General features: G+C 66.9%; 51 protein-coding genes and 1 tRNA gene (1 of these 52 cut by a window edge). 32 read left to right on the top strand and 20 right to left on the bottom strand.

All coding sequences use genetic code 11. The annotated features are described in order from the left end of the window. Positions 1-591 precede the first annotated feature (591 nt). Positions 592-2,721 (top strand): sodium-translocating pyrophosphatase, encoded by a 2,130-nt coding sequence (locus tag VGV41_RS16915; protein WP_326865118.1) that lies wholly within the window; start codon positions 592-594, stop codon positions 2,719-2,721. Between the two features lie 75 nt (positions 2,722-2,796). Here VGV41_RS16915 and VGV41_RS16920 read toward each other — a convergent pair whose 3' ends face one another. Next, complete coding sequence (locus tag VGV41_RS16920) at positions 2,797-3,285, bottom strand: outer membrane protein assembly factor BamE (protein ID WP_414705139.1); 489 nt, start codon at positions 3,283-3,285, stop codon at positions 2,797-2,799. 76 nt (positions 3,286-3,361) lie between these two features. Between VGV41_RS16920 and VGV41_RS16925 the strand changes: the two genes are divergently transcribed. The 9 genes from VGV41_RS16925 (at position 3,362) to VGV41_RS16965 (ending at position 11,814) form a co-directional block, all read left to right on the top strand. Further along, positions 3,362-3,916: a ubiquinol-cytochrome C chaperone family protein gene (locus VGV41_RS16925; RefSeq protein WP_326865119.1), complete on the top strand. Its 555-nt coding sequence runs from the start codon at positions 3,362-3,364 to the stop codon at positions 3,914-3,916. Positions 3,917-3,933: 17 nt separating this feature from the next. After that, on the top strand, positions 3,934-4,488 hold the full coding sequence (locus VGV41_RS16930) for a DUF177 domain-containing protein (RefSeq protein ID WP_326865120.1): 555 nt from the start codon (positions 3,934-3,936) through the stop codon (positions 4,486-4,488). Between the two features lie 128 nt (positions 4,489-4,616). Then, complete coding sequence (gene plsX, locus VGV41_RS16935) at positions 4,617-5,675, top strand: phosphate acyltransferase PlsX (RefSeq protein ID WP_326865121.1); 1,059 nt, start codon at positions 4,617-4,619, stop codon at positions 5,673-5,675. Next, a complete protein-coding gene (locus VGV41_RS16940) occupies positions 5,672-6,649 on the top strand; it encodes a beta-ketoacyl-ACP synthase III (RefSeq protein WP_326865122.1) in 978 nt (325 codons plus the stop codon). The genes plsX and VGV41_RS16940 overlap by 4 nt, the downstream gene beginning before the upstream one ends. A gap of 150 nt (positions 6,650-6,799) precedes the next feature. Then, the gene (locus tag VGV41_RS16945) at positions 6,800-7,114 is read left to right on the top strand and encodes an integration host factor subunit alpha (protein WP_326865124.1); all 315 of its coding nucleotides are present in this window, start codon (positions 6,800-6,802) and stop codon (positions 7,112-7,114) included. Positions 7,115-7,163: 49 nt separating this feature from the next. Then, complete coding sequence (locus VGV41_RS16950; RefSeq protein ID WP_414705140.1) at positions 7,164-7,841, top strand: MerR family transcriptional regulator; 678 nt, start codon at positions 7,164-7,166, stop codon at positions 7,839-7,841. Positions 7,842-7,920: 79 nt separating this feature from the next. Next, positions 7,921-9,450 carry a S8 family serine peptidase gene (locus tag VGV41_RS16955; RefSeq protein WP_326865126.1) on the top strand — a complete coding sequence of 510 codons (1,530 nt, stop codon included), beginning with the start codon at positions 7,921-7,923 and terminating at the stop codon, positions 9,448-9,450. A gap of 49 nt (positions 9,451-9,499) precedes the next feature. Then, positions 9,500-10,297 (top strand): enoyl-CoA hydratase-related protein, encoded by a 798-nt coding sequence (locus VGV41_RS16960; RefSeq protein WP_326865127.1) that lies wholly within the window; start codon positions 9,500-9,502, stop codon positions 10,295-10,297. Next, positions 10,297-11,814, top strand: a complete 1,518-nt coding sequence (locus VGV41_RS16965) for a 3-hydroxyacyl-CoA dehydrogenase (RefSeq protein WP_326865128.1) — start codon at positions 10,297-10,299, stop codon at positions 11,812-11,814. The genes VGV41_RS16960 and VGV41_RS16965 overlap by 1 nt, the downstream gene beginning before the upstream one ends. A gap of 60 nt (positions 11,815-11,874) precedes the next feature. Here the strand turns inward: VGV41_RS16965 and VGV41_RS16970 are convergent, their stop codons facing one another. Further along, the gene (locus tag VGV41_RS16970; RefSeq protein ID WP_326865129.1) at positions 11,875-12,429 is read right to left on the bottom strand and encodes a DUF1236 domain-containing protein; all 555 of its coding nucleotides are present in this window, start codon (positions 12,427-12,429) and stop codon (positions 11,875-11,877) included. 225 nt (positions 12,430-12,654) lie between these two features. On the opposite strand from VGV41_RS16970, the gene VGV41_RS16975 reads away from it, so the two are divergent. Continuing rightward, positions 12,655-12,732, top strand: a tRNA-Pro gene (locus VGV41_RS16975). A 27-nt stretch (positions 12,733-12,759) separates the two neighbouring features. Here the strand turns inward: VGV41_RS16975 and VGV41_RS16980 are convergent. The 3 genes from VGV41_RS16980 to VGV41_RS16990 all read right to left on the bottom strand — a co-directional run bounded on the left by VGV41_RS16980 (position 12,760) and on the right by VGV41_RS16990 (position 16,796). Continuing rightward, positions 12,760-13,728: a Bug family tripartite tricarboxylate transporter substrate binding protein gene (locus VGV41_RS16980; RefSeq protein WP_326865130.1), complete on the bottom strand. Its 969-nt coding sequence runs from the start codon at positions 13,726-13,728 to the stop codon at positions 12,760-12,762. A gap of 22 nt (positions 13,729-13,750) precedes the next feature. Further along, positions 13,751-15,391: a choline dehydrogenase gene (locus VGV41_RS16985; RefSeq protein ID WP_326865131.1), complete on the bottom strand. Its 1,641-nt coding sequence runs from the start codon at positions 15,389-15,391 to the stop codon at positions 13,751-13,753. Positions 15,392-15,509: 118 nt separating this feature from the next. Next, positions 15,510-16,796, bottom strand: a complete 1,287-nt coding sequence (locus VGV41_RS16990) for an MFS transporter (RefSeq protein ID WP_326865132.1) — start codon at positions 16,794-16,796, stop codon at positions 15,510-15,512. A gap of 333 nt (positions 16,797-17,129) precedes the next feature. Here VGV41_RS16990 and VGV41_RS16995 point away from each other — a divergent pair, with 333 nt between their 5' ends. The 15 genes from VGV41_RS16995 (at position 17,130) to VGV41_RS17065 (ending at position 33,459) form a co-directional block, all read left to right on the top strand. Beyond that, positions 17,130-17,567, top strand: a complete 438-nt coding sequence (locus VGV41_RS16995) for a Zn-ribbon domain-containing OB-fold protein (RefSeq protein WP_326865133.1) — start codon at positions 17,130-17,132, stop codon at positions 17,565-17,567. Positions 17,568-17,576: 9 nt separating this feature from the next. Continuing rightward, positions 17,577-18,716 carry a thiolase family protein gene (locus tag VGV41_RS17000; protein WP_326865134.1) on the top strand — a complete coding sequence of 380 codons (1,140 nt, stop codon included), beginning with the start codon at positions 17,577-17,579 and terminating at the stop codon, positions 18,714-18,716. After that, positions 18,713-19,582 carry a xanthine dehydrogenase family protein subunit M gene (locus VGV41_RS17005; protein ID WP_326865135.1) on the top strand — a complete coding sequence of 290 codons (870 nt, stop codon included), beginning with the start codon at positions 18,713-18,715 and terminating at the stop codon, positions 19,580-19,582. The genes VGV41_RS17000 and VGV41_RS17005 overlap by 4 nt, the downstream gene beginning before the upstream one ends. 8 nt (positions 19,583-19,590) lie before the next feature. After that, on the top strand, positions 19,591-20,079 hold the full coding sequence (locus tag VGV41_RS17010) for a (2Fe-2S)-binding protein (RefSeq protein ID WP_326865136.1): 489 nt from the start codon (positions 19,591-19,593) through the stop codon (positions 20,077-20,079). After that, entirely contained in the window at positions 20,079-22,433 is a 2,355-nt protein-coding gene (locus VGV41_RS17015) for a xanthine dehydrogenase family protein molybdopterin-binding subunit (RefSeq protein ID WP_326865137.1), read from the top strand. Before VGV41_RS17010 ends, VGV41_RS17015 begins: the two co-directional genes overlap by 1 nt. Further along, a complete protein-coding gene (locus VGV41_RS17020) occupies positions 22,430-23,233 on the top strand; it encodes an IclR family transcriptional regulator (protein WP_326865138.1) in 804 nt (267 codons plus the stop codon). Before VGV41_RS17015 ends, VGV41_RS17020 begins: the two co-directional genes overlap by 4 nt. 21 nt (positions 23,234-23,254) lie before the next feature. Then, the gene (locus tag VGV41_RS17025; protein ID WP_326865139.1) at positions 23,255-24,514 is read left to right on the top strand and encodes a CoA transferase; all 1,260 of its coding nucleotides are present in this window, start codon (positions 23,255-23,257) and stop codon (positions 24,512-24,514) included. Between the two features lie 34 nt (positions 24,515-24,548). Further along, entirely contained in the window at positions 24,549-25,274 is a 726-nt protein-coding gene (locus VGV41_RS17030; protein WP_326865140.1) for an enoyl-CoA hydratase/isomerase family protein, read from the top strand. Positions 25,275-25,356: 82 nt separating this feature from the next. After that, positions 25,357-26,394 carry an ABC transporter substrate-binding protein gene (locus VGV41_RS17035; RefSeq protein ID WP_326865141.1) on the top strand — a complete coding sequence of 346 codons (1,038 nt, stop codon included), beginning with the start codon at positions 25,357-25,359 and terminating at the stop codon, positions 26,392-26,394. A gap of 41 nt (positions 26,395-26,435) precedes the next feature. Beyond that, entirely contained in the window at positions 26,436-27,293 is an 858-nt protein-coding gene (locus VGV41_RS17040) for an ABC transporter ATP-binding protein (RefSeq protein ID WP_326865142.1), read from the top strand. Continuing rightward, positions 27,293-28,129, top strand: coding sequence for an ABC transporter permease (locus VGV41_RS17045; RefSeq protein ID WP_326865143.1), 837 nt, complete (start codon positions 27,293-27,295; stop codon positions 28,127-28,129). The genes VGV41_RS17040 and VGV41_RS17045 overlap by 1 nt, the downstream gene beginning before the upstream one ends. A gap of 26 nt (positions 28,130-28,155) precedes the next feature. Next, the gene (locus VGV41_RS17050) at positions 28,156-29,316 is read left to right on the top strand and encodes an FAD-dependent monooxygenase (RefSeq protein WP_326865144.1); all 1,161 of its coding nucleotides are present in this window, start codon (positions 28,156-28,158) and stop codon (positions 29,314-29,316) included. 111 nt (positions 29,317-29,427) lie between these two features. Beyond that, complete coding sequence (locus VGV41_RS17055; protein WP_326865145.1) at positions 29,428-31,095, top strand: UbiD family decarboxylase; 1,668 nt, start codon at positions 29,428-29,430, stop codon at positions 31,093-31,095. Further along, entirely contained in the window at positions 31,092-31,703 is a 612-nt protein-coding gene (locus tag VGV41_RS17060) for an SRPBCC family protein (RefSeq protein WP_326865147.1), read from the top strand. Before VGV41_RS17055 ends, VGV41_RS17060 begins: the two co-directional genes overlap by 4 nt. Before the next feature lie 406 nt (positions 31,704-32,109). Then, positions 32,110-33,459, top strand: a complete 1,350-nt coding sequence (locus VGV41_RS17065; protein ID WP_326865149.1) for a uracil-xanthine permease family protein — start codon at positions 32,110-32,112, stop codon at positions 33,457-33,459. 119 nt (positions 33,460-33,578) lie between these two features. Here the strand turns inward: VGV41_RS17065 and pcaD are convergent, their stop codons facing one another. Next, the gene (pcaD, locus tag VGV41_RS17070; RefSeq protein WP_326865150.1) at positions 33,579-34,373 is read right to left on the bottom strand and encodes a 3-oxoadipate enol-lactonase; all 795 of its coding nucleotides are present in this window, start codon (positions 34,371-34,373) and stop codon (positions 33,579-33,581) included. 187 nt (positions 34,374-34,560) lie between these two features. Between pcaD and VGV41_RS17075 the strand changes: the two genes are divergently transcribed. After that, on the top strand, positions 34,561-34,962 hold the full coding sequence (locus VGV41_RS17075; RefSeq protein WP_326865151.1) for a cytochrome c: 402 nt from the start codon (positions 34,561-34,563) through the stop codon (positions 34,960-34,962). On the opposite strand, the gene VGV41_RS17080 is transcribed toward VGV41_RS17075, so the two are convergent. Genes VGV41_RS17080 through VGV41_RS17115 form a run of 8 tightly spaced genes read right to left on the bottom strand, consistent with a single transcriptional unit; the run spans position 34,955 to position 43,659 of the window. Then, on the bottom strand, positions 34,955-36,346 hold the full coding sequence (locus VGV41_RS17080; protein ID WP_326865152.1) for an FAD-dependent oxidoreductase: 1,392 nt from the start codon (positions 36,344-36,346) through the stop codon (positions 34,955-34,957). The genes VGV41_RS17075 and VGV41_RS17080 overlap by 8 nt on opposite strands. Continuing rightward, positions 36,339-37,112: an ABC transporter ATP-binding protein gene (locus VGV41_RS17085; RefSeq protein ID WP_326865153.1), complete on the bottom strand. Its 774-nt coding sequence runs from the start codon at positions 37,110-37,112 to the stop codon at positions 36,339-36,341. The genes VGV41_RS17080 and VGV41_RS17085 overlap by 8 nt, the downstream gene beginning before the upstream one ends. Further along, positions 37,112-37,882, bottom strand: a complete 771-nt coding sequence (locus VGV41_RS17090; RefSeq protein WP_326865154.1) for an ABC transporter permease — start codon at positions 37,880-37,882, stop codon at positions 37,112-37,114. Before VGV41_RS17090 ends, VGV41_RS17085 begins: the two co-directional genes overlap by 1 nt. After that, positions 37,879-38,865: an ABC transporter substrate-binding protein gene (locus VGV41_RS17095; RefSeq protein WP_326865155.1), complete on the bottom strand. Its 987-nt coding sequence runs from the start codon at positions 38,863-38,865 to the stop codon at positions 37,879-37,881. Before VGV41_RS17095 ends, VGV41_RS17090 begins: the two co-directional genes overlap by 4 nt. A gap of 52 nt (positions 38,866-38,917) precedes the next feature. Then, the gene (locus VGV41_RS17100; RefSeq protein ID WP_326865157.1) at positions 38,918-39,895 is read right to left on the bottom strand and encodes an amidohydrolase family protein; all 978 of its coding nucleotides are present in this window, start codon (positions 39,893-39,895) and stop codon (positions 38,918-38,920) included. Further along, positions 39,892-42,300, bottom strand: coding sequence for a xanthine dehydrogenase family protein molybdopterin-binding subunit (locus tag VGV41_RS17105; protein ID WP_326865158.1), 2,409 nt, complete (start codon positions 42,298-42,300; stop codon positions 39,892-39,894). Before VGV41_RS17105 ends, VGV41_RS17100 begins: the two co-directional genes overlap by 4 nt. Further along, complete coding sequence (locus tag VGV41_RS17110) at positions 42,297-42,788, bottom strand: (2Fe-2S)-binding protein (protein WP_326865159.1); 492 nt, start codon at positions 42,786-42,788, stop codon at positions 42,297-42,299. Before VGV41_RS17110 ends, VGV41_RS17105 begins: the two co-directional genes overlap by 4 nt. Further along, entirely contained in the window at positions 42,778-43,659 is an 882-nt protein-coding gene (locus VGV41_RS17115) for an FAD binding domain-containing protein (RefSeq protein WP_326865160.1), read from the bottom strand. The genes VGV41_RS17110 and VGV41_RS17115 overlap by 11 nt, the downstream gene beginning before the upstream one ends. 440 nt (positions 43,660-44,099) lie before the next feature. On the opposite strand from VGV41_RS17115, the gene VGV41_RS17120 reads away from it, so the two are divergent. Both VGV41_RS17120 and VGV41_RS17125 read left to right on the top strand, forming a co-directional pair. Further along, on the top strand, positions 44,100-44,534 hold the full coding sequence (locus VGV41_RS17120) for a response regulator (protein WP_326865161.1): 435 nt from the start codon (positions 44,100-44,102) through the stop codon (positions 44,532-44,534). Between the two features lie 68 nt (positions 44,535-44,602). Continuing rightward, positions 44,603-44,968 carry a hypothetical protein gene (locus VGV41_RS17125; protein WP_326865163.1) on the top strand — a complete coding sequence of 122 codons (366 nt, stop codon included), beginning with the start codon at positions 44,603-44,605 and terminating at the stop codon, positions 44,966-44,968. Between the two features lie 9 nt (positions 44,969-44,977). Here the strand turns inward: VGV41_RS17125 and VGV41_RS17130 are convergent, their stop codons facing one another. Further along, the gene (locus VGV41_RS17130; protein ID WP_326865164.1) at positions 44,978-46,240 is read right to left on the bottom strand and encodes a hypothetical protein; all 1,263 of its coding nucleotides are present in this window, start codon (positions 46,238-46,240) and stop codon (positions 44,978-44,980) included. Positions 46,241-46,468: 228 nt separating this feature from the next. Here VGV41_RS17130 and VGV41_RS17135 point away from each other — a divergent pair, with 228 nt between their 5' ends. After that, a complete protein-coding gene (locus VGV41_RS17135) occupies positions 46,469-47,437 on the top strand; it encodes a glycosyltransferase family A protein (protein ID WP_326865165.1) in 969 nt (322 codons plus the stop codon). 28 nt (positions 47,438-47,465) lie between these two features. Here the strand turns inward: VGV41_RS17135 and VGV41_RS17140 are convergent, their stop codons facing one another. The 3 genes from VGV41_RS17140 to VGV41_RS17150 all read right to left on the bottom strand — a co-directional run bounded on the left by VGV41_RS17140 (position 47,466) and on the right by VGV41_RS17150 (position 51,623). Continuing rightward, positions 47,466-48,749 carry a hypothetical protein gene (locus VGV41_RS17140; RefSeq protein WP_326865166.1) on the bottom strand — a complete coding sequence of 428 codons (1,284 nt, stop codon included), beginning with the start codon at positions 48,747-48,749 and terminating at the stop codon, positions 47,466-47,468. A 71-nt stretch (positions 48,750-48,820) separates the two neighbouring features. Next, positions 48,821-50,362 (bottom strand): undecaprenyl-phosphate glucose phosphotransferase, encoded by a 1,542-nt coding sequence (locus VGV41_RS17145; protein ID WP_326865167.1) that lies wholly within the window; start codon positions 50,360-50,362, stop codon positions 48,821-48,823. Between the two features lie 115 nt (positions 50,363-50,477). Continuing rightward, on the bottom strand, positions 50,478-51,623 hold the full coding sequence (locus tag VGV41_RS17150) for a glycosyltransferase (protein WP_326865168.1): 1,146 nt from the start codon (positions 51,621-51,623) through the stop codon (positions 50,478-50,480). 164 nt (positions 51,624-51,787) lie between these two features. Between VGV41_RS17150 and VGV41_RS17155 the strand changes: the two genes are divergently transcribed. Continuing rightward, positions 51,788-54,019 carry an exopolysaccharide transport family protein gene (locus tag VGV41_RS17155; protein ID WP_326865169.1) on the top strand — a complete coding sequence of 744 codons (2,232 nt, stop codon included), beginning with the start codon at positions 51,788-51,790 and terminating at the stop codon, positions 54,017-54,019. 5 nt (positions 54,020-54,024) lie between these two features. Here the strand turns inward: VGV41_RS17155 and VGV41_RS17160 are convergent, their stop codons facing one another. Further along, positions 54,025-55,230 carry a GNAT family N-acetyltransferase gene (locus VGV41_RS17160; RefSeq protein WP_326865170.1) on the bottom strand — a complete coding sequence of 402 codons (1,206 nt, stop codon included), beginning with the start codon at positions 55,228-55,230 and terminating at the stop codon, positions 54,025-54,027. Positions 55,231-55,335: 105 nt separating this feature from the next. Between VGV41_RS17160 and VGV41_RS17165 the strand changes: the two genes are divergently transcribed. Then, a complete protein-coding gene (locus VGV41_RS17165; protein ID WP_326865171.1) occupies positions 55,336-56,388 on the top strand; it encodes a polysaccharide deacetylase family protein in 1,053 nt (350 codons plus the stop codon). A 567-nt stretch (positions 56,389-56,955) separates the two neighbouring features. Here VGV41_RS17165 and VGV41_RS17170 read toward each other — a convergent pair. Next, a protein-coding gene (locus VGV41_RS17170; RefSeq protein ID WP_326865172.1) for a DUF2842 domain-containing protein crosses the window boundary here: on the bottom strand, positions 56,956-57,127 show its 3' portion. 41 nt of this gene lie beyond the right edge of the window; 172 of the gene's 213 nt are visible here — the last part of the coding sequence; the start codon falls outside the window, past its right edge; it ends in the stop codon at positions 56,956-56,958.

Raw genomic sequence — 57,127 nt, forward strand, 5'->3', positions numbered from 1 at the left:
GCTGGGCCACAGTGATGGTATTGCCGGCGCCGGTCACAGGACAACCGGCAATGATCGGGGCCCGTAGTGGTGGAAAGGCCTTGGCTGCGAAAGCAGGAGGGCCTGAAAGGAGAGTCCACCAGGGGCGGGGCGGAGCAGACCGATTAAACACCGCGCGCGGGACGCCTTGGGACTTGGCGGACTTGCGGTTATTCGGACTTCAGCATGCCTCGATGCTGCGAGGCGTCGAGGTCCGTGGGTCCTCAGGGCCCAAATGCGTCCCGCGCGCCCTCGGTATTCTTCCGGGCGTCGCGGAAACGGACTGCGCACTGCGGCTCACCCGGGGCCGACCAAAGAATACGGGCGATGACGCGCGTCAGGGCGACGGGCGCCGCCGCCATTGACAAAAGCTGTGGTCAGCCGCCGCCGGACGCCCCGAAACCCTTCAGGGACCAAGGATTCCGCGTTGCATCCAAGCCGCGTTTTTGGCTATATCCGCCCCGCTTCCGGTCGGGGTGAAGCGCCCTCGCAAAGCGGCCATCCTCGACGTCCCTGGCGCACGGGCGGGGACGTTTTTCCCGCCAGCCCAAAAAATTCGAGGTTTGACCCCCCATGACGACTTTGTGGTTGATCGTAGGCTGTGGCGTGCTGGCCATCGTTTACGGCATCTGGGCCACCCTTTCGGTGCTGCGCGCCGATCAGGGTTCCGCCCGCATGCAGGAGATTTCCGCCGCCGTGCGCGAAGGCGCGCAGGCTTACCTGAAGCGCCAGTACACGACCATCGGCATGGTCGGCGTGGTGATCTTCCTGATCATCGGCTTCACGCTCGGCTGGCTGGTCGCGATCGGCTTCGCCGTCGGCGCGTTCCTGTCCGGGCTCGCCGGCTTCATCGGCATGAACGTGTCGGTGCGCGCCAACGTCCGCACCGCGCAGGCCGCGACCAAGTCGCTCGCCGGCGGTCTCGACATCGCCTTCAAGGCGGGCGCGATCACGGGCATGCTCGTCGCCGGTCTCGCGCTCCTGGGCGTGACGCTCTATTTCGGCTTCCTCACCGGCACGCGTGGCATGGCGCCCGACAGCCGCACCGTCATCGACGCCATCGTCGCGCTCGGCTTCGGCGCTTCGCTGATTTCGATCTTCGCCCGTCTCGGCGGCGGCATCTTTACCAAGGGTGCGGACGTCGGCGGCGACCTCGTCGGCAAGGTCGAGGCCGGTATTCCGGAAGACGATCCGCGCAACCCGGCGACCATCGCCGACAACGTCGGCGACAACGTCGGCGACTGCGCCGGCATGGCGGCGGACCTGTTCGAGACCTATGCCGTGACCACCGTCGCGACCATGGTGCTGGCCGCTATCTTCTTCAAAGGCACGGCGCTCCTGCTGCCCATGATGATCCTGCCGCTCGCCATCGGCGGCGTCTGCATCATCACCTCGATCGTCGGCACCTTCTTCGTGAAGCTGCCGGCCTCGCAGTCGATCATGGGCGCCCTCTACCGCGGCCTGATCGTCACCGGCATCCTGTCGCTGATCGGCATTGCCGGCGTGATCGCCTATGCGCTGCCGCAGGGCTTCGCCACGGCGCTGGTGAGCGAAGGCAAGCACTACACCGGCATGACGCTGTTCGAGTGCGGCGTCGTCGGCCTCGTGGTCACCGGCCTGATCATCTGGATCACCGAATACTACACCGGCACGGACTATCGCCCGGTCAAGTCGATCGCGGCGGCCTCCGTCACCGGCCATGGCACCAACGTGATCCAGGGTCTCGCCATCTCGATGGAGTCGACCGCGGCCCCCGCGATCGTCATCATCGCCGGCATCCTGATCACCTATAACCTCGCAGGCCTGTTCGGCATCGCGATCGCGGTGACGACCATGCTGGCGCTGGCGGGGATGATCGTCGCGCTCGACGCCTTCGGCCCGGTCACCGACAATGCCGGCGGCATTGCCGAAATGGCCGGCCTGCCGAAGGACGTGCGCAAGGCGACCGACGCGCTCGACGCCGTCGGCAACACCACCAAGGCGATCACCAAGGGCTATGCCATCGGTTCGGCCGGCCTCGGCGCGCTGGTGCTGTTCGCGGCCTATAACCAGGACCTCCAGTACTTCATCAAGACCGGTTCCGGTTACTTCCAGGGCATTCAGCTCGATTTCTCGCTGAACAATCCCTACGTCGTCGTCGGCCTGTTGTTCGGCGGTCTGTTGCCCTACCTGTTCGCAGCCATGGGCATGACCGCCGTCGGTCGCGCCGCCGGTTCGATCGTCGAGGAAGTGCGCAAGCAGTTCCGCGAAGACCCGGGCATCATGAAGGGAACGTCGAAGCCCAACTACGCCCGGGCGGTCGACATCCTGACCAAAGCCGCGATCAAGGAAATGATCATCCCGTCGCTGCTGCCGGTGCTGTCGCCGATCGTCTGGTACTTCGTGATCTATGCGATCGCGGGTGGCGGCGCGGCGGGCAAGTCGGCGGGCTTCTCGGCCCTCGGCGCGATGCTGCTCGGCGTCATCGTCAACGGCCTGTTCGTCGCCATCTCGATGACCTCGGGCGGCGGCGCCTGGGACAACGCCAAGAAGTACATCGAGGACGGCCACTACGGCGGCAAGGGCTCTGACGCCCACAAGGCCGCGGTGACCGGCGACACCGTCGGCGATCCCTACAAGGACACGGCGGGCCCCGCCGTGAACCCGATGATCAAGATCACCAACATCGTTGCGCTCCTGCTGCTCGCCGTGCTCGCGCACTAGGCGACAGACTGCGACACAAAACGAAAGGGCCCGCAGCGATGCGGGCCCTTTTTCTTTGCAGCACGAATTGGTCGATCAGCCGCCGAACGGATTGAAGCCGACATTCTTGAAGATGCCGCGCAGGTAGTTGAGCTCGTTGCCGCCGGTCTCGGTCTTGCCGGAGACGAAGTCGAAGATCTTGCCGTCCTTGAGGCCGTAATTGGCCAACCGCACGACCTTCTTGTCCTTGTTGAAATAAACGCCGACGACGCGCTGGTCGACGACCTCGTAGGGCATGAAGGCGGCCGAGCGCTCCGACTTCTGCGAGATGTAATAGAACACGTCGCCGTTGATGGTGGCGACGGTGGAGGGCGTGCCGAGCACGATCAGCACCTGCTCCTGGCTGGCGCCGATCGGGATCTGCTCCAGCGCGCCCGCCGGCAGCACGTAGCCGCGCGCCAGCGTCTCGCGGGTGTTGAGCCCGCCGCAGCCGCCGAGCGCAACGGCGCCGGTCAGCACGAGCGCGACGGTGAGCACGGCGCGGCGATGTCGATTGATGCTTGAACCCAAACCCGGCACCCTCATTTTACGGCTTGCATCGGCATGCCTCATGACGTAACCGCGCGGCAACGCGCGATCAGCCCTGGAACCCGCAACGCCGATGATTCTCCCCCTGTTTCGCCGCAACCGGCCGCCGGACACCATTTCTAGCCTGTATGGCACCATCGTGGCGCAGGCGCGAAGGCCGGTCTTCTACCGCGATTATGCCGTGGCCGATACCATAAATGGCCGGTTCGACCTGCTTCTGCTGCACGTGGCGCTGGTCGTGTCCCGGCTGATGCAGGAGGAGGCGACCAGGCCGGCCGGGCAGTTGCTGTTCGACCGTTTCTGCCTCGACATGGACGATAACCTGCGTGAGATCGGCATCAGCGACATCGCGGTACCCAAGCACATGAAGCGGGTCGGGGAGGCGTTCTACGGCCGCGCCCAGGCCTACGAGGCGGCGCTGGCCGCGGGCGACGATCGCCTGCTCGGCGAAGCGCTCGCGCGCAACATCTACGGCGGCCAGCCGCCCGAACCGGCTGTGGTGGCGCGCCTGGCCGCCTATATGCGGACCATGGCGGCGGCCCTGGCGGCCGAGCCGGCCGAGGCGGTGGCGGGTGGGACGGTGGACCTGCCGGATCCGACGGCCGCGGCGCTGGTTGAGCCGGCCTGAACAAGAGACTGAACCGAATGGATAAAGCCATCAATGCCTGGTCCGTCCCGGTGGCCCTGGGGGACGTTCCCGAGGCGGGACTTCATGTGAAACTTGAGGCGTCGCCGGCGGTCCGCGCCGCTTTGGCGCCGGCCGCGGCCTTGCGCGACCTGCCGGAACTCACCGCGGTCTTCGACGTCACCCGGCGCGGCGCCGGCCTGCGGGTCCTCGGCCACGTCAAGGCGCGGGTCGGCCAGACCTGCGTCGTCACGCTCGAGCCGATCGACAACGTCATCGACGAGAAGGTCGAGCTCCTGTTTTCCCCCGACGCACCGGTCGTGCCGGAGGGCGGCGACCCGACACATCATCAGACGGTCGCTCACACCGCCGACGAAGACGAGCCGCCGGAGCCGCTGGTTGGCGGCGCCATCGATCTCGGCGCCATTGCCGCCGAATTCCTGATGCTCGCCATCGACCCCTATCCGCGCAAACCGGGTGCGGAATTCGCCGCGCCGCCGCGCGATAGCGAAACGGAACATCCCTTTGCGGCGCTCGCCGCGCTGAAGAAACCGTCGGGTGGCGGCGCCCGGTAGCGGCTGCCGGCAGCGCCATGACACCGCAGGACAACCGGCTTGTCTGCGGCGGCGCAGCCGCTATGGTCGCGCCGTGAGCAGATTCCCCCGATCCGGGTTGCCGGAAGTCGCGCCGACAAGGCCTGTGCATGCCCGATAAGGTCCGTATCGCGCTCGATGTCATGGGCGGCGATCATGGCGCACCGGTCGTGCTGCCGGGCGCCGATATCTCGCTCACCCGTCATCCGGACATCGAGTTCCTGCTGTTCGGGGACAGCACCGTTGTCCAGCCCGTGCTCGATAGGCTGCCGCGGCTGAAGGCGGCCTCGCGCCTCGTCCACACCGACGTCGCCATCCGCATGGACGACAAGCCGAGCCAGGCGCTGCGCTACGGCCGCTGGAAGTCGTCGATGTGGCTCGCGCTCGACGCGGTGAAGAAAGGCGAGGCCGACGTCGCCGTCTCCGCCGGCAACACCGGCGCGCTGATGGCCATGTCGCGCTTCAACCTGAAGATGCTCCCCGGCATCGATCGCCCGGCCATCGCCGCCATCTGGCCGACGCTCAAGGGCGAGTCCGTCGTTCTCGACGTCGGCGCCTCGATCGGCGCCGACGAGGCCCACCTCATCAACCTCGCCGCCATGGGCAGCGCCATGGCGCGGGTGCTGTTCGACATCGAGCGGCCGACCGTCGGACTCCTCAACATCGGCGTCGAGGAGGTCAAGGGCCTCGAGCAGGTGCGCGAGGCCGGCCGCATCCTGCGCGAGACGCGCTTCCCCGATTTCGCGTATCACGGCTTCGTCGAGGGCGACGACATCGGCAAGGGCGTGGTCGACGTGGTCGTTACCGAGGGATTTGCCGGCAACATCGCCCTCAAGACGGCGGAGGGCACTGCGCATCAATTTGCCAGCTACCTCCGCGCCGCCATGAATCGGACCTGGGCGTCGCGGCTCGGTTATCTGCTGGCGGTGCAGGCCTTCAATGCCTTGCGCGAGAAGCTGGACCCGCGCAAATCAAACGGCGGCGTCTTCCTCGGCTTGAACGGCATCGTCATCAAGAGTCACGGCGGATCGGATGCCGAAGGCACCGCGTCCGCGATCGATATGGGTTACGATATGGTTCGGTACGAATTGCTCGCCAAGATAGGCCACGCCATGGCGGGCGACATCCACACGGCGACGGAGAAACTGGCGAGCGGAGCGGGCTCGTGAGCGTGTTGCGTTCGGTTGTTCTCGGTTGCGGCAGCTATCTCCCGAACCGGATCGTCAGCAATGACGAATTGGCGCGTTCGGTCGACACGACCGACGAGTGGATCGTGCAGCGGACCGGCATCCGCGAGCGGCATGTCGCCGCCGCGGGCGAGGTGACCTCCGATCTCGCCATCCACGCCGCCAGGGCCGCGCTGGCGCACGCGCATGTCGATGCCGACAGCATCGATCTCATCGTGCTCGGCACCTCGACGCCGGACCAGACCTTCCCGGCGACCGCGGTAACGGTGCAGGCCGCGCTCGGCATCACCGGCGGCGTCGCCTTCGACCTGCAGGCGGTGTGCTCGGGCTTCGTCTTCGCGCTGTCGGTCGCGGATGCGATGCTGCGCTCCGGCACGCACAAGCGCGCGCTGGTGATCGGCGCCGAGACCTTTTCGCGCATCCTCGACTGGAACGACCGCACCACCTGCGTGCTGTTCGGCGACGGCGCCGGCGCGGTGGTGCTGGAGGCGCAGGAGCAGGCGGGCACGTCCGCCGATCGCGGCATCCTGACCACGCATCTGCGCTCCGACGGTCGCCACCGGGCCAAGCTCTACGTCGATGGCGGCGTGTCCTCGACCCAGACGACGGGGCATCTGCGCATGGAAGGCCGCGAGGTGTTCAAGCACGCGGTGGCCATGATCACCGACGTGATCGAGGACGCCTTCAAGGCGACCGGCACGAGCGCCGCCGACATCGACTGGTTCGTTCCGCACCAGGCGAACAAGCGCATTATCGATGGCTCCGCCCACAAACTCGGTATTGCGCCGGACAAAGTGGTGATCACCGTCGACCGTCATGGCAACACCTCGGCCGCCTCGATCCCGCTGGCGCTCGCCGATGCGGTCGCGGACCGGCGCATCAAGCGTGGCAACCTGATCCTGCTTGAGGCGATGGGCGGCGGCTTCACCTGGGGGTCGGTGCTGCTCCGCTGGTAGGTCGAAGATTGGTCATCCGGGGGCACGGTCGTGCCGTACCGGGACACCAAAACGGCGCCCTCGAATCGAGAATGGCCGGTTGACCGGTCGGGATCATGCCAATATCCTGATAATTCAACGGCATATCTCGCCGGGGGGCTGAGACCTGCGATGACTGGTAAGACAGTAACGCGCGCCGATCTTTGTGAAGCGGTCTACCAGAAGGTGGGACTCTCGCGCACCGAATCTGCTTCGCTTGTTGAGCTCGTGCTCAAGGAGATCACCGACTGCCTCGAGCGCGGCGAGACCGTAAAGCTATCGTCCTTCGGCTCCTTCGTGGTTCGCAAGAAAGGTCAAAGGATTGGCCGCAACCCGAAGACCGGAAAGGAAGTTCCGATCTCGCCGCGGCGCGTGATGGTGTTCAAGCCGTCGGCGATCCTCAAGCAGCGCATCAACGGCCACGACGTCGCCGACGAGCCCGCGTAACGTAGCGTCCAGTATCCGCGTCAGACCCGTTTTTGAGGGAGTGACCGCCTTGGACGAAAAGGCTCCCGACGCCTTCCGCACGATCAGCGAAGCCGCCGAAGAACTCGACCTGCCGCAGCACGTCCTGCGGTTCTGGGAAAGCCGCTTCCGCGAGATCAAGCCGATGAAACGCGGCGGCGGCCGCCGTTTCTACCGGCCCGACGACCTCGATCTCCTGCGCGGTATCCGTCATCTTCTGTACGGCGAGGGCTACACCATCCGCGGCGTGCAGCGGATCCTGCGCGAGCAGGGCATCAGGTTTGTGCAGGTGGTCTGGCAGGAAGGCGCCGTCCAGCCGCCACATGGCGCAGCGGAGGAGGAGGACCTCGTCGACGAGGCGGCCGAGGCCGAGGTCGAGGAGGCCGACGAGGACAACCGCGGGTTCGGCAGCCGCCTCGGCGCGCTGATCGGCCGCGACCTTTCCGAGCGCGACGAGATCGAGCCGCGCCGCGAGCCGCCGATGACCGCCGCACCGATGCCGCGGCTGACGAACAGCGACCGCGCGGTCCACGCGGCCATCGAGCCTGAACTTGAAGAGGACGATGAGGGGCCGGTGCCCGTTAAAGCGGCAGCGCCAGCCGCGCGGCCCAGCCTCGGCGCCGACGATCTGGCGAAGCTGCGCGATGTCCTCTCCGCGCTCACCGAATGCCGGCAGTTGATCGACGCCGCGGTGGCAAGGCCGGACTGAGGATAGGTATTCCCTGACGTGTAGCGTCATTCGCCGGCTGCGGTAGACTGGTCCTGCCCGATCAGGCGGCCGGGGGTCCATGCGGCGCATTCTTGCGATAGCCATTGTCGCGACCGCGATCGGCCTCTGCGCCGTCGCGCCGGCGGCGGCGCAATTTGCAGGCGGCGGTGGCGGTGGCGGTGGTGGCGGGGGCGGGGGCGGGGGCAACGGCCCGACGCCGGTCCAAACGGTCACCCGCGCAACCGCAATCACCCCGCTCGGCTGGTACGTCATGGGCGGCATCGCCTGCGCCGCCGTGTCGCCGATGATCGGCACCGTTGTGCTCGGGCGCGAGATGACGGCCGCCGAAGTCGGCCGCTCGACGCTCAACTGTTTCCTCGGTCCCGTCGGCTGGATCGTCGGGCCGGCGCTGTTTCCCGACGTGCCCGTCGTGAGCAACACACCGCCGCCGCGCCCGCCGCGCCGTGGCACGACGCCGCCATCGGGTCGGGGCGGCAGCGTCAACATTCCGCCGCCGGGCGAGACGCGCTTCGTCCCGAACGAAGTGCTGGTCGAGATCGATGCAAGCGTCTCGCCGCGCAGGTTGGCCACGATCACGCAGCGGCTGCAGCTGACGCAGCTCGAGGTGCAGCGCTTCACGCTGACCGCGCGCACGCTGACGCGCTTCCGCATCGGCGGCAATCTTACGGTGCGCCAGACCTTGCAGCGGTTGGCGCTTTATCGCGGCATCGGCGCCGCGCAGCCGAACTGGCTCTATCGCTTCGGCCAGGCGCAGGCCGCGCCCCCCGACACCGGCGCGCAATACGTGGTCGGCAAGCTGCATCTCATCGAGGCGCACCGCATCAGCAATGGTGACGACGTCACCATCGCGCTGATCGACTCGCGCGTCGACGTCGCGCATCCCGATCTCGCCGGCGTCGTCGCCGCGCAGTACGACGCGGTCGCCGGCACGAGCGCGCCGCATCCGCACGGCACCGCGATGGCCGGCGCCATTGCCGCGCATGCCAAACTGATGGGCGTCGCGCCGAAGGTGCGGCTGCTCGCCATCCGCGCCTTCGCCGGCGAGGGCGACAGCGCCCAGGGCACGACCTTCAGCATCCTCAAGGCGCTCGACTGGGCGGCGAGTCGCGACGCGCGCATCGTCAATATGAGCTTCGCCGGTCCGGCCGATGCGATGCTGCACGACATGATCCGCAAGGCGCATGCGCGCGGCATGGTGCTGATCGCCGCGGTCGGCAATGCCGGGCCGAAGTCGCCGCCGCTCTATCCGGCGGCCGACCGCGAGGTGATCGGCATCACCGCGACCGACGCCGACGACCACCTTCTGCCGCAGGCCAATCGCGGACCGCAGGTCGCGGTGGCGGCGCCGGGGGTCGACATTCTGGCCGTCGCGCCGGGCGGGCAATACGAGATGACCTCGGGCACCTCGGTCGCGACCGCGCACGTGACCGGCGTCGCCGCGCTGCTGCTGGCGCGCAATGCCCGGCTCACGCCGGACGCGCTGCGCCGTGCGCTCGTCCATGCGGCGCGCAAGGTGCCCGGCGGCGCGCGCGAGGTAGGCGCGGGTGTGGTCGACGCACTGCGTGCGGTGGAAGAGACGGGCCGCTAGCGCGAGCCCGCGCATTGGCCCGGTCGGCCTCGCGTGATAGCAATCGACGATGTCAATCGAGGGCATCATGGCCGATCCCGATCCGCTCATCGTCGAAACGCCGTCCGAGGCCGTCCGGCTGTTACGGCTGAACCGGCCGGAGCGGCGCAACGCGCTGAATGTACCTCTGCGCAAGCGCATCGCCGAGGAGGTCACGCTGGCGATCGCCGACCCCAAGATTCGCGCCATCGTGCTCACCGGCAACGAGCAGGCCTTCGCCGCCGGCGCCGACATCGGCGAGATGGCCGACGCCGGGCCGATCGAGCTGATGATCCGCAACGTGCAGCAGTATTACCGCGTCGTGGCCGAGTGCCCGAAGCCGGTGATCGTCGCGATCGAGGGCTTCGCGCTCGGCGGCGGCCTCGAGCTCGCGCTCTGTGCCGACGTGATCGTCGCCGCCGACGGCGCCAGGCTCGGCCTGCCGGAAGTGAAGATCGGCATCCTGCCTGGCGGCGGCGGCACACAACGCCTGGCGCGGCTCGTCGGCCGCGCCCGCGCGATGCCGCTGTTGATGACCGGCCGCATGGTCGGCGCGCAGGAGGCCTTCGCCATGGGCCTCGTCAGCGAGATGACGCCGAAGGGCGAAGCGCTGACGCGCGCGCTCGCCGTCGCCGAGGAGATCGCATCGATGCCGCCGATCTCGGTCATGCAGATCAAGGAGATCGTCAACGAAGGCCTTAATGCGCCGCTCGACACCGCGCTGATGCTCGAGCGCAAGGCCTATCTGCTGCAATATGCGACAGCCGATCAGAAGGAGGGCATGCGCGCCTTCCTCGATAAGCGCAAACCGAAATACGAAGGCCGGTAATGACGGAAAAGCTGCTGGCGCCCGACCTCGTCGTGGCGGTGTTCGGGGCCGGCACGATGGGGCGCGGCATCGCGCAGGTCTGCGCGCAGGCCGGGATCAGGACATTGTTGTCCGACACGCGCGAGGGCGCGGTGAAGGAAGCGCTCGGCGCGATCGACAGGGCGCTGGAAGGCCAGGTGGCCAAGGGCCGCATGACGGCGGAGGCAAGGCGCAACACGCTCGCCAACCTCGTCGAGATCAAGTCCTACGATGAGGCGGCTGAAGCTGGCCTCGTCATCGAGGCCATCGTCGAACTGGCCGAGCCGAAGCGGGCGCTCTTCCGCGAAATGGAGAAGCGCATCGCGCCCGACGCGGTGCTCGCTACCAACACCTCGTCGTTGTCGGTCACCGAGATCGCCGCCGGCTGCGAGCGGCCAGCGCGCGTCGCCGGGCTGCACTTCTTCAATCCGCCGCCGTTGATGCGCCTCGTCGAGGTGATCGGCGGCCTGCGCACCGAGCCGAAGCTGGTCGAGACGCTGACGCAGTTCGTCCGCCGCATCGGCAAGCACCCGGTGGTGGCGACCGACACGCCGGGCTTCGTCGTCAATCATGCCGGCCGCGCCTACGGGCCGGAGGCGCTGCGCATCGTCTCGCAAGGCATCGCCTCGCCGCGCGAGGTCGACGTGCTGATGAAGGAGGCGGCCGGCTTCCGCATGGGGCCGTTCGAATTGCTCGACCTTGTCGGCGGCGACGTCACGCATGCGGTGATGGTCAGCATTTTCAACCAGTATTTCGGCGAGCCGATGTACCAGCCGTCGGCGCAGATGACGGTGCGCGTCGCCGGCGGCCTGCTCGGGCGCAAGAGCAAGCAGGGCTTCTACAGTTACGATGGTGCCGACGCGACAACGCCGCCGACCGTCGCGGTGCCGGAGCAACCGAAGCCGGCCGCCGCCTGGGTCGCTGACGAGGAGGGCGGCGCCGAGCTGGCGCTATGGCTCGACACGGCCGGCGTGAAGGTGACGCTCGGCGGCGCGCCCGCAAGCGATGCGCTCTGCTTCGTCACGCCGCTCGGCGAAGACGCCACCGGCGCGGCGGTGCGGCTCGGTCTCGATCCGACGCGCACCGTCGCCGTCGACATGCTCGGCCGCTTTGCCGGCCGCCGCACGCTGATGAAGAACCCGCTCACTGCGCCGGACGTGCTCGGCGCAGCGGTGGCGGCGCTGTCCGACGGCCCGCCCGTCACGGTCATCAACGACAGCGCCGGCTTCGTCGTGCAGCGGCTGCTGGCGATGATCGTCAATATCGGCACGCGCATCGCCGAGTTGCGCATCGCTGCGCCGGCCGACATCGACGTCGCGGTCGAGCTCGGGCTGAATTATCCGAAGGGGCCGCTGGCGCTCGGCGATAGGCTCGGGCCCGCGCGGGTGCTCGCCGTGCTCGACGGCATGCAGGCGGTGACGCACGATCCGAAATACCGCGCCACCACCTGGCTGCGCCGCCGTGCCCGTCTCGGCGTTTCCTTGCTGACACCCGACTGAGCGCAAACGAACGAGCCCGCCGCGGAGGCGGCGAGCCCGTCGCGTTGCTTCTCGCTTCGCTCAGTAGAGTTCGTCGACCACGGTGTTCGAGCCGGGCTCGACCACCAGCATGCGGTCGCCGACCATCGTGTAGTCGTAGCCGCGCAGGCCGGGGGCCTCGTACACCACCTGCTGCGGCATCGCGTAGACCGGCACCGAGGCCGGCAGCGCCGCGCCGACGCGATAGTCGATACGTTCGGTCACGGTGCGCCGCGCCGGTCGCTCGTAGCGGATCGTGCGCAGCACGTCATGGCGCTGCCGCGTCGTCAGGCGCACCTGCGTCGTGACGTGGCGACGGATGATGCGGCGCTCGGGCGCCGGCTGGACGATCGTCTCGCGGCGGACCTCCGGCGTCACGATCTGCTCTTCCTCAACCGGCACCTGTTCGACCACGACGCCGGGGCCGGGCGCCGGCACGACATAGGCCGGTGCCGGCGCGATGTAAGCCGGGGCGGGGGCCACGGCGACCGGCGGCGCGACGTAATCGGGGTCGGTCGTGATCACGGTCTGCGCGCTGGCCGCCGTACCGGCAAGCAGGGCGGTACCAAGCGCCGCGAGGCGAAGCGTGTTGGTCATGTTGGTCCTCCTTCCATGAACCGGCCCTGTGAGGGCCAATCTCCGGAAAGCGAACGTCCGTTTGCGCGGGTCCGTTCCTGCGCGGCGGTTCCCGCGGCGGGGTCATATTGCGGCGACAGGACGACCGGAATGCGAAGATCGAACGCGCGGAAATACCGTCCGCGCGCGATGAAACACGCTGTTGCACGTGCCGGGACCCGTCCCTATAGTCCGCGCCGTTCCGGTCGGGGCGTGGCGCAGCCCGGTTAGCGCGCTTGTCTGGGGGACAAGAGGTCGTGGGTTCGAATCCCGCCGCCCCGACCAGAAAATTGGCCCGCCGGTCTGACCTGCCTACTTCGGCTCGATCCCGGCCGCCTTCGCGACCGCCTTGTTGCGCTTCAGTTCCTCGCCGACATAGGCCTGAAACTGCGCCGGCGTCATGCTGGCCATCGGGTCGCCGCCGATCGCGGCCATGGCCTTCTTGAAGTCCTCGGAGGCCTTGATCGCATCCACTTCTTTCGCAAGCGACGCGACGATCGGCTCCGGTGTGTGCGCCGGTGCGAAGATGCCGACCCAGAAATCGAAGTCCGATCCAGAATAGCCCGCTTCAACCGTCGTCGGCACATCAGGCAGCACGGACGATCGCCTGGTGCTGGTCACGGCGAGCGCGTCGACCTTTCCCGCCTTGATGAGCGCCTGCGCGGCGGTCAGCGGCGAAAAATAGAAGCCGAGACGTCCGGCCATGACTTCCGCCAATGCTTCGGGCGTGCCGCGATAGGGGACGGCTTGTCCCTTGAAGCCGGCGGACAGCAGCAACTTCTCCGTCGTGAAGTGCGCCGCCGAACCATAGCCGTTGGTGCCGTAGGTGATCGGGGCGGCGTCGGCCTTGGCTCTCGTCACGAGGTCGGCCAGCGATTTGTATTTGACGTGCTGCGTGACGAGCACGAGCGGCGTTTCCACCACGGGCGCGACGGCGGCAAAGTTCTTGTCGACGTTGTAGCTCAGATTGGCCACGGTCGTCGGCGTCGTCGTCAGCGCCGCGGAATCGAACAGGATCGTGTAGCCGTCCGCCGGCGCCCGCGCGACCACGGCGGCGCCCAATGTCGTACCCGCGCCCGGCCGGTTCTCCACCACAAACGGCTGGCCGAATTTCTTTTCCAGGCGCTGCGACACCGCGCGCGCGACGATGTCGATCGCGCTTCCGCCGGTGATGGGCACGATCACATGCACGGGTCTGGTCGGCCAATTCTCGGCACGAGCGGCATTGTTGAGGCTCGTGATGGCCATTGCGGCCACGAGCAGCGCGGCACAGTTCTTCATCATATTCTCCCCAGTTATCGTTCTAGACAGCAGCGGCGGGCAGAGGCGGGCGACCGAGGATCATGTCCGCCGCCTTCTCGGCGATCATGATGATCGGCGCATTGGTGGCGCCGCCGATGAGGTCGGGCATGACGGAGCCATCGACGACGCGCAGACCTCTGGTGCCGATCACCTTGAGTTCGCTGTCGACGACGCTGCCCGGGTCATCCGGCAGTCCCATGCGGCACGTTCCGACCGGGTGATGCACGGTGCCCATCGTCGCTCGCACATGAGCGTCCAAATCCGCGTCGCTCTGCCGTTGAGCGCCAGGCGCCATTTCGCCGGCGACGAAATCCTTCAGCGCCGGTTGAGCGGCCAGTTCGCGCACCATGCGCAGGCCGTCGCGCATGACTTTCCATTCGTGTTGCGTACCGAAGAAGTTCTGGTGAATACGCACGGCATCACGCGGATCGGCCGAAGCAAGCTCGACCTTGCCGCGGCTCGTGGGGCGCATTGGCATGATCCGGCAGGAGAAGCTGTCGGCCGGGGCAGGGACGACCGGCGAGAAGTAAGGTTTCGCCGTCGTCGTCGGTCCCATCCAGAACAGGAGCTGGATATCGGGTACAGGCTCGGAGGGGTTCGTCTTGAGGAACGCCGTGATACCGAAGGGCAGCTCGGAGGCGAAACCGCTGCCGAAGAAATAGGACTGCGCCAGTGCGAAGCCGACCCGGTCCACACGCAAATTCCTGACGAAGGGGCCGGGCGTCTTGCGGCGGAAGGTGATTGCCGCCGACGTGTGATCGAGAAGACCATCGCCGACCGCCGAAAGCGCGACCTGCGGCTTTATGCCGAGGCGCCGGAGCGCCTCGGGTTCGCCGATTCCGGACAGCATCAGGAGCTGCGGTGAATTGATCGAGCCGCCGGCGAGGATGACCTCACGCGCCGCGCGCGCCGATCGTTTGGTGCCGTGCTGGAGATATTCGACCCCCACGGCCTGCCCATTATCGAGTAGAACGCGCGTGGCAAGAGCCTGTGTCTGCACCGTCAGGTTTGGACGCCTGAGCGCCGGGTGCAGGTAAGCCGCCGCGGCGCTCCAGCGCTTGCCCTTCTTGAGGGTCATCTGGATACGGGCGAAGCCCTCCTGGACCGCGCCGTTGTAGTCGTCGGTGTAGCCGTAGCCGGCGTCGGCGCCCGCCTTGAGAAACGCCTCGCAAAGCGGATCCTGAAACCGCGTGAACTGGGTGTTCAACGGACCGGCGTTGCCGCGGTACGTGTTGGCCCCGCCTTCCCAGGTTTCCTGACGCTTAAAGTAGGGCAGGACATGCCGATACGACCAATCGGGCAAACCGTTCGCGGCCCAGCGGTCGTAATCGGCGCGATGACCGTGATAGTAGGCCATCGCGTTGATCGACGAGGAGCCGCCGATGACCTTGCCGCGCGCGCATTCGATTCTGCGGTTGGCCATCGTGGCCGACGGCTCGGCAAAATACATCCAGTCGTGCAGGCGGCGTTGAAGGATTCGTCCCCACCCGAGCGGAATATGGATCCACGGGTCACGATCCCAACCTCCCGCTTCGAGCACCAGAACCTTGAGGCTGCGATCTTCAGCCAACCGGGCGGCAAGTGTGCATCCTGCCGATCCGGCGCCGACGATGATGTAATCGTACGATCCGTCGGCACTCATTCCATTTTCGAGCACGTCAGTTCGACTCCCGGCGAACGCCGCCGCCGCTTTCTCGTGATGGGTTGTCTTTAGCCCCGGCGCCGTTCAAGCGGCGCTGGGATTTTCGCGGGGGATCGACTCAGTCCGCCAGCGGCACGCCGCGCGTTTCCGGTCCGAACCAGATCGCCACCAGCCCGATGACGAAGAACACCGCCGTCGACATCGCGGCCGCCGGGAACGAGCCGAACGTGCCGACCAGGAAGCCGCCGATCAGCGGGCCGATCGCGGTGAGCGAACGCGCCGCATTCCAGCAGAATCCCTGGCCGCTGGCGCGCACGCGCGTCGGGAACAGCTCGGGCAGATAGGCCGCGAAGGTGCCGAAGCCGCCGATGGTGAAGTAGCCGTACACGACCATGAACGGCACCAGGGTGTGCAGGTCGCGGATCATCGTGAACATGTACCAGGCCGACAGCAACGACCCGAGGCAGAACAGAAAATATGACGCGCGCCGGCCGATCGCGTCGGTGAGATAGATCAGCGACAGATAGCCAAGTGTGCCGCCGACCATCATCAGCATGAAGGCGTAGCTGATCGTGTGCACGCCATCGAGCGGGGTGCCGCCGGACGCATGCACCATCTGCTGGATCCAGCTCGGCATCAGCGTCAACCCGCCCCAACTGCCGATCATCATCGAGGTCGAGATGAGCACGCCGACGATGGTGTTGCGGCGCAGGTCGGGCGCGAAGATGCGCGCGAACGTCTGGCCCATGGTCATGCGCGCGACTTCTGCGTCCTGGCGCACCTGAATCCAGCGCTCCGGCTCGGGAACGAACCAGCGGACGCCGAGCGCGATCACCGCGGGGAGGGCACCGGCGGCCAGCACCCAGCGCCAGCTGATCGGCCCCAGGATGAGATTGTCGAGCGCGGCGGCGAAAAAGCCGAAGGCAAAGGCCATCTGCATGACCTGCATCGCGCGCGCGCGATGCTTCTCCGGCCAGCTTTCGGCGAGCAGCGCCGCACCCGCCGACCATTCGCCGCCGATGCCGAAGCCGGCGATCGCCTGCAGGATCGCGAGTTGCTGCCAGCTCTGCGCCAGGCCGCTCAGGCCGGTAAACACCGCGTAGATGACGATCGTGATCACCATGCAGCGCGTGCGACCAATGCGGTCGGCGAACACGCCGAAGAGAATACCGCCCAATCCCCAGCAGAAGAGCTTGATGCCGACGATGTAGCCGCCGACCTGCGCAATCGCCGCGGGATTGGCCGATTTGATCAGGCTGCCGACGCTGGGGAAGAGCACCAGCGTGAACAGGTTCAAGTCCATGCTGTCGAACATCCAGCCGAGGAAGGCCGAAAACAGCGCGAGCCATTGGTAGCTCGCGATCGTTGGACTCTGGACCTTCGCGGTCGTTCCGATTGCGCTCATGTTTGCTCCCTGACGCCGCGTGCGCGGCGTTCGTTCTTTTAATTCTTCTCGCTGCTGCCAATCGTGCTCTGCAGGAGACGCGTGGCGCACATGCATCGGCGTCCGCGCTCTTGACAGTCCCACGGACATGCTTTCCAATCAACAGAAAGAAATTCCGATGAACGGAATTAGCAAAGGGACGAGCGCCGCCGCCGTGATTGTGATTTCAGCCTGCCCCAGCGCGCCGATGCGCCCAGCGGTGCGCTTGCGCGCCATGGACGCAATCGTCTCTTGCGCCACGGCGGGCTTACGCGGCGCGCCGCGGTGTCCGAGTTCAATTGGAGAACGGTTTCGATGAGCCAGGCTGTCGATCTTGCAGTGCACCACGACCTTGCGAATGCCGAGCCGCGCTTCGTCGCGCCGGCGCTCGTCGAATCCGGCGCGGCCGGCGCGCCGCGGCTGATCGGCGGGCGGTGCGCGAAATGCGGCGCGCTCAGCTTTCCGCGGGCGGCCGTGTGCACCGAATGCATGTCGGAGGAGATCGAGAAAACCGAGCTCGCCGGCACCGGGCGCGTCTATTCCTACTCGATGGTGCACCAGGCGCCGAAAGGCTGGAGCGTTCCTTACGCGCTCGGATACGTCGATCTCACCGACAAGGTGCGCGTGCTCGCCCACATCGACGTGCCGGAGAGCGCGCTCGCGATCGACATGCCGGTTCGCCTGTCGGTCGGTCGCGTCGGCACCGGTCCGGCCGGCGAGCCGCTGATGAGCTACACCTTCGTTCAGGCCTGAGGAACATCCATGCGCGACGTATTCGTCATCGGAACGGGCCTGATCCCGTTCGGCAAATATCCGGACAAGACCCTGGCTGAGATCGGCTGGCCGGCCGTCAAGGAAGCCATTGTCGAGTCGGGGGTGCCGCCGAAGTCGATTGAGGCGGTCTATTGCGGCACCGCGCTCGGCGGCATGTTGGCGGGCCAGCGCGTCATGAAGTCGCTCGGCATCACCGGCATGTCCATCATCAATATCGAGAACGCCTGCTCGTCGAGTTCGTCGGCGCTGGCCGAGGCGTGGACCTCGGTCGCCAGCGGACGCCACGATGTGGTCGTCGTGATCGGCGTCGAGAAGCTCACCAAGTTCGGCGGCGGCACGCTGCCGCTCGAACGCGAGGATTGGGAAGTCAACCAGGGCATGGTGATGCCCGCGCTCTACGCGATGCGCGCGCGGCGCTACATGCACGACTACGGCCTGACAGCGCGCCAGCTCGGCGAAGTCTCGGTGAAGGCGCACGAGCATGGCGCTCTCAATCCGAATGCGCAGATCAGGAAGCGCGTCACCATCGACGAGGTGATGGCCTCGCGCCCGGTGGCCGATCCGTTCACGCTCTGGCACTGCTGCCCGACCGGGGACGGTGCCGCCGCGCTCGTCATCGCCAGCGCGGACGTGGCGCGCAAGCAGAAGGCGCAGCCGGTCCGCGTCGCCGCCTCGGAGGTGACATCCGGCATCTATACCAACGGCTATCGCGACATGACCTGGGCCGAGCTCACCGCGCGCGGCGCCAAGCACGCCTACGAGATGGCCGGCGTCGGGCCGAAGGACATCGACGTCGCGGAAATCCATGACGCCTTCACCATCGCGGAGTTGATGTATTACGAAGCGTTCGGCTTCTGCGAACGGGGCGGCGCTTACGGATTGCTGTCGAGCGGAGCGACCTCGCTCGGCGGTGACATCGTCGTCAATCCGTCGGGCGGCCTGTTGTCGCGCGGTCATCCGGTCGGTGCGACCGGCGCGGCGCAGGCGGTGGAGATCGTGCGGCAGCTCGAAGGGCGCGCCGGCAAGCATCAGGTCGAGGGAGCGAAGGTCGGGCTGGCGCACGCGACCGGCGGCGGCATCGCCGGTCTCGATCACGGCGCCTGCTCGATTCACGTCTTCGCGCGATGAAAGCGGCCCCCTTCACCTATCACGCGCCGCGGTCGATCGACGAGGCCGCCGGGCTTTTGGCCAGCCTCGAGAACGCCAAGGTTCTCGCCGGCGGCCAGTCGCTCGTCGCGATGATGAACTTCCGTTACGTGATCGCCGATCACCTCGTCGACCTCGCGCGCGTCGAAGGGCTCGCCGGCATCAAGGTTGCGAACGGCGTGATGCGCATCGGCGCTATGACGCGCCAGCGCGAGCTTGAGTTCTCCGCCGATGTCGAACGGCTCTGTCCGCTGATGAAGGCCGCGCTGCTCAATGTCGGCCATCGCCAGACGCGCAATCGCGGCACCATCGGCGGCAGCCTGGCCCATGCTGATCCGGCGGCCGAACTGCCCGCCGTCTGCGCCGCACACGACGCGTTGATCGAGATCACGGGCAGGCGCGGCACGCGCAAGGTGCCGTTCGCCGAATTTTCGCTCGGCTTCATGACCACCGCGGTCGAGCCGGACGAGTTCATCAGCTCCATCGAGATCCCGCTCTGGCCGGAAGGGCACGGCGCCGGATTCCGCGAATACGCCCGGCGGCACGGCGATTTCGCCATCGTCGGCGCGGCGGCGCTTGTCGCACTCGGACCGGACAAGGCGGTGCAGCGTGCGTCCCTCACATTGTGCGGCGTCGGCACCGGGCCGGTGCGGCTCCATGAGAGCGAGAAGCTGCTGACCGGCCGTCGGCTCGACCGTGCGGCGGCGACCGAGGCCGCCAAGGCTGCGCGCACCGTCGAAGCGATGAGCGATGTGCATGCGACGGCCGACTACCGCCGTCATCTCGCCGGTGTGTTGATCTTCCGGGCGCTGCGCGATGCCGCCGCGCGCTTCGGCATAGAAATCTAGGACACTGCATGGACAAACGTTCCGTATCGTTGCGCGTGAATGGCCGCCAGTATGAGCGCGAGGTTGAGCCGCGCCTGAGCCTGGCCGATTTCCTGCGGCACGAGCTCGACCTCACCGGCACGCATCTGGGCTGCGAGCACGGCGTCTGCGGTGCCTGCACAGTGCTGATCGACGGCCGTACCGCGCGCTCGTGTCTGACCTTTGCCGTGCAGGTAGACGGCTGCGAGGTCACGACCGTGGAGTCGCTCGCCAGTCCCGACGGAGCGCTCAACGTCCTGCAGCAGGCGATGCGCGAGAAGCACGGACTGCAATGCGGGTTCTGCACGCCGGGCGTGCTGATGACGCTGACGGAACTGCTCAACGATAATCCGGACCCGACCGAGGACGACGTCCGCACGGTGCTGACCGGGAATCTCTGCCGCTGCACCGGCTACAGCGGAATGGTCGAGGCCGCTTTGGAAGCGAGCCGCCGCATGCGCGAACAGCGGGGGAATTGATGGGCGCTCAGCAATTCGGCGCCCGCGTGGCGCGGGTGGAAGATCCGGCGCTGCTCAGCGGGCGCGGGCGCTTCGTCGATGACGTGAAGCTGCCGGGCATGCTGCACGCCTGCTTCGTGCGCTCGCCGCACGGCCACGCGCGCATCCGCGGTATCGATGCCGCGGCGGCGAAGGCGCTGCCCGGCGTGCATGCGGTGTTCACGGCCGACGATATGCCGGCGCCGATGGCGGCCGAGCGCATGCCCATGCTGGTCCCGAACCCGGCGATTTCAGCCGCGCTGACGCAGCATTGCCTCGCGCGCGAGGAGGTCTGCTACGTCGGGCAGACCGTGGCGGTGGTGATCGCCGACAGCCGGCATATAGCCGAGGATGCCGCCGCGCTGGTGGACGTCGACTACGACCCGCTGAAGGCCGTGAGCGACTGCCGCGAAGCGCTGAAGGACGGCTCGCCGCGCGCGCACTTGGCGCTCGACACCAACATCGCCTCCAAATTCCGCATGGCCTACGGCGACGTCGACGCGGCCTTCGCCTCCGCTGCCCACGTCTTCAGCGAGGACATCTGGCAGCATCGCGGCGGCGGTATGGCCATGGAAGCGCGGGCGGTGATCGCGCAGCCGGATCCGCTGAGCGGGTTGCTGACGGTGTGGTCGGCGACGCAGACGCCCCATATCGGCCGGCGCATGATGGCCGATCTGCTCGACCGCAGCCTGGAGTCGATTCGCGTCATTGCGCCCGACGTCGGTGGCGGCTTCGGCCCGAAGGCCATCTTCTACGCCGAGGAGGCGGTCATCCCGGCGGCGGCCTTGAAGCTCAATCGGCCGGTGAAATGGACCGAAGATCGGCGCGAGCACTTCATGTGCGCCACGCAGGAGCGCGATCAGTACTGGAACGTCTCGATCGCCCTCGACGCGTACGGCAAGATCGTCGGCGTGCGCGGCACATTGCTGCACGACACCGGCGCCTTCGTCCCCTGGGGCATTATCATGCCCTACATCGCCGCCGCGACGATGCCCGGCCCTTACGTCATCCCGAACTATGCACTCGACGTCACCGTCGCGCTGACCAACAAGGTCGCGACCACGCCGGTGCGCGGCGCCGGGCGGCCGCAGGCCGTGTTCGCGATGGAGCGGCTGATGGACCGCGCCGCGCAGGAACTGGAGCTCGATCCGACCGAAATCCGCCGGCGCAATTTCATCCAGCCCGAGCAGATGCCTTACTCCGTCGGGCTCACGTTCCGCGACGGCAAGCCGCTGGTCTACGACAGCGGCGATTATCCGAAGGCGCAAAGCGAAGCCTTGCGCCTGATCGATCATGCCGCCTTCCGAAGGCGGCAGAGCAAGGCACGGACCGAAGGCCGCTTCATCGGCATCGGGCTCGCCAACTACGTCGAGGGCACCGGGCTCGGGCCGTATGAAGGCGTGACGGTTCGCATTCTTCCGAACGGCAAGGTTGCCGTCGCCACCGGCGCCACCAACCAGGGCCAGGGCACCCGCACCACTTTGGCGCAGGTCGTCGCCGATCGCCTCGGTTGCCGCTTCGACGACATCGTCATGACGATCGGCGATACCGCGGCCATTTCGCAGGGCATCGGCGCGTTCGCCAGCCGGCAGGCGGTCAATGCCGGCTCGTCGGCGGCGCTGGCCGGCGCCGAGGTGCGCACGCAGGTCGTCAAACTCGCGGCGCAGGTGCTCGGCGTGCCGGCGGACGACATCGACGTCGAGGACGGCATGGCCGTCGCCCGGCACGGAAACCGCCAGTCGGTCAGTTTCCGCGATCTGGCGCGGCTGGCGCAGGGCATGCCCGGCTTCTCGCTCGCGCCGGGGCAGACACCCGGGCTCGAGCACACCGCCTATTTCGCGCCGCCGCAGGCGGCCTACTGCTCGGGCACGCATGTGGTGGAAGTCGAGGTCGATCCGATGATCGGCTCGGTGCAGATCATCGACTACGCCGTGGCGCACGACAGCGGTAAGATCATCAACCCGCTCATCGTCGACGGCCAGATCCAGGGCGGCGTTGCGCACGGCATCGGCAACGCGTTGCTCGAATGGATGCGCTACGACGAGAACGCGCAGCCGCTCACCACGACCTTCGCCGATTATCTCATTCCCATGGCGACCGACGTGCCGACCTGCAAGATCGCGCATGTCGAGAGCCCGAGCCCGCTCAATCCGCTCGGCGTCAAGGGCGCGGGCGAGGGCGGCACCATCCCGGCCGCCGCGGCAATCGTCGCCGCCGTCGAGGATGCGCTTGCCGAGTTCGGCGTGCACTTCGCCGAATGTCCGTTGATGCCGGACCGCATCGTCGAGGCGCTGCGCCGCGCGGGCGCCTACGAGAAGCTGGGCGAAGTCGCATGAAACACGGCAACAGCGGCGAAGCGCTCGGGACCGTGCATCGCGTCATCGAGATCCTGCGGCTCTTCGGCGAGAAGGGCGAACTGACGCTGAAGGAGATGTCGCTGGCGCTCGCGCTCGCACCGAGCACCTGTCACCGGCTGCTCGAACTGCTCGGACGCGAGGGCTTCATCGAGCAGGACATGGTCAACCGGCGCTACCGGATTGGCCGCGAGTTCTTCCGCGTCTCGGGCCTCGTGCAGAGCAAGCACGACGTTCGCCGGCTGGCGCGGCCGTTCCTCGAGAAGATGGTCGAGGTCTGCGACGAGACCGCCGTGTTCAGCATCTACGTCCCTTCGGAAGGCAAGATCTTCTTTGCCGAGAAGGTCGATTCCAGCATGATGCTGCGCTACCAGCTGCCGATGAACACGCCGGTGTCCGCGCTGTGGGGCGCGAGCGGCCGCTCCATCCTTGCCTTTCTCGACCGCGCCGCGATCGACCGCATCTACACGGCGGAAGGCACGGCGCCCGGCTCCGGCGAGCCGCTGCCCGCGCGGCGCGCACTGGAGACCGAGCTCGGCAATATCCGCCAGCGCGGCTACGACATCACATACGGACAAAAGGTCTCGGGCGCCGTCGGCATCGGCGCGCCGGTGTTCGGCGCCGACGGCAAGGTGTTGGGAAGCGTCTGCATCACCGTGCCGAAGACGCGCATCGCCGCCAAGGACAGGCCGCGTCTCGGCGATCTGGTGCGCAGCACCGCCGCCGAATTGTCCGCCGCGCTTGGCGCATCGCCGATGCGCCTCGTGCGCGCCACTGCATAAGGTTCGGGTTGAGGAGTAAGAATGACGACTGTCGAGCACGATAAGTCCGCGCGCACGGGGCCGCTAGCGCATCTGCGCGTGCTCGACCTGACGCAGTTTCTGTCCGGGCCCTACGCGACGCAGATCCTCGGCGATCTCGGCGCTGAGGTGATCAAGGTCGAGTCGCCGGAAGGCGACATGACGCGTCGCCTGCCGCCGCATTTTGTCGGCAGCGAAAGCGCCTACTACCTCTCGGTCAACCGCAACAAGCGCAGCATGGCCGTCGACATGAAGACGGAGCAGGGCCGGGCGGTGATTGCGCGCCTGGCGCTCGCCTGCGATGTCGTGGTCGAGAATTTCCGTCCCGGCATCCTCAAGCGGCTCGGCCTGTCTTACGAAGACATCGCCGCGCAGAAGCCCGGCATCGTGTGGTGTTGTATTTCGGGCTTCGGCCAGGACGGTCCGTACCGCGACCGCCCGGCCTACGACATGATCGTGCAGGCGATGTCCGGCGGCATGTCGATGACCGGAGAGCCGGACGGGCCGCCGGTTCGGTCCGGCATTCCGCTCGGCGACATCGCCGCCGGCATGTACGGCGTGATCGGCATCCTGGCGGCGATCGCCGAGCGTGAGCGCACCGGGCGCGGCAAGTTGATCGACGTCGCGATGCTCGATTGCCAGGTGGCGATGCTGTCCTATCAGGCCGCCTATTGCCTCACGTCCGGGCAGGCGCCGAAGCGGCAAGGCCGCGGCCACGACTCAATCCCGACCTATCGCGGCTTCACCTGCGGCGACGGCAACGACATCGTCATCACCGCCAATACCGAGCGGATGTGGGTCAATCTCTGCGCCGCCATCGGCCGGCCGGATCTGGCGCAGGAGGAACGTTTCCGTACGAACGACCGGCGTTACGCCAATCGCGACGCGCTCTGGGGCATCCTCGAAGCGGCGTTTCGCACGAAGAGCGCGAACGACTGGGTCGAGGCGCTGCTCGCCGCCGAAGTCCCGGCGGCCGTGGTCAATACTCTGGACCGCAGCCTCACGGACCCGCAGGTGCTGCATCGGAACATGGTGTTGGCACTCGCAGGGCCGCAGGGCGAAGAGGCGCGCGTCGCCGGCAACCCGATCAAGTTCACCGGCGAGGCGGAAGCCGAGCCTGGCTATCCGCCGCTGCTCGGCGCCGACAACCACGAGATCCTCAGGTCCTTGCTCGGCTTCGGTGACGAGGAGCTTGCCGAGCTCGAACGCGCCGGCGTCTTCGGGAAAGCCACGGGCGCCGCATCGGCGCGCAAGGCCGGATAGCAGACGCAGTCATCAGCAACGGAAGTCTCAGGTCATGTCAGACATCATCATCAAGAACGCAGTGGCGGGCGACGTGGCGACGATCACGATCGATCGCGCCGATGCGGGCAACGCTCTCACCATCGAGCATCTCGGGCAGCTGTCTGCGGCGTTTCGGGCGGCCGGAGCCAGCGGCGCCAAGCTGATCGTGCTGCGCACGACCGGCGCGGATTTCTGCCGCGGCCGCGATCCGGCCGGCGGCAAGCCGTCGCCGACCGCGCTGGCGATGCGCGAAAACCTGGTCGCGCCGATTCTCGACGTCTATGACGCGATCGACGGCACCAGGCAGCCCATCATCGCCGTCGTGCAGGGCGCGGCGCTCGGCTTCGGCTGCGCGCTGGCCACCGCCTGCGACATCACCATCGCTTCGGACAAAGCCCGCTTCCGCCTGCCCGAGATGGAAAAGAACCTGCCGCCGACGCTCGCGGCATCGGTGATGATGGGCCGGGTCCCGCGCAAGGCGCTCACCTGGCTGATCTACTCGATGGAGGAGATCGATGCGGCGACGGCGCTCCGGCTCGGCATCCTGAGCAGCGTCGTCCCCGCGGCCGAGCTCGACGCCAGGGTTACTCACCACGTCACCGAACTGACGACGCGATCGCACGAAGCGCTCGCCGCGATGAAGGAATACATGCGCGTCGCTCCGGCGATGGCGCCGCGCGGTGCGGCCGACTATGGCGCCAGCCTGCTTTCGTCTGTGCTGTCGTCGGCGAAACGCTGAGCGACAGGAAATCAGGAGACTTCAAAAGCGGGCGACTGCGAAAAGCCCCCGGCTAGAAGAACAGAGAATATTCGGAGGAAGCATGCGTTTCACGTCTCGTGTTTGCACCATCGGCTTTGTCGCCGCCGCATTGAGCCTGGGCAGCTTTGCCGGCCTGAAAGCGGCGTCCGCCGCCGATCTCAAAGTCGTGAAATTCGGATCGGTCGGCGGCATGACCGACGCGCCGATCTACCTCGCCGACGAGGCAGGGCTGTTCGCCAAGGCCGGCCTCAAGGTCGACCGCCAGCGCATGACGAGCGCGCCCAACCTGATGACCGCCACCGCGACCGGCCAGCTTGACGTCGCCGGCATCTCGATCACGCCCGGCCTGTTCTCGTCGGTGCAGCAGGGCATGCAACTGCGCATCGTCGGCGACAAGCAAAGCCTGCGCCCGGGCGTCTCGGCGACGCGTCTGGTGATCCGCTCCGATCTCGACCAGGGCAACGAAGCCAAGAACATGCAGGCGCTCAAGGGCAAGAAGATCGCCGTCTCGGCGAAGGCCTCGAGCGTCTACATGCTGCTGGAAGACCTGCTGAAGAAGCACGGGATGACGTTCAACGACGTGCAGGTCGTCGAGCTGTCCTACCCGAACATGCTGCCGGCGCTGACCTCGAAGGCGATCGATGCGGCCGTCGATCTCGAGCCTTTCCTCTCGCGTGCGATGAGCGCCAGTGCCGTCAAGGTGGTCAGCGACCTCAGCGAATTCGTGCCGGCGAGCGGCAGCACGATCGTGCCGCTCGTCTACAGCGAGAAGTTCGCCAACGAGAAGCCCGAGGCCATGGCCTTCATGAAGGCCTACCTGCAGGGCGTGCGCATGTACAACGACGCGATCATCAAGGGCAAAGACAAGGACAAGGCGATCGCGGTGATCGCAAAATACGCCAACGTCAAACCCGAGATCGTGCGCGAGGCGTTCCCGGCCGGCCTCGACCCGGATCAGCGGGTGAGCAAGGAATTCCTCGACAGGCTGCAGACATTTTTCGTGCAGCAACACTATCTGCGCAGCACCGTGGACGTGTCGAAAGTCGTCGACCTGTCCTTTGCCGATGCCGCGGTGAAAGAGCTCGGGCCGTACAAGTGATGGCAGGACCGATCGCAGCGACCAGGGAGCGGAACCCGGCGGTGTCCACGACGAACGCGCAGCCGCCGCGGGCGGACGCAGGACCGAAGGCCGACGTCGCGCTCGATCTGCGTGACCTCCGCCGCGTGTTCCTGCCGCGCAACAACGTGCCGGTCGAGGCGCTCGCCGGCGTGTCGCTGTCGGTGCGGCAAGGCGAGGTCGTCGCTATCCTCGGCCCCAGCGGCTGCGGCAAGAGCAGTCTGCTGCGCATCCTGGCGGGGTTGGACCGCGACTACAGCGGCGCGATCGACTGGCACGTGACACATGCCGGCGACGAGGCGGACCGTCGCCTGCGCAGCGCCACCGTGTTCCAGGGCGACTCGACGCTGCCGTGGTTCACGGTGGAGGACAACGTCCGCATCGGCCTGTCCGGCCTCAACGTCGATGCTGCCGAAGCGGAGCGACGCATTGCGCATTACCTCGGGCTGGTCGGGCTCGGACGCTTTCGCAAATCCTACCCGCACGAATTGTCCGGCGGCATGCGTCAGCGGGCTGCGATCGCCCGCGCGTTGGCGACCGAGCCGCTGGTGCTGCTGATGGACGAGCCGCTCGCGGCGCTCGATGCGCAGACCCGGCTGGTGATGCAGCAGGAGTTGCTGCGCATCTGGGGCGAGACGCGGTCGACCGCGGTCTATATCACGCACGACATCGGCGAAGCGTTGATGCTGGCCGACCGCGTCGTCGTGATGACGGGCAGGCCGGGGCGGATCAAGCTGACGCAGGATGTGCCCTTTGGCGGCAAGCGGGAGGTCGCGCAGGTGCGCGCCGATCCGCGCTTCGGCCAGTTGGAGAGCGCCTTGTGGCGCTCGGTCGCCGAAGAGGTCGGCCAATCCCTCACGCAGAGCCGGGGAGGAGAGTGATGGCGGATATCGCTCTCGCCGGTGGTGATACCTTCGCGGCGTCCCAGCGCCTGGTGCGGGCGCGGCGCATGCGCGCCGTCACGCAGGTCGCGCTCGGGATCGGATTTCCGCTGCTGCTGATCGTGATCTGGGAGGTGCTGGCGCGGTTTGGCTTCATCGATCAGCGTTTCTTTCCGGCGCCGAGCAAGGTGGCGTCCGGCATGGTGTCGCTGCTCGGCGACCCCGATCAGCGCGGGCGGCTGCTCATCGATATCGGCGTGACCTATGAGCGGCTGGCCATCGGCTATGTCCTGGGATCGGTCATCGGCGTGATCGCCGGCATTACCATGGGCCTGTCCGCCACGGTGCGGTTCTGTCTGGGGCCGCTGGTCAGCGCGACCTTCCCGACGCCGAAGCTCGCCATCTTTCCGCTGCTGATCGTGATCTTCGGCCTCGGCGATCCGAGCAAGATCGCGCTCGTCTCGCTCGGCGTCTTCTACATGACCTGCATCAACACGCTGAGCGGCGTCCTCTACAGCAATCCGCTGCATCGCGACGTCGCGACGGCCTTCAAGATTCCGGCCTGGATCCGCTGGACGCGGATCGTCGTGCCGTCGGCGCTGCCCTCGATCATCACCGGGCTCAAGCTCGGGCTCGGCCAGGCGCTGATCCTGGTCGTCTCCGCTGAATTCGTCTCGGCCGACACCGGCCTCGGCCACTTTATCTGGGATTCTTGGCAGGTGCTGGACATCCCGCGGATGTTCGTCGGCCTGGTCATGGTCGCCCTGACCGGCGGCGGCGCGGTGCTGCTTGGCGAGGCGCTGGAGCGGCGGCTGACGCCGTGGGTATCGCACTAGCCGGATCGATTGGGAGCATTTTGGAAGTGTCGACGAAACCAAGTATTGCCGTTCTCGGCGCCGGGATGGGTGGTCTCACATTGGCCGCGACGCTCATCGAGCGCGGCTTCAATGTGCGCATCTACGAGCAGGCGCCTCAGTTCACGCGGCTCGGCGCCGGCATCCAGATGAGCCCGAACGCAATGCGGGTTCTGCGCGGGCTCGGCCTCGAACAGACGATCCGCGGCCGCGGCTTCCAGCCGCACTCCTGGACCAACCGCGAGTGGGACAGCGGCGCGATGAAGTACGAGCTGCCGCTCGGCGCGACGGCCGAGGGCAAGTTCGGCGCGCCCTATATCCTCATGCATCGCGGCGATCTGCACGCCGCGCTGGCCGCGCGCGTGCCGGCCGACCACATCGCGCTTGGCAAGAAGCTCGTCGGCTTCACCGAGAACGGCAACGGCGTCACGCTGTCCTTCGCGGACGGCACGACGGCGCGCGCCGACGCCATGGTCGCCGCCGACGGCGTGCATTCGTGCGTGCGCGAGGCCATGCTCGGCGCCGACCGGCCGCGCTTCACCGGGCGCGTTGCCTACCGCACCACTTTTCCGGCCGCGCTGCTCGAGGGCTTCAGTATCGACGAGTGTTGCAAATGGTGGGGACCCGACCGCCACATCGTCATCTATTACGTCACCGCCAACCGCGACGAGATCTATTTCGTCACCAGCGTGCCTGAACCCGACTGGACGCACGAGTCCTGGTCGCAGACCGGCGACCTCGGCGATCTGCGCAAGGCTTTCGCGGGCTTCCACGAGCAGGTGCAGCGCGTCGTGCATGCCTGCCCGAAGGTGCACAAATGGGCGCTGGTCGAGCGCGATCCGCTGCCGCGCTGGACAGAAGGCAGGGTCGTGCTGCTCGGCGACGCCTGCCATCCGATGACGCCGTACATGGCGCAAGGCGCGGCGAGCGCGATGGAGGACGCCATCATGCTCGGCCGCTGCCTCGACCATACGTCGGACGACATCGCCGGCGCCTTCGAGCGCTACACGGCCTTGCGCCGCCCGCGCACCGCGCGCATCCAGCTTACGTCACACATGAATACCTGGATGCGGCAGGCGACCGACCCGGGCTGGGTCTACGGCTACGACGTCTGGTCGGCGCCGCTCGACCGGTTCGAGGAGATGCCGGCGCTCGAGGCCGCACAATAAAAGGCGCGCGCCGTCAGGCGCGTGCCGACATCGATCGAGGCGGATGCGTGCATCCGCGCCCGAATATGCCGGCGGGTCCGCTCCGGCGAATGCAGATGACCGGAGATGACCATGCTCAATCCCGTATCCAAGCCCGACACCGCCTCCGGCGATCAGACGATGCCGCGCCTCGATTTGCAGCAGCACTTGCAGGACCTCGACAGGGCGGGCCTGCTCGTGCGCATCGATCGTCCGATCAACAAGGACACCCAGTTGCATCCGCTGGTGCGATGGCAATTCCTCGGCGGCATTCCCGCCGATGACCGGCGCGCCTTCCTGTTCACCAACGTCATTGACGCCAAGGGCCGCAAATACGACATGCCGGTCGTCGTCGGCGCCTTCTCGGCTTCGGCGCGCATCTACGCGCTCGGCATGGGGCAGAAGGTGGAGGATATCGGGAACGCCTGGCTGAAGGCGATCCAGAATCCGATTCCGCCGGTCCGCGTCGAGCACGCGGCCTGCCAGGAGGTGGTGGTAACAGGCGCCGCGCTGCGCGAGAAGGGCGGCGGCGTCGCTGCGCTGCCGGTGCCGATCTCGACCCCCGGTTTCGACGCCGCGCCCTATCTGACGGCGACCTTGTGCGTCACCCGCGATCCCGAGACCGGCGTGCAGAACATGGGCACCTACCGGGCCGGATTGAAGGCGACGGACCGGATGGCCGTGCGCATGGTCGCGCGGCCGGGCGGGGCGGGCGGTTACATCCACTGGCTCAAATATCGCGAGCGCAAAGAGCCGATGGAGATCGCCATCGTGATCGGCGCGGCGCCAATCGTTGAGTTCACCGGCCCGCAGAAGCTTGCCATCGATGTCGACGAGATGGCTGTCGCCGGTGGGCTGGCCGGGCGGCCGATCCCCATGGCGCGCTGCGTCAGCGTCGATCTCGACGTGCCGGCCGACTCCGAGATCGTCATCGAAGGCGTCATCGACACCTCGATCCTCGAACCCGAGGCGCCGTTCGGCGAGAGCAACGGCTACGTGGCGCTCGAGGCCTTCAACATGCCGATGCGGGTGACTGCGATCACGCGCCGCAAGAACGCGGTATTCGCATCGATCATCAGCCAGGTAACGCCGAGCGAGTCGAGCACGATCAAGATCGTCGCCTACGAGCCGGTCTACCTGGCGCACCTGCGCGATCAGCTCGGCATCCGCGGCGTCAAGCGCGTCGTCATGCACGAGCCGCTGACCAATCTGCGGCCGGTCGTGTTCCTGCAGATGGCGCGCGAGACGCCGCGCACCGAAGTGTGGCGGGCGCTGCAGGGCACCGCGAACTTCACCGCCGGCGTCGGCAAGATCTGCATTGCGGTGAGCGAAGATATCGACCCGACCAACACCGACGCCGTGCTGTGGTCGATGGCGTATCGCTCGAACCCGATCGAGGACGTGCACATCACGCCCTGGCGCGGCGGCGTGCAGGGCGCCAACTATTCGGGACGCGAAGCGGACTCGACCATGCTGATCGACGCGACGCTGAAGCACAACATGCCGCCGCTCGCTCTGCCGCGCAAAGAGTTCATGGACGAGGCGCGCGGGATCTGGGAGGAGCTCGGCCTTCCAAACCTGACCGTACGTGAGCCGTGGCACGGCTACACCCTCGGCGACTGGACCGAGACCTGGGAGAAGTTCGCGCGCCGCGCCGTGGCCGGCGACTGGGAGATCAACGGCCTCGAGACCGCGCAACGCGTGCGCGAAGGCGTCGAGCCGGAAACGCCGGTCTGGCACGTCGAGAAGGATGCGAAATGAAAATCGAGAATTCGTTCCGCGTCGATCTGCCCGTCAGCCGGGCCTGGGCCACCCTGCTGGACATTCCCGGCATCGTCACCTGCATGCCCGGAGCCGAACTGCTGGGCGTCGACGACGAGCGCAGCTATCGCGGCCAGGTGAAGGTGAAGCTCGGGCCCGTGGCCGTCGCGTTCAAGGGGCGTGTGCAATTGACCGAGGTGGACGAGACTCAGCATCAGGTGCGAGCCAAGGCCGCTGGCACGGAAGAGAAAGGCCGGGGTTCGGCGCAGGCGGACGTCAGCTTCCGCCTCACCCCGGACGGTGCGGGCACGCGCGTCGATGTCGAGACCAATCTGACGCTGGCCGGCGCGGTCGCGCAATACGGGCGTGCGCAGGGCGTGATCGCCGATGTCGCGCAGGTGATGGTCGATCAGTTCGCGCGCAATCTCGGCCAGCGCATCGTGGCCTCGGGTGCGCAGCCGGGGGCGGGCGCGCAGGCTGCGTCCGGCGCTTCGGCGGCCGCGCCAATGCAAGCGCCGGCGGTGGCGCCTGCGATCTCCGTGTTCTCGCTCATGGGCGCGCTGCTGCGGCGCTGGTTCGACCGGATGCGCGGCAAGGAGGTGAGCTGACGCCGGGCCGCCGCGCCGCTTCCGCTGAGTGGAACGGCGACGCGCGTTTCGTAATTTGCAGAGCGCGAATTCCGTGCAGCAGAACGCGCTTCTGCTTGACGAAAACTCGGCGGCTTCATTACGCTGATTTTACAGGGGGCTTTGAGCCGTTGGTTCGCGATCACAGGCGGATTTGAGTTTGCGTTTTCACGTCCGCGCTGCTGCATGACATTCGCCGTTGCCGATGCCTCCGGAAGCGGACCTGGAGGGCGCGCACCGACCATGAACGCGCATTTTTATCGTCGCTGATGCGGTCCGCCGCGGAGCGGCGAGATGCCAAACGGCTCGGCGCGACGCCTCGCTATGGGTGCGCGCGGAGTTGTTTCTCGTAAAAAGATACAGAACGGACATAAGGGGAGGAAACGACATGACGAGTATCGAACAGAGCGCGGCGCCTGTCGCGGAAAAGCCATTTGACGTCGGGATCAACGAAAAGCTGCCTTTCGGGCAGTACCTGATCCTGGCATTTCAGAACGTGTTCGGAATGACCGGCATGTTCGTGTTTCCCGGCCTGTTCGGCCGCGCCTTTCATCTGCCGAACGAACAGATCGCTTATCTCTACGGCATGGTGTTCCTGGTCTCCGGCTTGATCACCGTATTCCAGGGCGTCGGCTTTCTGCGCCTGCCGATCGTGCAGGGGCCTTACGTCGGCACGTTCATCGGTCTCCTCGTCCTTGGCCACATCCCCGGCATCGGTCTGGGCGTGGCATTCGGCTCGTTCTTCGTCGCTTCGGTGATCTGGGCGCTGCTGGCCATCCCGATCCGCGGCCTGAGCTTCGTTGCGCTGTTCGGGCGGTTCTTCCAGACGCCGCTGATCAGCGGCGTGATGGTGGTGCTGCTGATGATGCAGATCGCCGTGGTGTCGCTGCCGAACTGGATTGGTCACCCGCACACGCCCGGCTTTCCCACGATCAATCTGATCGCCGGATTTGCCGCTGTCGTCATTTTCATCCTCATGACGCTGTGGGGCGGAGTGTGGTTTCGCCGCGCCGCCATCCTCGCCGGCATCGTCGTCGGCACCATCGCCTATGCCGGCTTCATCCCGATCTCGTTCCAGCCGGTGGGCACGGCGCCGTGGCTGGTCGTGCCGCGGATCTTCCCGTTCGGCTTCGGCGTTCGCCTCGATGCGGTGATCGTGTTCCTGGTCGTGCTCATTCCCTCGAGCATCAGCTCGATGGCGCTGTACCAGGTCGTCGCCGACTGGGGTGAGGAGAAGATTACGCCAATCCGCATGAGCGAAGGCTGCTTCACCGCGGCCCTCGGCGCCATCCTTGCCGCGGTGGTCGGCACCTTCAGCACCACCGTCTATCCCGACAACATGGGCATGCTGCGCTCGACCCGCGTCGGCAGCCGCTACGGCACCGTCGCCGCCGGCATCCTCCTCGTCGTCCTCGGCAGCTGCGTCAAGTTCGACATGCTGCTGGTGCTGGTGCCGACGGTCGTTCTCGCCGGCATCGCGACCGTGCTGTTCGGCATCGTCATGGTGCACGGCGTTCACCTGCTGGCCGGCATCAAATGGACCGACCGCAACCTCATCATCGCCGGCACGGCGCTGATGGTGGGACTGGGCGGTCTGTTCGTCGAACCGGAGACGGCCAAGCTGCTGCCGCTGACCGTGCAGCTCATCCTCAAGCAGTCGGCGGTGACCGGCGGCGTGACATTGCTGGTGCTCTACGCATTGCTCGGCGACAAGCCGAAGAAGCAACCGGCAGCGTAGGGGCTCGGTGCCAGGACGCGATCGGCCCCGCGTTTCGCCGATCCGGATCGCGAATGCGAGAACGGCCGCGCCACACGGCGCGGCCGTTCTGCGCTCGGAAGGCCGCGAGCGGCGGCTGTCTAGGCGCGGAGAAAATCGTCGAGCGCGCGGTTGAACAGGTCCGGCTGGTCGAGGTTGGAAATGTGGCCGGCGCCGGGCATTTCGACATAGCGTGAGCCGGCGAGTTCGCCCTGCATCTGCCGCATCGCCGCCGGCGTGGTCCCGTCCTTCTCGCCGGCGATGAACAGCACCGGGCGCGTCACGCTGGCGACGGCGGAGCGGTAGTCGTGGTCGCCGAGCGCGGCGGCGCAGCCGACGAACCCGTTGACCGGGGTGGCGGCGATCATCCGGCGGATCTTGGCCAGGTACTGCGGATTGGCCGCGAGCGTCTCCGGCGGAAACCAGCGGCCGACGGTCGGCTCGACCAGCGGGGCCATGCCCTGCTTCTGCGCGACGACGATGCGTTCTTCCCACTGCTGCGCCGATGCCGGCGTCGACGCGCAGGGCGTGTCGCATACGATCACCCGGTCGAGCCGCGCCGGCGCCTGTTGCGCCAGACCCATTGCCGTGGCGCCGCCCATCGACAACCCGCAGAAATGCGCCTTCGCGACGCCGAGTGCATCCATCACCGCCAGCGCATCGGCGAGCAGAGTGGCGAAGCTGTAGCGGCCCGCCGGGGCTTCCGTGCGCCCGTGTCCGCGCTGGTCGTAGCGCAACACGCGGTAGCTGCGGCTGAAATGATCTGCCTGCGGGTCCCACATGGATAGATCGGTGGCAAGCGAGTTGCTGAAGACGAGCCAGGGCGCATCGGCCGGGCCGTCGACCCGGCAATGGAATGTGATGCCGTTGGCTCTGACGTCTTTGGACTCTGACATAGCGGTGGTTTCTCCTCGGCGGAACAGTCGCGTCCCGAATGCGCGAAAGTCTAGCGCAGGTCCAGTTCTTTATCAGTGGCGGCGCACGAATTCCGGGCTCCGGTAAAATGGCCGATTTGACCACGGTCAATTGCCACCGCCGCCCGATGGCTATCCTTGCGGCGCTTCTTGGGAAGGAACGCGGGCCATGCGCGGTATGATCTCGAGTAGGGCGAGCCTCTGGTTGGCGGTTGGGCTGCTCGTCGCCGCCACCGCTTCGTACGCGGCCAGCGCGGCCGACGACGGCGCGGCCGAATACAAGGCGCGCTGCGCCTCGTGTCATGGCGAGAGCGGCGCGGGCGACGGCCCGGCGGCAGCGGCGATGCGGACACGGCCGCCCGATCTGCGCAGGCTGGCGAAGAGCAATGACGGTGTCTTCCCCGACAAGGTCCTCGCAACGGTGATCGACGGCCGCAAGACCATCCGTGCGCATGGGACCTTCGAGATGCCGGTCTGGGGCCGTCAGTTGTCGCAGTCGGTCGGCGACGGCGACGCCAGCAAACGCATCGCAGCGATCGTCGGATATCTCCGCAGCATCCAGCTCAAATAGCGACCGCCTGCCGGCCGGCGATGCGACCGAACACCAGCGCGCGCAGCACCGCGACCGAATTCGGCGCGGCTTCGTAGAAATGGCCGGTGATTTCGCCGGCGGCATAAAGCCCTGGCAAGACCGTGCCGTCCGGACGCAGGACGCGCGCGTGCTCGTCGGTGGCGATGCCGCCGAACGTATAGGCGACGGCGCCAACCAGCGGCCAGGCGAGGTAGGGCGGCGACGCGATCGCGCGCGCCCAGTTCGATTTCGGCGGCGCAAGGCCATGCGTGTGCAGCCCGTCGCAGCGCGTGGCATCGAAGGCGTCCGGTGTGCCGACACAGGCCGCATTGTAAGCCGCAATCGTTTCGCCCAGCGCCGCCGCATCGACTCCGATCAATCCGGCCAGCCCCGAGAGCGTGTCGGCGCGAAATGGCTCCACCTCCGAGCGGATAGCGCGCTTGTAATCGGCGATATCGAACAACCGGCTGTCGAGGATCGTGTAAGCGATCGAGCCCGGCCGGTTGAAATGGATTTCGCGCGCGAGCCACTCCCAGGTCTCGTGCACCAGCCCGGCGCCCTCGTCGAAGAACCGACGGCCGGTTTTGTCGACGACGATGCCGAACGGATAAACGAGCACGACAGGCGCCGAGGTGGTCGCGCGCGCGTCGACCGGCTCGGCATGCATGCCGTTCCAGTCGCCGGATTTTGCCGCGCCGGCGGCGAGCGCCATGGCGATGCCGTCGCCGCCATTGTAGTGCGTGCCGGGCGAGATCAGCCGCATCGTGTCGCCGCCCGGGCCGAAATGCTCGCGCATCAGCGCGGCGCTGCCCTGGAAGCCGCCGTTGGCGAGCACGATCGCTTCGGCGGGCAGCGTCTCGCGGCGGCCGCTCTGGTCGACCTCGAGCCCAACGATGCGGCCTTCGGCCTGCACAATCCCGCGCGCCGCGCATTCATAGCGGAAGGACACGCCGGCCGCTTTGGCCGCCTTCACCAAAGCGGCAAGCAGAGCCGCGCCGCCGCCCTGCGGCTGGATGCGCGGCGGACCTTTGGCGAGATAGTAGGGTGGCTGAATGAAGGCGACGCCGTGCGATACGGCCCAGGCGGCCACCTCCGGCGCATCGGCGGCGAGCCGCGTGAAATAACGCGCGTCGCCACGGTTCTTCGTCGCCGCGAGCACATCGTGCACGAAGCTGTCTTCCACCCGATCGGGCGACGCCATGCGCATGTTCGACGGCGACCAGCGGGTGTTGCCGCCGGCGTCACTTTCGCTCGCTTTGTCGATCAGCGTGACCGCTACCGCGCGTCCTGCCGTTCGCGCCGCTTCGGCGGCGCTCAGCGCGGCGGCGACGCCGGCCGCACCCTGGCCGACGACGACGATCCGCAAGGGTGCCGGCTCAGGCAACGGACGCGGGCTCCTGCGCCAGTACGGCCATGATCTGCTGCTGCACGGCCTGGCGCTCGGCCTCGCTCATGCCGGGAGAGAGTCTGGCCTCGTAGGCGATGCGCGCCGGCCGCTGGAACACCAGCACCCGGTCGCCGATCTCCATGGCCTCGCCGATCTGATGCGTGATGAACACCGCCGTCTTGTGGGTCTGCCGCACCAGACGCACGAACTCGGCGCGCAGGTCGCGCGCCGTCATCTCGTCGAGCGCGGAGAACGGTTCGTCGCAGAGCAGGATGTTGGGATCGACGGCGAAAGCGCGCGCGATCGAGACGCGCTGGCGCATGCCGCCCGACAGCGCGTGCGGATAATCGTTCTCGTGCCCGCTCAAACCGAGGCGGGCGAGCCAGCGCATGGCCGTCTCGCGCGCCTGGCTGTCGTCGGTATCGAGAATCTGCAGGCCGAGCAGCACGTTGTCGAGGGCGCTGCGCCACGGCATCAGCCGGTCGCCCTGGAAGACGATGCCGATCTTGCCGCGGAAATAGTCGAAGTCGCGGAACGGATCGTGGCCGTCGACCAGCGCCTTGCCGGAGCTCGGCTCGATCAGCCCGGCGACGATGTTGAACATCGTCGACTTGCCGCAACCCGTCTTGCCCAGCACGGCGACGATCTCGCCGGGTGCGATCTCGAAGGAAAGCTTGTCCACCGCGACAAAGCTGCCGCGTCCGTCCGGACGCTCGAACGTTTTACTGACATTGTCGAAGCGGATGACCGGCGCGGATGTCATTACATCGCCCGCTCGGAAACGGCGCGATAGCGCAACGTCCAGGCTTCGAGCATGTTGATCGCCTGTTGCACGACCAGGACGAACAGGACGAGCTGCAGCGTCCATGCCATCGCGCCGGCCATGTCGAACAGCTGCTGCTGGCGCATGAGCTCGTAGCCGACGCCGCCCGTTGCACCGACAAGTTCGGCTACGACGACGACACGTGCGGCATTGCCGAGATTCACTTTCCATGCCGTGAAAATGCCGGGCAGGATGGTCGGCACAATGAGATAGCAAAACAGTTTCCAGCGGCTCGGCCGGAACGACATCGTCATCTCGAACAGATCCTTCGACATCGACCGGAAAGCATCGAGAATCTGAAAGGTGAACGCCGGCAGCGTCGTGATCACCATGATGAAGAGGACTCGAAATTCGGTTCCGTGAAACCAGATGATGGCAAACACGACCCAGGAGAGGGCGGGAATTCCCTGAAAGAAGGTCAGCACCGGCGAGACGAAGTTTTCGATGGTCTGTGAGCGGCCGATCACGAGCGCGAGGATTGCGCCGAAGACGAAGGCGCCGAGAAGACCGCCGAAGATGCGTGCGGCCGTCAGCAGGACATCGGCGAGCAGCGAGCCGGTGGTGAGCACATCGATGGTGCGCACGATCACGTCCTGTACCGGCGGGAACAGGAAGTGCGGGAAAATCCACGACAGAATCTGCCAGGCCGCCGCAAGCGCGAGCATGCTGGCGGCGGCCTGGAGGCCGCGGATCGTACGCGCGTTCTTCATTTCATCGGCTTCGCGTAAATCGTGTCCTTCGACGGCTCCGATTTGAAATAGCCGACGTCGATGCCGACCTTGTAGACGGCTTCGATCTGCTTCGACATCTCACCGGCCGGCGCCACGTTCATGCCGAGCCGTTCGTTCGCCTTGATCAGCGACACCAGCGCGGTGCGTTGCTCGGGGGTGGACTTCGGCGCGATGAGCGCCGCTGCTTCCTCCGGGTGCTCCGCAATGAATTCTCCGGCTTCCTTGTAGGTGTCGTAGAGCTTGGGCACGAGGGTCGGATGCTTCTCGATCCAGTCGGTATGCGCGGCGACGCCCAGATAGGGGATACGCTCACCGCCGGCGAAGCTCTTCCATGTGGCGGCCATCTTGGTGTCGAGGATGCGGATGTCGGGCTTGCGCGCCTTCAGCAGCGTGTAGGCAGGCTCCCAGAGCTGCACCGCGTCGGCGCGGTTGGCCACCGCGTAGCCGACCAGGCCGGGCGGGGCAGTATTGACGATCTGCATCTTGCTCGGATCGACGCCCTGCTTCTTGGCGAAGAACTCGGACATCACGAAATTCGTCGTCGAGGCGGCGGCGGCGACCTGCTTGCCCTCGAGATCCTTGATCGTCTTGACGGCCGGATTGGACGTGACGAACGTGCCCCAGAAGTCGAACAGGTTGAACAGGTACTTCACCTTGACGCCGCGAAGATCGGCAAGCCCGACAGTCAGCACGGCGGCGCTGCCGCCGACCTGGAACTCGCCGGAGTTGAACTGCGTCGTGTAGGCATCCGGCGGCCGCTCGACGAAGTTGATGTCGATGCCGTGCGCCGTGTCCATCTTCTTCGCCTTGATCACCGGCGGCATGAAGGCGCCGAGCGAGGGAAAGCTGAAGACGACGATGGTCACCTTTTCCGGCGTCTGGGCGCGAGCGGTGCCGGGCAGCGTCAGCGCGGCCGCGGCAAGTCCGGCGACGGCGAGCGAGCGCAACATAATTTTCAACATAACGTCCTCCCTTCGATATGCAGGTGGGCTTCTTGGCGAGCCTTCGTTTGAGTCAGGCGAGGCGGAACAGCTTTTCCGCCAATCCTCCGTTGATCGACGCCGCCTGGGCCGCGTCGAATCCCGCGTCGGCGACGATCCGCAGCGGCTCGAGATCGCCGATGGGAAACGGCATGTCCGAACCCATCATCAGGCGGTCGGCTCCGACCATGCCGGCGACGAATTTCAGCACGCGCGGGTCGTGCAGGATAGTGTCCGTATAAAGCAGCGACAGGCCTTGAGCCGGATCGGCCACGCCCGGCGTGATCGCCTGGGTGCGCTTGAGCCGTCCGATGACGAAGGGAAGGGCCGCCGCACCCATCGGGGCGAAGAATTTCACGTTTCGGTAGCGCGTCACGTGGCCGGCCATCAGCAGCCGCGCCACGGCGACCGCCGCGTCGGTGATGCGGCCGATTCCGTTGGCGAGGTTGAAATCGTTCACCCGCACGTCGCCGGCATCGAAGCTCGGATGGATGTGGACGACCGCGCCGGTCTCGTCGGCGGCAGCCCAGAACGGGTCCAGATCGGAGTGGTCGAGGGTGCTGCCGACGCCGCGCGGCAAGGTGCCGATCATCGTGCCGGGACAGCCGGCAGCCATCGCGGCCTTGAGCACGGACGCGGCCGCCTTGCCGTCGCCGAGCGGCACGCTGGCGAGCGGCACGAAGCGCGGCTCGGCCTTGGCTGCGGCGAGCAGCGCCTCGTTGATCGCCATGCTCCAGGCGATGCCCTCCTCGCCCTGCAGTTCGTAGCCGAACATGTCGACCCAGCCGCCGACGACCTGCCTGTCGATGCCCTGCTTGTTCATCCAGGCGATGCGGCCGCCGATATCCGAGAGCGGCTTCGAGACCGGTCGCGTCGGCTTGCCGCCGGCGAAAGCCAAAGCGAGCCCGTCGGCGCTCTCGATCTGCCGCACGTTGGGAAAGCGGGCCTTGTTGGCGCGAATGGACTCCAGCAGCGCGGGTGGCACGAGATGGGCGTGGCAATCGACAATCATTCAGCGGCTCTCTTCGCCAGCGCGTCGGCGATCATGTCGCCGAGGCGCGTCGTCTTGATCGGCAGGGTGTTCACGGAAATGCCGAGCGGGCGGATGGCGTCGTTGACAGCATTGGCGATCGCCGCCGGTGCGCCGAGATAGCCGGACTCGCCGGAGCCCTTCTGGCCCAGCACGGTGTGCGGGGATGGCGTCACGTGATGGACGATCTCGACCTTCGGCACCTCGTGCGAGGAGGGCAGCACATAGTCCATGAGGCTCTGCGCCACCATCTGGCCGTCCTCGTTGTAGGCGAATTCCTCGTACAGCGCCGCGCCGATGCCGTGGGCGACGCCGCCCATGGTCATCCCGCGTACGATCTTCGGATTGATCACGGTGCCGCAGTCATGGCCGATCGTGTAGCGCTCGATATTGCTGGTGCCGAGCGCGGGGTCGATCGACAGCAGCACCAAGTGGAATTCGAACGAGAAACACGGATACATCTGCACGCGGCCGTCGGGGGTCGGCAGCTTGCCGCCGGTCGGCACCTGCATGATGTGGCTCACCGAAAGGCCCGGTTCGAACCCTTCCGGCATGCGATGGATGTTGCGATGCGCGATGGTGACGATCTCGGCCCATGTGCGGCGCCGCTCCGGCGCATCGCGATCGACGACGTCGCCGTCGACATAATCGGCGCGCCCCGGCGGGATGCCGAGATCGTGCGCGGCAATGGCGATGAGTTTGGCCTTCAGCTTCTGCGCCGCATGAAAGCTGGCACCGCCGAGCATCACCGCCATGCGGCTGCCGACCGGGCTGTTGCCCGGCAATGAGTTCAACGAGTCCGGCCGCACCACGCGGATGTGGTCCGGGTCGATGCCGAGCGCTTCGCCGACCACCGTCGCGACCAGGGTCTCGTGGCCCTGGCCAGCCGAGGTCGTGTGTATCGTGGCGGTGATCGCGCCGGACAGGTCGACGCTGATCCGGCACGACTCCATCCAGGTCGTGGTCGTGTTCTTGGGATTGAGCAGGGGCTCGAACGAGGAGTTGCCGCCGTTCGGCTCGAGGCAGGCGGAAATGCCGATGCCGGCAAGCTTGCCGCGGCGGCGGAGCGCGTCGCGTTCGGCCTTGAGGCCTTCGTAATCGGTGTGCTGCAGCACCTTGGCGATCACGGTCTCGTAATTGCCGCTGTCATAAGTCGTGCCGCTCGGAATGAGGTACGGGAATTCGTCGTGCCGGATCATGTTGCGCCGGCGCACCTCGAGCCGGTCGAGGCCGGTCGCATTGGCGACCTCGTCCATCATCCGCTCAATGGCGAAATTGGTTGGCGACTGGCCGAAGGCGCGCACCGCCTCCTGCGTCGTCTTGTTGGTGACGACCGCCATCGCCCGGTACTGCACGCTCTTGATCTTGTACGGGCCGACGATGGCGCCGATCGGCTTGCCGAGCTGGAACGGCGAGCGGCCGGCATAGGCGCCGACATTGTCGAGCGCGCGCATCTTCATCGAGCGCACGATGCCGGCGTCGTCGAAGGCCACGTCGACATCGAACAGCCGCTCCGGACCGTGCGCGTCGCCGCCGCGCATGTTCTCCAGCCGGTCCTCGATCAGCCGGATCGGGAAGCCGACCCGTCGCGCCAGGTAGCAGGCGAGGATGGTATGCTTGATGCCGCGCTTGACGCCATAGCTGCCGCCGACATCGACGTCGTAATGCACGCGCACGCTGGAGGCGGGCAGTTTGAGCGCGCCGGCAATCTGCTCCGGATATTTCGGCATCTGGATCGAAGCCCAGACGTCGAGGATCTCGCGCCAGGGATCCCATTGCGCGAGGACGCCGAAGGTCTCGATCGGCACGGTGGCGCTGCGGCCCCACTTCACCCGCAGCGACAGCGTGCGCGGGCTGGCGGCGAAGTCCTTGTCGACCTCGCCCCAGACGAAGGTGCGGTCGAGCAGGACGTTCGAGCCGTGCGCCTCGTGCACCAGCGTGCTGCCGTCGGCGATCGCTTGCTCGGCGTCGAGCACGAAGGGCAGCGGCTCGTAATCGATCGCGACGTCCTCGGCGGCGTCTTCGGCGAGCGCGCGGGTATCGGCGACGACGGCGGCGACCCACTCGCCGGAATAGCGCGCCACGTCGACCGCCAGCGGCCGGCGCGGCACGTCCGGAATCTCGAGGCCGCTCATCAGAGGAAGCGTCGCGCCGGCGAGCTCGCGGCCGTCGAGCACGTAATGCACGCCGGGTCGCGCCAATGCGGCGCTGGCGTCGATATTGCGGATGCGGGCGGCAGCATGCGGGCACGTGATGAGCGCCACGTGGCGCATGCCCGGCAGATCGATATCGGCGACGAAGTTGCCCTTGCCGACGACGAAACGCCGGTCCTCGCGCACGCGGCGGTCGCTCGAGACGAAGCGCAGCTGCGGTGGTTTGACCGTCATGGCGCGTCTTTCGCGCGGTTGGTGCCGCTCATGCGCTCGGCCGCGAGCGCGATCGCTTCGACGATCTGTGCGTAGCCGGTGCAGCGGCAGATATTGCCTGAGATCGCCTCGACGATCTCCTCGCGCGTCGGATCGGGATTGGCGTCGAGCAGCGCGTGTGCGGTCAGGATCATCGCCGGCGTGCAATAGCCGCACTGCATGCCGTGCGTCTCGCAGAAGGCGTCCTGCACCGGCGACAGTTCGCCCTGGCCGGGCGTGATGCCCTCGATGGTGGTGATGCGATTGCCGTCCGCCTGCACCGCGAACATCAGGCACGAGCGGACCGGCACGCCGTCGAGCAGCACGGTACAGGCGCCGCAGACGCCGTGCTCGCAGCCGACATGCGCGCCCTTGAGGCCGAGATTGTCGCGCAGGCAATCGACCAGGGTCGTACGCGGCTCGACCTCGAGCGTGTGGGCGGTGTCGTTGACGAGAAGCTCAATGCGCATGGGACTTTTCCAACGCCTCCTCGCGCGCTTCCGCGACGGCGCGCGCGGCCAGTTCGGCGGCGGCGCGGCGGCGATAGCCGGGTGAGGCATGCGGGTCGGACATCGGCTCGACGTCGGCGAGCGCGGCGCGCACCGCGTCGAGCACCCGGGCCTGATCGAGCGTCGTGTCGGCGAGCTGGCTTTCCGCGGCTGCGAGCCGGAACGGCACGTCGGCAACCGCGCCGATGCCGATGGCGATGCGCCTGCAGCGGCCGTCGGTGTCGAGTTCGACCTGCGCCGCGGCGGCGGCGAAGGCGAAATCGCTGCGGCGGGCGTTCACTTCGGCGAAGCCGCTGCCGATGCGGCCCCGCCAGATGGGGAAACTCACGCTCGCCAGACAGCCGTCCTGCGGCAGGGCCGTCGTCATCGGGCCGACGATGAAGTCGCGCGCAGCCATGCTGTGGTCGGCGCCGCCGGCGCGGTAGCTGATTGTGGCGTCGAGCGTGATCGACAGCAACGCGAGTTCGGCGGCGGGATCGGCATTGGCAATGGAACCGCCGATCGTGCCGCGCGCACGGGTTGCGGCATGCCCGATCCAGGGCAGCGCGCGTGCGAGCAGCGGCAGCCGCGCGGGCACCAGCGGATCGCGTTCGGCGCTGCGCTGCCGTGTCATGGCGCCGACCACGAAATGCTCTCCATCATCGCGAATGAAGGAGAGCTCGGCAATGCGGTTGAGGTCGACGAGGCGCGTCGGCCGCGCCAGCCGCATGGCCATCATCGGAACCAGGGTCTGGCCGCCGGCGATCACCCGCGCACTGTCATCGGTTGCCAGAATGTCGCAGGCCTCGTCGACGCTGCGAGGCCGGACATACTCGAACGGCGCTGCCTTCATGAAGTGACCAAAGCGAGTTCGAGCACGAAACGCAAATTTTCCGATGATGAAAGTGCGCCGGGATGGCCGAATGTAGCATCGTTATCCCCACGGCAAAAGACCGCGGTCGGACGTGCATTGTCCCGGCTCGCCAGCGCGAACAGAGCGGGACGGGCAGCAAGTCTCCGGTGCGGTAGAATCTCGGGAGCGTGTCATGCGGTGACCCACATGCGCATCGTGTGGCGTGGCTTGTGCCGCACCGTCTACGCCTTGAATGGTATCCCGCGCAGCACGCCGGAGGCGTGAGGTATCCTGTCCCCGAGAGATGCTAAAGATGCCGGGATCGGAAGACTCAATTGGAATTTAAAATGCGGCCCGCGGATTCAGCGCGGGTTCGCGCGCGTCCCCGTAAATTTCCTCCGGTGGGTTCAAATGCCGGAGGTTCCATGTTGAAGAGGTGGATGCCCGTGCTCGTCGTCGACGACAGTATGACGATGTGCTCTGTCATGAAAAAGATTTTGCTCTCGCTGGATTTCGACGACGTAGAGGGGCGCCAGTCGGCGGTGGATGCGATCGAAGAACTCAAGCGACGCGACTATGGATTTGTCCTGTGCGACGTCGAGATGAGGCCGGTCGGCGGCGCCGAATTTGTCCGCATGATGCGGCGTGACAAGTTCCTGCGCCATGTGCCGGTGATCCTCACCACGGGCAATGCGGCCCTGGTGACGGAGATGTTCAATGAAGGGGACCCGTTCCTCGCCAACGGCTTCATTCTCAAGCCGTTCACGGCGAATGAGCTCAAGGCGAAGCTGGCGGAGGTCCTGGAGGCGGCGTATCAGAAAAAGGAACTCTTGCCGCGGAATCTCGCCCGCTTGAACGGGTTCGAAGGCGCCTGAACGGCGAGACCCCGGAACCGGGAGCGACGTCATCCCGTTCCTCTTTCCGACCCACAGGGAGGAACGCGATGAAGCTCATTCTACCGGCGACGGCTTTCTTGGCCTTTGCGCTGCTTTGCGCGCCTGCGCAGGCGCAAACGGATGCCGAGCAGGCCGGCCAGCAGGCTTGCGGCAACGACGTGTTTTCGATGTGCGGCGACGCCATCCCGGACCGTGGCCGCATCGAGGCCTGTCTGCGCCGCAATTACAGCCGGGTCAGCGTCACCTGCCGCCATTATATGGCGAGCTACGCGCGTACGCACCGGACGCGCACCGCGGAGCGGCATCGCTACATCCGCCACCACGCCTCGACGCATCGCAAGGTGCAGCGCCATCATAACGCCCACCACCGCTATGTTCGGCATCATACGCGGCGCCATCACGACTATCGCTGAGCCGGCGGCCTAACGTCCCGCTGCACGCCGGAACGGCCCGCGCCAGACATAAGCGATGTAGAGCGCGGCGCCGGCGACATAGACGGCCGCATAGCCGCCGATGAAGCCGACGATGTCGACGCCGGCGGCGATGGCGATCAGCGTCATCGCCGCCATCGCGATGACCAGGAACGTCGCGACGCGGGCGATCTCGCGGAAGAAGCCGGTGTGCAGCAATAGATTGCTGGCGACGTTCTGCGCCAGGTTGGCGAGGAGCAGGACGACGAGCACGGTGGTCGCCGCCGGCGGCATCGTCGCTGCGTGGCCGAGCAGCAGCGCGAATAGCCGATCGCCGGCGATAAGGAGGAGGGCGCAGAGCGCCAGGGTCGGGACGGCGCAGAGCACGAAGGCCGTCAGCGTCGCCTTCTTCAGCATCGCGGCATCGCGCTCCGCCAGCGCACGTGTCTGCCGCGGCACCAGCGGGTCGAGGCCCGCGGCGTAGATCAACGTCGCGCCGCGGAAGATCTTGAACACGGTGTCGAGGATGATGGTCGGCGCGCCGAGGCCGAACATCGCCGGCACGACGAAATACGGGAAATTATAGATCGCGAGCTCGCCGACGGCGTAGTTGCCGCTGCGCAGAAGCTCGCGACGGTTGCCGCGCCAGAATTCCGTCAGGGCCGACCGCACGCCGTGCGGAGCCCGCAGCGCACCCACGCGCGCGAGGCGGACCACGCAGACCGACAGCAGCACCGCCCACAGCGCATTCGCCAGCAGCAGAAAGGCGAGGAGCGGCAGTCCGCCGAGCAGTCCCAGCATCAGGACGATGTGCCCGACCCGGCGCACCACCTCGAGACTCTCGAAGCCGATGTACTGGTCGACCGCATTGCTGACGTTGCGCAGCGGAAACCAGACCAGGTTCAGTGCCGCAAAGCTGAAGAACAAGGTGTAGTCAGTGGCGGTGCCGAGGCTCGTGCCGGACCGTGTCGCCGCGATTGCGAAACAAGCGAGCGTGCCGGCCAGGACGATCAGCGCATAGAGCGCGACGACCGCGCTCGACTGCGCCGTGATCGCATCGTCGCTGCGGCCCTCGAGATGGCGCGCGCGCTGCCGCACGAACAGGATCTTGGCGGCGCCGAGATCGAACAGCCACAGCGACAGGCCGAAGGTGCCGATCAGGATATAGATCGAGAAATCCTTGGGCGCGAGCACGCGCGCGAAGACATAAGTCTGCACCAGGCCGAAGGCGACGGCGGCGGCGGCCGTCGTCGCGCGCAGGAGCAGATAGCGCAACGACAAAACCCCCGCGAGCAGCCGCAACGGCTGCCGCAGGGCGCTTCGGCGGGGAAGGGGCTGCGCCTGCGCACTCATGGGCGGGCACGTTAACGCGGCGGCTCGATTTTTCGCTTAAAGAGTGTGGTGAACAAATCGTCACGAGGGCAGGCGAATTTTCCGTGAGACTTTTAAGGGAATGTTCGGCGCGGCTCTGTATGACTTCCAGCAGATGCACGGGTGGGCGACGTGACTGAAGCGATAACGGCAGCAGTTGGTGGCCAGGAGCGCGCCGGCGCGCCGACGAAGCCTTCGCCCGCAGTCAGCATCGTTGTGCCGTGCTTCAACGGCGGCCACTTCCTCGACGGGCTGATGGCCTCGCTGGCGCGCCAGACCTTCCGCGATTTCGAGATCGTCATCGTCGACGACGGTTCCGGCGATCCGCAAACACTGCGCAAGCTTTTGGCGCTGGACGGGCAGGCAACCGTTATTCGGCAGATGAACCGCGGTCCGGCCGCGGCGCGCAATGCCGGCATTCGCCGCGCCAAAGCCGAACTCGTGTTTGCGCTCGACTGCGACGACACGATCGAGCCGGATTTCCTCGCCGAGACCGTGCCGTTGCTGCGCGCAAGTCCGCCGGACGTCGGCATGGCGTTCACCGACCTGCGCCTGACTGGCGCCGAGACGGGACTGGTCTCGCGCTATTTCAACCGCTTCGACCTGTTGTTCACCAACACGCTGTCGTCCGGACTGGTGATGCGGCGCGACGCCTGGCTTGCCGCCGGCGGCTACGACGAGGCGATGCGGTCGGGCTACGAAGACTGGGATTTCTCGCTGCGGCTGGCGCGCGCCGGCTATCGTGGCCTGCGGGTGGCGAAGCCGCTCTACGTCTATCACATCGCCGACGACGCGGCGCCGAGCCGCTCCACCGAGATCGACACCAAGCGGCTTTACGGCGGCCTGTGGCGCCACATCCGCGAACGGCATGCGGAATCCTATACGATGGCCGCGATGATGCGGCTGTGGAAGGCCTCGCGTGACGGCAGCGGCCGCGTGCCGCTGTGGAAGGGCCTGGCTGCCTGCGCACTGGCGCGGGTGTTGCCGGACGCCGCATTCAACGTGCTGATCGCACGGTTGCATCGCCGCCCGCGGGCCGATGCGGCACGGATGCCGGCCGGACTGTCGGTGTTCGGCACGGCAGCACACAACAGCAACTGAGATTTGGCCGGCGTGGCGAGCCGTGGCCTCATGCCATGCCAGTGGCGGGGCGTCTCACGCCGCGCACGTGCTTGAACGTCGCCGCCGCCAGCCCCCACACCATGCCGAGCAGCAGGAAGAAGTGCCGCCAGTGGTCGCTGTCGATCACGAAGCCCTCGGCCATTTCACCGATGAAGGCGCCCAGCGCCGTGATCATGTAAGGCTGCCACGGCGTGCGCACGAAGACGGTGCGGACGCCGATGAACACGGTCGACAGCAGCATCAGGATATAGGCCATCGCGCCGGCCCAGCCATAGACGAGAAACGCCTGCAGATAGACGTTGTGCTGCTGCAGCCCTTGCGCTGTGGCGAAGCCGAACGGTCCCATGCCGTCCGGAAACATCAACACCGAGGAGAGCGCGATTTCCTGCAGGCGGAAGCGGCCGCCCTGGCCGACGTCGTACGAATTGATCAGGTGCGCGCGCTCGTTGAACATCAGTTGCACCGCCGGAATCGACAGCAGCACCACGATCATCGCGACCAGCACGCCGACGCTGAAGATCGACAGCCCGAACACGCGGAAACGCGACTTCTGCGTCGGCGCCGTCAGGAAGGCGAGGCCGACCGTGACGATGGCCGATACCGCGAAATGAAACCAGGCGCCGCGCGAGAAGCTCAGCAGCAGGCCGAGCAGGATGCAGCCGAGGGGCAGGAGATCGAGCAGGCGGATGCGCTCCGCCAGCACGCGGTACATCAGGAACAGCGCCGGCCAGATGAGGAACGGGCTGAACACGTTCGGGTCCTTGAAGGCTCCGAGCGCGCGGCCGGTCGGCGCAAAGGTGTCCGACCCCGGGAAGGCGTGGAAATAACCGGCCGTGCCGGCAAGCGCCGCGCAGGTTGCCGTGAGCACGTAGGCGATGCGCATGACGGTAATGCGCGGCATCGTGTTCTCGGCGAACAGGCAGGCGAACAGGATGGCGGCGATCGCCAGGTAGATCGACGTGGCCGCGTACTGGATGGTCTTGGGGATATCGAGGGCGTTGATCAGCGAGATCAGGCCGGACACGTTCCAGATGACCAGGCAAAAAACCAGAAGGACCAGCGTGCGGTGCAGCCGCACGCCAGCAATGACGGCGGCGACGGCGAGCACGCCCATCAGCGCGTCGTGCGGCGACGGCTCGATGAAGGCGACCGAGCTCGCCAGCACGGTGATGAACAGCACGATGAGCAGGATGCGCTCGCGCAGCGGCACGACGGCGGCGGGCGCGTAACCGTTACCGTTCGTCCCCGCGTAAGCGGGGACCCAGTTCCTTGCGGCCTCGCTGCGCTGCATCCCTGCGTGCGCGGGGATGAGCGGAGAATGGGACGCCCCGTCGGCCGCAACTGCCATATCGCGCGTTGTGATCAATACGCGTTCTCGGTCTTGAGCAGCGCCAGCGGCGTGCTCATGAGGATGCGCAGGTCGAACAGCACCGACCAGTTCTCGATATAATAGAGGTCGTGCTCGACGCGCTTCTGGATCTTCTCCTGCGTATCGGTCTCGCCGCGCCAGCCGTTGATCTGCGCCCAGCCGGTGATGCCGGGCTTGACGCGATGGCGGGCGAAATAGCCGTCGACCGCCTCGTCATAGAGTCGTGACTCGGCCTTGGCGCTGACCGCGTGCGGACGCGGGCCGACCAGTGACAGATTGCCCTTGATGACGACATTGAGAAGCTGCGGCAGCTCGTCGAGACTGGTCTTGCGGATGAAGCGGCCGACGCGCGTGACGCGCGGGTCGTCTTTGGTGACGAGCCTGGCCGCCGCCGCATCCGTCATGTCGGTGTACATCGAGCGGAATTTATAGACTTCGATGAGGTCGTTGTTGAAGCCGTAGCGCTTCTGCTTGAACAGCACCGGGCCCTTGCTGTCGAGCTTGATGGCGAGCGCGACGATCGCCATCGCCGGCAGTGCGGCGAGAAGCGCGAGGCCGCCGATGATCTTGTCGAACAGCCACTTCATTACGACGTCCCAGTCGGCGATCGGCCGGTCGGCGACGTCGAGCACCGGCACGCTGCCGATGTAGGAGTAGGAGCGAGGGCGGAACTGGAGCTTGTTGGTGTGCGCGGCGAGGCGGATATCGACCGGCAGCACCCACAGCTTCTTCAGCATCTGCAGGATGCGGGTTTCGGCCGAAATCGGCAGCGAGAAGATGACGAGGTCGACGCGCGTACGGCGGCCGAACTCGACCAGATCATCGACCGTGCCGAGCTTGCGTTCGCCGGCTGCGTCTGGCCCGGTGCGGGCGTCGCCGCGATCGTCGAACAGGCCGACGATCTCCACGCCGGAATCCTTCTGTCGGCGCAACTCCTCGATCACGTGGGCGCCGGGCTCGCCGCCGCCGACGATGACGGTACGGCGGGTGAGGCGGCCTTCGCGCGTCCAGTGACGCACCGCGTAAAACAGCAAATTGCGGCAGATGATCAAGGTCGCGAGGCCGGCGAGATAGTAGGTGCCGAGCCAGACGCGGGAGAACAGTTCACCGGCCTTGGCGAAGAACGACAAACCGATCACCACCAGGAAGACGACCGACCAGGCGGAGGCGAGACGCATGTATTGCTTCTCGTAGCCGCGGAACGCCTGCACCTGGTAGATGTCGGCGATCTGGAAGGCGAGCGTGGCGAGACACGCGATCACGAAGGTCGCGGCGACGTAGCGCCAGACCAGCCCGGGCTCCGGCGGCAGGTAGACCGCGTAGATGATCATGCCGACGGCGCATACGATGGCGAATTCCGCCATGCGTACGCTGCCGGCCAGCACGATCGGCGACAACGGCTTCGAGGCGGGCTCGGCCGCGCGCGCCTGAGCGAGCGGCGACAATGGGCGCGTGGTCTTACGCGGCGCGGCACCGGTCGCGGCTGCGACGGCGCTCGAGGCGTGCAGCGGCGCACGCGGTTCGGATTGGGTCATGGCAGAACTCGTTACACATCTGCCCCGGCGGAATTGCAGCGCCGAGCTCAAATCAGCGTGGAAACTTTTAGGCAATGACCGTCAAGAAAGGCTTATCGCAACGCGCGAAAGCGCGTTAACGGGCGCGCGCCGCGCGCGCCTCGTCGTAAGCGGCGAGCACGCCGTTAACCATCACGTCGAGGCTGAACTCCTGCGCGACGCGTGTCCGCAGCGCGGCGGCGGCCGCGGCGGTCCCGTTGGCCCGGTCGAGCGCCTGCGCGATCGCGGCCGCAAGCGCTGGGGCGTCATCCGCCGCAACCAGCCGGCCGGCGGCGGGGCCGAAGATCTCGGCGATGCCGCCAACCCGCGTGGCAATCACGGGCTTGCCGGCGGCGGCGGCCTCCAGCACGACATAGGGTAGCGACTCCGCACGCGACGGTACGACCAGCACGCGGCCGAGGGCGAAGGCTTGTCGCGCCGGCATGGCCCCGGGCAGGCGGATCAAGTCGCGCAGCCCGAGGGTCTCCACCTGCCGTTCAAAACGGTCGCGGTCCGGACCGCCGCCGACCAGGGTCGCGGTCACGCGGCGGCCTTCGGCGGCAAGCCGCGCGACGGCCTCGATCAGCACGTCGACGCCCTTGAGCAGGCGCAATTCGCCGACGAACAGCAGGTCGGTCGCATCGGCCGCCGCCGCAACCGGCTCGAACTCGCCCGGCGCGACGCCGTTGTGGACGATGCGCACGAGGCCTCTCGGCGCGCCGATCTTGGCGCGGAACATGTCGGCGCTGTAGCGGCTCTCGCAGATCAGCAGATCGGTGCGCGGCAGCAGCAGCCGTTCGGCGCCGAGATAGAGACGGCCGGCGAGGCTGTCGCGGCTGTAATGGAGGCTGCCGCCGTGCGGCGTGTAGACGCGCAGCGCGCGGCGTGAGCAGGCGAAGCGGGCATAGGCCCCGCCCTTGGCGCCGTGGCCGTGCACGACGTCGGCCTCGCGCGCAGCGATTCGCCGCATCACCTGCGTGACGGCGAGAAGGTCGCCCAAACCGGGGCCCCGGCGCATCGGAAATCGGGTGAGGCCGAGCGCCAGCGCGGGCTCGAGTTCCCTCAGGACGGCATCGGCCGCCGCGCCGCCGGTGCTCGAATCCATGACGAGGCCGACCTTGTGCCCGCGTGCGATCTGCCCCCGCGTCACGTCGAGAACGTGGCGAAACAGCCCGCCCACAGGCGTTCTGAGCACGTGCAGGATGTTGAGGGGGCGCATCAGCCGCTGCGCCTCGCTGGCCATGTCATTCGAGCCGAACCCCGGATCGCACCTGTTGCTACCGCGAATAGGTGGGTGGCTGGTTAACGAAAACTGACCGCGATCCGAAAGCGGCGGCGGATTAACGAGGAAGCAACCATAATCGGGTCTGATCGCTGCACTGCCGCAGTGTGTGCGCTGGAGTAGCGATGTTCTTCCGCAAGAAAGCCAAAGCCGAACCCAAGCCGGTCCCGCCGCCGCCCGTGCAGCCGGTGCGGGCGCCGGCCGTATTCGCGCCGACCGGCGAGCCGGATATGCGCAGTCTTGGCCGCATTCTCTGGCAAAAGAGAATGCGCATCCTGACGGTGACCGCGTGCGCGGCGGGCGCTGCCTTCGTCATCGTCAACATGATCACGCCGCGCTACCGCTCCGAGGCGCGGATCCTGCTCGATTCGCGGGAAAACGTGTTCCTGCGCGCCGACGCCGACAAGCAGATCGACCGCACCACGATCGACCCGGAAGCGGTGACGAGCCAGATCCAGGTCGTTTCCTCGCGCGATCTCGCCCGTCAGGTCGTGAAGAACCAGAATCTCGCCGACAATCCCGAATTCGACCCCTCGCGCGGCGGCCTGACGCCGTTGCGCACGATCCTCGGGCTCCTCGGCATCGGCCGCTCGCCAACCGAGATGACCAAGGAGGAGCGCACGCTCGAGGCCTATTACGACCGGCTCAATGTTTCCTCGGTCGACAAGTCGCGCGTCATTACCATCGATTTCTCGTCGGCCAATGCCGATCTTGCCGCGGCTGTCGCCAACAACATCGCCGACACCTATCTGCACATGCAGCAGGTGTCGAAGCAGGACCAGACCCGCGCCGCCGGCGACTGGCTGGCCGGCGAGATCACCAAGATGCGAAAGCGCGTCGCCGACGCGGAGGCCAAGGTCGAGGACTACCGCGCGCGCACCAGCCTGTTCTTCGGCAGCAACAACACCTCGCTGCCCAGCCAGCAACTCACCGACCTGAATGCGCAGATCGCGACCGCGCGCGGCCAGCAGGCCGATCTGGAGGCGCGGGCGACCCAGTTGCGCCAGATGATCCGGTCCGGCGCATCGATCGATTCATCCGACATCGCCAATTCGGATTCGATGCGCCGCCTCGTCGAACAGCGTATCGCCTTGCGCTCGGCGCTCGCCGAGCAGTCGACGACCTTGCTCGACCAGCATCCGCGCATCAAGGAGCTGAAGGCGCAGATCGCCGAAGTGGATCGTCAGATCCGCAGCGAGGGCGAGCGCCTGGCGCGCCAGTTCGAGAACGACGCCAAGCTCGCCGGCGACCGCGTCGCCCAGCTCCGCGCCAGCCTCGATCAGGTCAAGAAGTCCGCGTCGCAGTCGAACGAGCAGGACGTGCAACTGCGCGCGCTCGAGCGCGAGGCCAAGACCGAGCGCGACCTGCTCGAGTCGTATCTCGTCAAGTATCGCGAGGCGACGGCGCGCGACAGCATCAACGCCGCGCCGCCCGAGGCGCGCATCATCTCGCGCGCCACGCCGGCGCTGCAGCCGGCCTATCCGAAGAAACTGCCGAGCGTGCTGATCGCCGCCTTCGCCGGGTTTGCCCTGTCGACGGGTTTCATCGTGACCGGCGCGCTGCTCGGTTCGCCGGGCGGCGAAGCGGTCGCGCCTGCCGCCTATCCCTATGGCGCTTACGCGCCAACCGCTTACGCTGCGCCGGGCTATGAGCCGCGCGTGGCGATGGCGCCGCCCGCATTGGCGCCCGATACGCCGCTGATGCCGCGCGTCGCGGCGCCGCCGCTGATGCCGGCGATGGCGGCTGGCTTTGCCGCTCAGCCGTCTATCGTGCCGCTGCCGGTGTCGAATATCGACCAGATCGCGCGCAACCTGCGCCAGAGCGGCGAGTTCGGACGCCGCGTCACCGTTATCGGCGGCGCGCGCAATGTCGGCACGACCTACGCGGCGATCACCTTGGCGCGCACGCTCGCGCGCGAGGCCAATGTCGTGCTGGTCGATCTCGCCTTCGGCGCGCCAAATCTGTCCGTGATCTCCACCGACTCGAACGCGCCCGGCATCGCCGAACTCGTCGCCGGCGCGGCCTCGTTCGGCGACGTCATCACGCGCGACCAGTATTCGAACGTTCACCTGATCGCCACCGGCAATGTCGGCGGTAACGCCATGGCGCTGGCCGCCTCGCCGATGCTGCCGGCGATCGTCGAGGCGCTGGGGCAGAGCTACGAGCACGTCGTGCTCGATATCGGCGCTGCGGACGAGGTGCAGGTGGAGCGGTTTGCGCCGATGGCGCAGCGCGCCGTACTGGTTGCCTCCGACCCGGCGAACCCGGGCACGCGCGCCGTGCGCGAGCGCCTGATGCATGCCGGATTCGGCGATGTGATGCTGCTCGCGGGCGTGCAGCAGCCGGTCGCGGCCTGAGAGCGTCAGATCGCCGGCGCCAGGCGGCCGCGCATCCGGCGCACCGTGCGCACGGCCGACCACAAAGCAGGATGCTGCTTCAAGGCGCGTTTTCCCGCGGCGGCGGCGCTGAAGGCGAGCGCCGGCAGCTGTCCGGCGCCGGTCAGCGGCAGATAGCTGTCGAACAGCGGCTCGGCATCCTCGCAGAACAGATGCTTGTAGCGCGACTGGCCGACGCCGAGGTCGAACGTGTCGAGCCCGCGCTCGCAGCAAGTACGCACGAGCCGCACGATCAGCTGTTCGCCCGGGCTTTCCGCCGCGTAGCGGCCGGGCTGGATGGAATTGAACATGGCGCAGAAGCGGCCACGCGCGGCGATGCCGCCCATGGTCGCCACCACCATGTCGTCGACCGAGAGCGCATAGAGCTCGATCGGCGCCGTGCGTCCGTCCTTGGACTCGACCGCAGCCTCGATGAAACGGCGCACGCCGGGCGCCGCGAACACGTCGGGCAGGCCGAGCTGGCGCATGCGCGCGCTCTTCTGCTTGAAGAAGGCGTCGAGCACGCGGTGCACCTGCCGCGCGCCTGTCGCACGTTCGAAGCGGACCTCGCCCATGTCGGCGAGGCCGCGCTCTTTCTTGCGCATCTTCTTGCGCGTGGCCGAATTGGTGCGGACGCGGATCAAGGCCTCGAAGTCGGGGATCAGCGCGCCGCTGAAACCGTGATTGGGGGAGCGTTGGTGCCGCAACTGCGCCATCGGATTGGTCGTGCCGCCCCAGGTGAGCGGCTGCGCGGTGAGCATCATCAGGTCGGCGTGCTCGGCCAGCCGCCTGGTAATGAAGCGCAATTCCGGCGCATCGATCGCGGCGGCGACATCGCGCTGCCACAGGCCCATGTTGAAGTTCGCGTGCTTGCCGCCGAGGAATTCGAGGACGCGCAGGCCGGCGAGCCGGCGCAATCCGAGCGGCCAGAGGAAGAGGGGGCGGCCCGACTGGTTGAAGCCGGCGACGATGGCCGGGCGGATTCCGGCCGCGGCGCCGAGATGAGCCTGCCAGTGATTCAGGAAATCGTAACCCTGATACGGGGTCGCGAGGGTGCAATTGGTCGCTTCCAAAGCGCGCCATGGCGCCTCGGCAGCGGCGAAATTATCGAAAACGGCGACCTCATCGACGTGGCAATCGATGGGTGCAGGGCGCGTTTCCTCCGGAAATGCGCGCAGGGCAACGACATTCATCGGTAAATGACCCCCGGAAACGGTCACAGGTTCGCAAAGATTCATCAATAAACGGTTGGAATAATATATCGCTTTCGGTCGACAGGCCGGGCCAGGGGACAGGGCGTGAAGAAAACCATCATCCGGACCGGGCTCGAGACGCTCTACATCAGCGGCATGCATCATCTGATGCGGCCCGTGTTCGGCGGCGTGGGCTGCATTTTGACATTGCATCACGTGCGCCCGCCGCGTCCGGATGCCTTCCAGCCGAACCGGCTTTTGGAAGTCAGCCCCGTCTTCTTCGAGGGGCTGCTGCGCCGGCTCAAGCGCCGCAAGCTCGACATCATCTCGCTCGACGAGATGCATCGCCGCTTCGTTGCCGGAGATTTCAAGCGCCGCTTCGTCTGCATCACCTTCGACGACGGCTACAAGGACGTGATGCGCTGGGCCTGGCCGCTGCTGAAGCAGTACGAGGCGCCGTTCGCGCTCTATATCCCGACCAGCTTCCCGGACCGGCTCGGCGAGTTGTGGTGGCTTGGGCTCGAGGCCGTGATCGCGCAGAACGATCAGATCGGCATGACGATCAATGGCGAGCAGCGTTTCTTCGAATGCAGGAGCGTGAGCGCCAAGCGCGAGCTCTATGATGGGCTTTACGGCTATCTGCGCAGCATGAAGAGCGACGATGAGGTGCGCCGCACGGTGCGCGATCTCTGCGCCTGCTACAAGGTCGACATGGCCGCGCTCTGCCGCGAATTGTGCATGGACTGGGATGAGCTGTCGCAGATGGCCGCCGATCCGTTGTGCACCATCGGCGCGCACACCGTGAACCATCCGATGCTGAAGAAGGTGAAGGACGATGCCGCGGTGCGCGCCGAGATGGAGCAGAGCCGCGCCGTGCTGCACGCCGCGCTCGGCGTGCGGCCCGAGCATCTTTCCTATCCGGTCGGCGATCCGACCTCGGCCGGCCCGCGCGAATTTCGCATCGCCGCCGAGCTCGGCTTCAAGACCGCGGTGACGACGCGACCCGGCGTCCTGTTCCGCGTGCACCGCGAGCACCTGATGGCGCTGCCGCGCATCTCCGTGAACGGCGAGTTCCAGCAGCAGCGCTATCTGAAGGTGCTGATGTCCGGCGCCGGCACGGCGTTCTGGAACGGCTTCCGCCGCGTCAACGCGGCGTAGACCCGTCGCCTGACTCGCAATTGTCATGGCCGGGCGCCAACGGCACCGCAGCATAGATTCTTTTAATTAGGACTATTGACCAGTCCTAGCTCGTGTGCCTATTATTCCTATGTCCGTTCCGGCCGGGGGCGTCGTCGCGAGGCGTCTCGATTGACGGGAGCGGATGCGGTGCCCGCGGACGAGGGAATACGCATCCCCGTCCCCGGGCGGCGACGGGGCTCCACTCGCAGGCACTAGGACCTGCCGCCAGGAGCTGGCTGACAGGCGTGGCTGGTCCACGTTCTCGAAAGCGTGGCCCGTACGCCGTACTGACACCGCTGTGGCGCGCCGAGAGGCGCCCGCATGTTTCGAGAGAGACATGCGGCTCAGGCTACCAATGACGCGCCTCATCGGCGCGCCACGCCCTCGGCTTATGTCGAGGGGAAAGAGGAAGGCCGGCTCACCCGGGGCCGTTCAAACAACACGGGCGATCCGTCATGCGTGGCGCAAAGCGGGCAGGCCCGCCGCGCGCAAGCTGTTTGACAGTTGAATAGGGGAGACGAAAAACGGCGATCTTGTCCGCGCCCGTTACTGCGGCGCGTCCGGCCGCGACATCCAGGCGATCAGCGGCATGGCCGGCAGCACCCAGCCGAGGCCAGCGACGACATAATAGAGCGCCGCCACAAATCCGTTGATATTGAGCAGCACCGATTGGGCGAGCGCCATGGCGACGAGCCCCCACACGGTCACCAGCGCAAGA

The organism is Pseudolabrys sp., assembly GCF_035943735.1.
In the GTDB taxonomy this organism is placed as follows: Bacteria; Pseudomonadota; Alphaproteobacteria; order Rhizobiales; family Xanthobacteraceae; genus Pseudolabrys.

Coding starts and splice junctions, on each gene's coding strand:
- VGV41_RS17145 (WP_326865167.1), bottom strand. CDS start 50,362: ATGACCCAATCCGAACCGCGTGCGCCGCTGCACGCCTCGAGCGCCGTC.
- VGV41_RS16995 (WP_326865133.1), top strand. CDS start 17,130: ATGAGCCAGGCTGTCGATCTTGCAGTGCACCACGACCTTGCGAATGCC.
- VGV41_RS17065 (WP_326865149.1), top strand. CDS start 32,110: ATGACGAGTATCGAACAGAGCGCGGCGCCTGTCGCGGAAAAGCCATTT.
- VGV41_RS16985 (WP_326865131.1), bottom strand. CDS start 15,391: ATGAGTGCCGACGGATCGTACGATTACATCATCGTCGGCGCCGGATCG.
- VGV41_RS17125 (WP_326865163.1), top strand. CDS start 44,603: ATGAAGCTCATTCTACCGGCGACGGCTTTCTTGGCCTTTGCGCTGCTT.
- VGV41_RS16960 (WP_326865127.1), top strand. CDS start 9,500: ATGTCAATCGAGGGCATCATGGCCGATCCCGATCCGCTCATCGTCGAA.
- VGV41_RS16915 (WP_326865118.1), top strand. CDS start 592: ATGACGACTTTGTGGTTGATCGTAGGCTGTGGCGTGCTGGCCATCGTT.
- VGV41_RS17110 (WP_326865159.1), bottom strand. CDS start 42,788: ATGCGCATTGAGCTTCTCGTCAACGACACCGCCCACACGCTCGAGGTC.
- VGV41_RS17035 (WP_326865141.1), top strand. CDS start 25,357: ATGCGTTTCACGTCTCGTGTTTGCACCATCGGCTTTGTCGCCGCCGCA.
- VGV41_RS17025 (WP_326865139.1), top strand. CDS start 23,255: ATGACGACTGTCGAGCACGATAAGTCCGCGCGCACGGGGCCGCTAGCG.
- VGV41_RS16990 (WP_326865132.1), bottom strand. CDS start 16,796: ATGAGCGCAATCGGAACGACCGCGAAGGTCCAGAGTCCAACGATCGCG.
- VGV41_RS17085 (WP_326865153.1), bottom strand. CDS start 37,112: ATGACATCCGCGCCGGTCATCCGCTTCGACAATGTCAGTAAAACGTTC.
- VGV41_RS17140 (WP_326865166.1), bottom strand. CDS start 48,749: ATGCAGCGCAGCGAGGCCGCAAGGAACTGGGTCCCCGCTTACGCGGGG.
- VGV41_RS17150 (WP_326865168.1), bottom strand. CDS start 51,623: ATGGCCAGCGAGGCGCAGCGGCTGATGCGCCCCCTCAACATCCTGCAC.
- VGV41_RS17160 (WP_326865170.1), bottom strand. CDS start 55,230: ATGAATGTCGTTGCCCTGCGCGCATTTCCGGAGGAAACGCGCCCTGCA.
- VGV41_RS17095 (WP_326865155.1), bottom strand. CDS start 38,865: ATGTTGAAAATTATGTTGCGCTCGCTCGCCGTCGCCGGACTTGCCGCG.
- VGV41_RS17090 (WP_326865154.1), bottom strand. CDS start 37,882: ATGAAGAACGCGCGTACGATCCGCGGCCTCCAGGCCGCCGCCAGCATG.
- VGV41_RS17120 (WP_326865161.1), top strand. CDS start 44,100: ATGCCCGTGCTCGTCGTCGACGACAGTATGACGATGTGCTCTGTCATG.
- VGV41_RS17115 (WP_326865160.1), bottom strand. CDS start 43,659: ATGAAGGCAGCGCCGTTCGAGTATGTCCGGCCTCGCAGCGTCGACGAG.
- VGV41_RS16955 (WP_326865126.1), top strand. CDS start 7,921: ATGCGGCGCATTCTTGCGATAGCCATTGTCGCGACCGCGATCGGCCTC.
- VGV41_RS16930 (WP_326865120.1), top strand. CDS start 3,934: ATGGATAAAGCCATCAATGCCTGGTCCGTCCCGGTGGCCCTGGGGGAC.
- VGV41_RS16965 (WP_326865128.1), top strand. CDS start 10,297: ATGACGGAAAAGCTGCTGGCGCCCGACCTCGTCGTGGCGGTGTTCGGG.
- VGV41_RS17045 (WP_326865143.1), top strand. CDS start 27,293: ATGGCGGATATCGCTCTCGCCGGTGGTGATACCTTCGCGGCGTCCCAG.
- VGV41_RS17055 (WP_326865145.1), top strand. CDS start 29,428: ATGCTCAATCCCGTATCCAAGCCCGACACCGCCTCCGGCGATCAGACG.
- VGV41_RS17105 (WP_326865158.1), bottom strand. CDS start 42,300: ATGACGGTCAAACCACCGCAGCTGCGCTTCGTCTCGAGCGACCGCCGC.
- VGV41_RS17010 (WP_326865136.1), top strand. CDS start 19,591: ATGGACAAACGTTCCGTATCGTTGCGCGTGAATGGCCGCCAGTATGAG.
- VGV41_RS17015 (WP_326865137.1), top strand. CDS start 20,079: ATGGGCGCTCAGCAATTCGGCGCCCGCGTGGCGCGGGTGGAAGATCCG.
- VGV41_RS17100 (WP_326865157.1), bottom strand. CDS start 39,895: ATGATTGTCGATTGCCACGCCCATCTCGTGCCACCCGCGCTGCTGGAG.
- VGV41_RS17000 (WP_326865134.1), top strand. CDS start 17,577: ATGCGCGACGTATTCGTCATCGGAACGGGCCTGATCCCGTTCGGCAAA.
- VGV41_RS16945 (WP_326865124.1), top strand. CDS start 6,800: ATGACTGGTAAGACAGTAACGCGCGCCGATCTTTGTGAAGCGGTCTAC.
- VGV41_RS17020 (WP_326865138.1), top strand. CDS start 22,430: ATGAAACACGGCAACAGCGGCGAAGCGCTCGGGACCGTGCATCGCGTC.
- VGV41_RS17155 (WP_326865169.1), top strand. CDS start 51,788: ATGTTCTTCCGCAAGAAAGCCAAAGCCGAACCCAAGCCGGTCCCGCCG.
- VGV41_RS17060 (WP_326865147.1), top strand. CDS start 31,092: ATGAAAATCGAGAATTCGTTCCGCGTCGATCTGCCCGTCAGCCGGGCC.
- VGV41_RS16920 (WP_414705139.1), bottom strand. CDS start 3,285: ATGAGGGTGCCGGGTTTGGGTTCAAGCATCAATCGACATCGCCGCGCC.
- VGV41_RS16980 (WP_326865130.1), bottom strand. CDS start 13,728: ATGAAGAACTGTGCCGCGCTGCTCGTGGCCGCAATGGCCATCACGAGC.
- VGV41_RS16925 (WP_326865119.1), top strand. CDS start 3,362: ATGATTCTCCCCCTGTTTCGCCGCAACCGGCCGCCGGACACCATTTCT.
- VGV41_RS16970 (WP_326865129.1), bottom strand. CDS start 12,429: ATGACCAACACGCTTCGCCTCGCGGCGCTTGGTACCGCCCTGCTTGCC.
- VGV41_RS17075 (WP_326865151.1), top strand. CDS start 34,561: ATGCGCGGTATGATCTCGAGTAGGGCGAGCCTCTGGTTGGCGGTTGGG.
- VGV41_RS17030 (WP_326865140.1), top strand. CDS start 24,549: ATGTCAGACATCATCATCAAGAACGCAGTGGCGGGCGACGTGGCGACG.
- VGV41_RS17005 (WP_326865135.1), top strand. CDS start 18,713: ATGAAAGCGGCCCCCTTCACCTATCACGCGCCGCGGTCGATCGACGAG.
- plsX (WP_326865121.1), top strand. CDS start 4,617: ATGCCCGATAAGGTCCGTATCGCGCTCGATGTCATGGGCGGCGATCAT.
- pcaD (WP_326865150.1), bottom strand. CDS start 34,373: ATGTCAGAGTCCAAAGACGTCAGAGCCAACGGCATCACATTCCATTGC.